The organism is Delftia sp. K82, from assembly GCF_002193035.1.
GTDB lineage: Bacteria > Pseudomonadota > Gammaproteobacteria > Burkholderiales > Burkholderiaceae_C > Comamonas > Comamonas acidovorans.
In genome coordinates this window covers 2,941,335-2,999,005 of sequence record NZ_MYFL01000001.1, presented here as the reverse complement: position 1 = coordinate 2,999,005, position 57,671 = coordinate 2,941,335, and the positions used below count along the sequence as shown (strand labels likewise).

The following is a 57,671-nucleotide window of genomic DNA, read 5'->3' as shown; positions in this document are numbered from 1 at the left end:
CGTCTTCGCGTTCAAGCCCACGCTCTGGATCGGCATTGCCTTGCAGGCCGTGCAGGGCGAGGTGATGGGCTCGGCCACTCTTTCCAACATCAACACCGAAATATCCCTGATGGGCATTGCCAGCGCCGACATCGTGATGACCGGCGGAGGCCCCGGACCTGATTCCAGGCCGTTCTCATTCCTTCTCGAGAACATCGTGATGTGCTGATGGCAGACCACATCCGGTCTGCGGTGCCCCGTTCGGTCGATTGCCGCCAGCGCGGGGCGAAGCTTCCTCCCCCTGTTTGTCGATGAAGGATGTGCTCCATGATGACTCTTCCCACGATGCCCGGTCATTCGTTTTCCATCCCCGGCCTGGGAGACGTGCCGGTCGGTTCGGTCACGGCCTATGCTGGCACCCTTGATACCTCCGGGGCTGGTGGCGCGCAGGACCACACAAGCGTCCTGGAGGCTTCGGCCTGGATGTTGTGCGATGGCAGGGAGCTGGCCTGCGCCCAGTACCCCCAGCTGTTTGCTGTTCTGGGCTATGTGTACGGCGGCGCGGATGGGACGTTCCGCATTCCCGACTACCGGGGCTGCTTCCTGCGCGGCGTGAGCGCCGGTACGAACAATGACCCCGATGAGGCAAGCCGCACCCGGCCGCCTGGTGGACAGGGCCTGGACAATGGTGTGGGGTCTCGGCAGTCCTCCTCGCCTATGCAAGAGAACACCCGCGACGGCACGCCCGCCCCGGTGGCGGCAAGCCCGGCCGAGACGCGGCCCCTGAACGTGTATGTGAACTACATCATCAAGTTCACCTACGGCATTCGCCCCATGTCGATGTGACGCCGCGATTGTTCGCATCCTCTACCCCTGCAAAGCAACGAGGCCATGGGTGCCGCCCGGGCCGAGCCACCAGCGCTTTGCCGTGGGCGGCGGGCGGGTCTGGGCCGTTCCCGGTGGAGGGAACGGGATGTAATCAGGCGTAATTTTCTGAAGGATCGTTGTTCCCTACAGTGCGCTTGCGCCCGCACGGCGGGGCAGCAGAAAGCGCCGCAGCGCTTTTTTGATCCATCAGGAGAGATGCATGGGCGTTCAACTCAACTTCGTCAATCAATCGAACGACGCAAACAACTCGCAGATCGTCATCTTCCAGAAGAACGTGGCCAGCGATTTCGAGGAACTGGCCGTGGCCTGGCGGGTCATCAAGTACTGCGGCCAGGGCGACAACCACCCGTTCACCTTCCCGCTGGGCCTGCAGGTCGGTGCCAGCGACAGCTATGGCAACCACACGCCCCAGCTGGAGGCGCAGTTCGGCCAGCAGTTCCAGCTGTCCCTGAGCAGCAGCGGCGATCGCCTGGCCCCCGCAGGCTATGGCGCAAGCTCCAACGAAGTGCAGGTGCTCAACTCGCTGCCCCGGGGCGCCATCAATGCCAGTTGCTACAAGGACGGCCGGCTGCTGGCCGTCAAGACCGCGATTGCCCCCCAGCAAAAGGCCGTGTTCGAATTCAAGCCCTCCATCTGGATCGGGGTGGTCTCGCAGATCGAACAGGGCCAGGTCATGAACTCGGCCATCCTGGGCGACATCAACACCGAGATCTCCCTGCTGGGCATCTCGCGCGCCGACATCGTGATGCGAGGCGGCGGTGCGGGCGCCGGGTCCACGCCGTTCTCGTTCACGCTGGAGAACGTCGTGATGTGCTGAGGCCTGTCCCGCCCCCCGGACTGGGGCAGGCACATCGGATGACGACTCCGTGACAGTTGTCACACCTCTGTCATGGAGGCGGCCAAGAATCCCGCACTTGTCCGGCCCGCGCAGGCCACTCCCCGCAGGTGCCCCACCCATCCATGACTGACGCAGCCTCCCCCCTGGCCCAGGCCAATGAAGACGCAGGCCTGATCTGCGGCTGGCGGTTTTTCTGCGACACGCAGCGGCGTGTGGAGGCCATGACGGCACAGTCGGCCGCGCAGTGGCTGGGCGCAGAGCGCCCGCTTACCGAGCCCGGCCGGCGCGACTTCCTGTGGCTGCACTTCAACCTGGCCAATACCCAGTCCCTGCGCTGGCTGCAGCGCCACGCCGCGCTGCCCGAAGTCTTCTACACCACGCTGCGCGAGGGCCTGGCCTCCACGCGCATCGAGCGCTCCGATGACTCCCTGGTCGCCGTGCTCAACGATGTGAATTTCGAGTTCAACTTCGAGTCGGCCGACATCGCCACGCTGTGGATCTGCCTGGACGAGCGCCTGGTCGTCACCGCGCGCACGCAGCCGCTGCGCTCAGTCGATGCGCTGCGTGCCGGCGTGCGCCAGGGCGACAGCCCCGCCAGCACGGCCGAGCTGCTGGAACACCTTATGCGCACCCAGGCCGACGTGCTGGTCAAGGTGGTGCGCGAGACCACGGCGCGCGTGGACGACATCGAGGACGCCATCATCGCGCAGCGCTACCACCATCCGCGCGCCCACCTGGGCCGGCTGCGCCGGCTGCTGGTGCGCCTGCAGCGCCTGCTGGCGCCCGAGCCGGCCGCGCTGTTCCGCCTGCTGCAGCAGCCCCCCGCCTGGATGGGCGAGGACGACCGCCGCGGCCTGGCCGCCGCCAGCGAGGAGTTCTCGCTCATGCTGCGCGACATGCAGACCCTGCAGGACCGCATCAAGCTGCTGCAGGAAGAAGTGGCCGCCGCCGTGAACGAGGACAACAGCAACAGCCTCTTCGTGCTGACCGTGGTCACCGTGCTGGCCCTGCCCATCAACATCCTGGCCGGCCTGTTCGGCATGAACGTGGGCGGCATACCGCTGGCAGAGCACGAGCACGGCTTCTGGATCGTGGTGTCCATCGTGATCGCCTTCACCGTCATCGCCGCCTGGCTGGCGTTTCGCAAGAAGCGGTACAGGGATTAGGGGACGTGTCAGGGAATCTTGCAGAAGAACTCGCAAAATATCTCGCACCAAACGGATTTCATCTATATAAATCAGCTGCTTATATAGGTGATCAATGTCGCAAGAATTCCTGCTCTACGACCATCCTGCCCAGATGGAGCCGCTGCTGCCGGGGGAACACAAGCTGGGCCCTTTGCTGGAGCTCTCCCATGACCTGATCAGGCTGGGTGAGCGGCTGGCCGGCCGCTACCGACCAGACACATTGCCAGGCCTGCGCCGGCTGCTTCGGGCCATGAACTCGTATTACTCGAACAGGATCGAGGGGCAGCACACCTTTCCGCTGGATATCGAGCGCGCCCTGCACAACGACTATGCGCAGGACGAAGACCAGGCCCGCCGTCAGCGGTTGGCGCTGGCGCACATGGCCACTGAAGAGCAACTGGAGTACAGGTCCACGCAATGGACGAATGCGCAGGTCTGGACCCCCCAGATGCTGGCCGATATCCACCAGGATCTCTTCGCCCGTCTGCCCCAGGCCGATCTGGAGGCCGGCGCCCTTGGCGACGATGCCATCGAGCCGGGTCGATGGCGCACGCGGGAGGTTAGCGTGGGCAGGCATGCGGCGCCTGCAGCGGGGCAGTTGCCATTTTTTCTGGACCGCTGGTCGAGCTTCTACTCCGGCGTGCGCCGTGGCGAGTTGCAGTTGGTGGCCATGGCCGCTGCGCACCAGCGCCTGGCCTGGATCCATCCGTTCCGGGACGGCAACGGGCGTGTGGCCCGGCTGCATTCACATCTCGTACTAACCCACATGGGCCTGAGCAATGGTCTGTGGTCCCCCCTGAGGGGGTTCGCACGGTCGCAGGAGCGCTATTACGCCTTGCTTGCCGCCGCAGACGAGCCGCGCCGTGGTGACCTTGATGGCCGTGGCAATCTGACCGAACTGGGGTTGATCGACTGGATCGCATACGTGCTGGAACTGTGCATGGACCAAGTGAGCTTCATGGAGGGACTTCTGTCGCTGGACGGCATGAAGGAGCGCATGGCGGCATGCCTTGCCTATGAGGAACGGGTGGTGCGCCAAGGCGTGCGCAGCGAGGCATTGCGCGCATTGCACTATCTTTTTGCGGCCCAGGCGGAGATGGATCGGGCCGACTTCAAGGCCATGCTGGGGTTGGGTGACCGGCTGGCCACCGCCCAGGTATCGGCACTGCTCAAGCGCGGCCTGCTGGAGACGGATTCACCGTATGGAAGAGTGCGCCTGGGCGTGCCGCTGCACGCCCTGCGTTTTTACTTCCCCCGCCTCTGGCCGGAAGCGGAGGCTGATTCGCTGTAGACGGCTCCTCTCAAGCCGCCACAACCCTCGCCCCGAACGCCACCGCCCGCAACTTGCCCAGCAGCGGCCACACCAGCATCAGCAGGGCCAGCGTGGTGATGGTGCCCGACAGGCCGTTGTGCCAGAAGATGCCCAGCCCGCCCTGGCTGGAGAGCATGCTCTGGCGGAAGGCGTCTTCCATGCGGTCGCCGAGCACGATGGCCAGCACCATGGGCGCCAGCGGATAGTCGAGCTTCTTGAACACGTAGCCGACCACGCCGAAGACCAGCATGAGCCAGATGTCCGTGGCGTTGCCGTGGACGGTGAAGGCGCCGATGGCGCAGACCATGAGGATCATGGGCGCGACGATGGAAAACGGCACGCGCAGGATGGCGGCGAACAGCGGCACGGTGGCCATGACGATGACCAGGCCGGCGATGTTGCCCAGGTACATGCTGGCGATCAGGCCCCAGACGAAGTCCTTTTGCTCGGTGAACAGCAGCGGGCCGGGCTGCAGGCCCCAGATCATCAGCCCGCCCAGCAGCACGGCCGCCGTGGCCGAGCCCGGAATGCCCAGGGCCAGCATGGGCAGCAGGGCCGAGGTGCCGGCCGCGTGGGCGGCGGTCTCGGGGGCGAGGACGCCTTCGGGGTTGCCCTTGCCGAAGCTGTCGGGGTCGCGCGAGAACTTCTTGGCCAGCCCGTAGCCCATGAAGCTGGCCGCCACGGCGCCGCCGGGCGTCACGCCCATCCAGCAGCCCACCAGGGCCGAGCGCAGCATGGTCAGCCAGTAGCGCGGCAGCTGGGCCCAGGTCCTGAACACCACCTTGAGGTCGATGGAGGCCTTCTTGCCCTTGAAGGCCAGGCCTTCCTCGATGGTCATCAGGATCTCGCTGATGCCGAACAGGCCGATCACCACCACCAGGAAATCAAAGCCGCGCAGCAGCTCGGTGGAGCCGAAGGTCATGCGCAGGTCGCCCGAGATGGTGTCCATGCCCACGGCCGCCAGCAGCAGGCCCACGGCCATGGCGGCCACGATCTTGGCCTTGGGCTCCTTGCCCATGCCGATGAAGGAACAAAACGTCAGGAAGAAGACCGCAAAGAACTCCGGCGGCCCGAACTGCAGCGCGAACGAGGCCACGACCGGCGCCAGGAAGGTGATCAGCATCACGCCCGAGATGGCGCCGATGAACGAGCCCGTGAAGGCCGTGGTCAGCGCCGCCCCCGCGTGGCCCTGCTGGGCCATGGGATAGCCGTCGAAGGTGGTGGCCACCGACCAGGCCTCGCCCGGGATGTTGAACAGCACCGAGGTGATGGCGCCGCCGAACAGCGCCCCCCAGTAGATGCAAGACAGCAGGATGATGGCCGAGGTGGGCGACATGCCGAAGGTCAGCGGCAGCAGGATGGCCACGCCGTTGGGGCCACCCAGGCCCGGCAGCACGCCGACCACGATGCCCAGCAGGATGCCCGTGAGCATCAGCCCCGTGTTCTGCCAGGTGGTGACGGCCGCGAAGCCGTGCGCAAGGTATTGGAGTTCGTCCATGGTGTTGCTCCGTGGCGGCGACAGGGGTCAATAGCCGAGCCAGGCTTCAAGCGGACCCTTGGGCAGGGGCACCTTGAACTGGATCTCGAAGACGTAGAACAGCAGCACGCTGGTGAAGCCCGACAGCGCCACGGCCTTCCACCAGGGATAGCGGCCCGCAAACACCATGAAGCCCGTGATGAACAGCACCGAGGCCGCGTAGATGCCCAGCGGCGCGATCACGGCGATGTAGGCCGTCAGCGGCAACAGCACCTGGGCCACGCGCCTGAGCTGCAGCCAGCTGGCGAACTGCTCCTGGCTGCGGCTGCGCAGCACCTGCACGAAGACGGCGATGGCGCAGATGCCCAGCACGGCGCCCACGCGCAGCGGGAAGTAGCCGGCCTGCGGGCCGGTGTCGCTCCAGCCCGCGCCAATGCGCTGGTTGTCCCAGACCACGAGCACGGCCAGCGCCAGCAGCACGGCGGCCACGCCGTACTCCACATGGCGGCGGGACAGGCCGGGGGCCTGGGCTTCGGTGGCGGGGATGGATTCGGTGGCCGCGCTGGAGGGCTGGGCCGGGGCTGCTGCTGCGGCCGCTGCATTGGAGGAGGGCGGGGCAAGGTGGATGGCGGTGTCCATGGCGCGGCTCCTCACTTGGCGGTGGCGGCCACGCTGGCCGACAGGAAGCCGGCCTTCTTCATGATGTCGAGGTGGCGCGTCTCGTCCTTGGCCAGGAAGTCCACGAAGGCCTGCCCCGTCATGTACTCGGGCTTGAGCGCGTTTTTCTCCAGGTACTCCTTCCACTCGGGCGTGGCCACCACCTTGTGCATCACGCCTGCATAGAACTGCGCCTGCTCGGGCGTGGTGCCGGGCGGCAGGAAGAAGCCGCGCAGCATGGTGTATTGCACATCCAGGCCCTGCTCCCTGCAGGTGGGGATGTCCGACAGCGCCTGGCTGCCCGTGACCTTGGCCGTGTACTCGATGCGCTGCGTGTCGAACACGCACAGCGCCCGCACCTGGCCCGCGCGCCACTGCGCCATGGACTCGCTGGGGTTGTTGACGTTGGAGTCGATGTGCTTGCCCACCAGCTGCGTGCTGGCCTCGCCGCCGCCCTTGTAGGGGATGTAGGTGAACTTCACGCCGGCGGCCTGTTCCATGTTGGCGGTGATGATCTGGTCCTCGCGCTTGGAACTGGTGCCGCCCATCTTGAACTTGCCGCCGGCCTGCCGCGCGGCGGCCAGGTAGTCGGCGGGCGTCTGGTAGCCGGTCTCGGCATTGACCCAGAGCACGAACTGGTCCTGGGCAATCATGGCCACGGGATTCAGGTCGCGCCACTGGAAGGGCAGGGCCGTGGCCATGGGCAGGGTGAAGATGGCCGTGGAGGCCACCAGCAGCTTGTGCGGGTCGCGCGCCGAGGCCTTGACATCCAGAATGCCCTCGGCGCCGGAGGCGCCCGCCTTGTTGAGGATGACCACGGGCTGCTCGATCAGCTTGTGTTTGGTGACGATGGCCTGGATCACGCGTGCCATCTGGTCGGACGCGCCACCGGCCGAGAACGGCACGACGAGTTCGACGGACTTGGCGGGCTTCCATTGCGCCCAGGCGGCAGGGGCTGAGAGGGCGGTGGCGGCGAGGGTGGCGAGGGTGGCGACGGCAGTTGCCGCCAGGCGGTTGCAGGGCGATGTCATGTCTCTTGTCTCCTGTTATTTCCTGGTATTGGTGCAATCCACGATCAAGGGGGCGAGCCATGTGCTCCGGCTCTGCCAAGGGTTTTCGGCGCGGGGCCGATGGGTTCAGGCGGCCTTGCGCAGCGCCCCGGCTGCGGCGTGGGCAGCGAAGTAGTCCATGGACGCCTGCACGCCGCTGCCGGCCAGCCGGATGCCGGACAGCTTCAGCCCCATCTCCACGCCCGCCACCATGGCCAGCAGCGTCAGGTCGTTGCTGTCGCCCAGGTGGCCCATGCGGAACATGCGGCCCTTGAGCTTGCCCAGGCCCGCGCCCAGCGACAGGTCGAAGCGCGTGTGGATCAGGCGACGCAGGGCGTCGGCATCCACGCCTTCGGGCGTGATCACGCCGGTGAGCACGGGCGAGTAGACCTGCGGATCGGCGCACTGGATGGGCAGGCCCCAGGCCTGGACGGCGGCGCGCACGCCGGCCGCCCAGCGCTGGTGGCGCGCAAACACCGTATCCAGCCCTTCGGCCAGCAGCATGTCCAGCGATTCGGACAGGGCGTACAGCAGGTTGGTGTTGGGCGTGTAGGGCCAGTAGCCGGTCTGGTTCATCTCCACAATCTCGTCCCAGGCCCAGAACGACTTGGGCAGCTTCGCGCTTTTGGCGGCCTCCAGCGCACGTGGCGACAGCGCGTTGAAGCTGATGCCGGGCGGCAGCATCAGGCCCTTTTGCGAGCCGCTGATGGTCACGTCCACGCCCCATTCGTCATGGCGGTAGTCGGCACTGGCCAGGCCCGAGATGGTGTCCACCAGCAGCAGGGCCGGGTGGCCCGCCGCGTCGATGGCGCGGCGCACGGCGGCGATGTCCGAGGTCACCCCCGTGGAGGTCTCGTTGTGCACCACGCACACGGCACGGATCCGGCGCTCCGTGTCCTTGCGCAGCCGCGCCTCGATCAGGCCGGCCTGCACGCCATGGCGCCAGCCCGGCGCCTGGGGCAGGTGCTCATCGGAGCCGCCGTAGGACAGGAACTCGGTGGACAGGCCCAGGCGCGTGGCCATCTTCTGCCACAGCGAGGCGAAGTGGCCGGTCTCGAACATCAGCACATGGTCGCCAGGGCTGAGCGTGTTGATCAGGGCCGCCTCCCAGGCGCCCGTGCCGGAGGCCGGATAGATCACCACCGGATGCCGCGTCTTGAAGACCTGCTGGATGCCGGCCAGCACCTTCAGGCCGAGCTGGCCGAACTCCGGCCCCCGGTGGTCGATGGTGGGCAGGCTCATGGCCCGCAGGATGCGGTCGGGAACCGGGCTGGGGCCGGGGATCTGAAGGAAGTGGCGGCCCGTGGGATGGCTGTCGAGCGTGAGCATGGTGCGTCCTTTTCAAGGAAATGCCAGGTCGGTCTGCGGGGGAGGGTGTTTGTGAATTTTTGCATTCAAAATTCATAAATGCCTTGGTGATAACCATGAATGCCTTGAGAAATGCTTGCGTAAAAATGAATGCAAAATTCATTCGACCAGGAGAATCCATGGCGGAGATCATCGAGATTTCGCGGCTTGCCCTGCATGACCAGGTGGCGGCGCGGCTGCGCACCTGGCTGGTGGAGGGGCGCATACCGCCCGGTGCCAAGCTCAACGAGCGCGCGCTGTGCGAGCAGTTGCGCGTCTCGCGCACGCCGCTGCGCGAGGCCATCAAGCTGCTGGCCTCCGAAGGGCTGGTGGACCTGGTGCCCAACCGCGGCGCCGTGGCCGTGCGGCTGGGCGAGGCCGATGTGCTGCAGACCTTCGAGGTGCTGGCGGGGCTGGAGGGCATGTCGGGCGAGCTGGCCGCGCAGCGCATCAGCGAGCAGCAACTGGCCGAGGTGCGGGCCCTGCACTTCGAGATGCTGGCCAGCCATGCGCGCCAGGACCTGTCCGGCTACTACCGGCTCAATGCGCTGATCCACTCGGCCATCAACCGCGCCGCCGCCAACCCCGTGCTGGCCGAGACCTATGGCCGCATCAACGCCCGCGTGCAGTCGCTGCGCTTTCGCACCAACCAGGACGCGGCCAAGTGGAAGCGCGCCGTCCAGGAGCACGAACGCATGCTGGAGGCGCTGCAGGCGCGCGACGCCGCCGCGCTGCGCCAGGTGCTGGTGGCCCACCTGGAGCACAAGCGCGACACCGTCATCGCCCTGCTCAAGGCAGGCCAGATCTACCCACGAACCATGAACGAATGAGAGCCGCCATGCTGATGGAATCCACGCACCGCCTTGCCGCTTCCCCCGACGACACCGTGCCCGCCCCCGGCACCGTGCTGCCGCCCGACGATGTCAGCCAGATGCTGGCGCGCCGCCTGCGCTCGGACACGCGCGGCCAGGTCCTGTTCGACGCCGCCTCGCGCGGGCGCTATGCCACCGATGCCTCCATCTACCAGATCATGCCCGTGGGCGTCTTCGTGCCCACCTGCGAAGAAGACATCGCCACGGCCCTGCAGATCGCCCGCGAGCTGAAGGTGCCCGTGCTGCCGCGCGGCGGCGGCACCAGCCAGTGCGGGCAGACCACGGGCGCGGCCCTGGTGATCGACAACAGCAAGCATTTGCGCAACATCCTCTCGGTGGACCCTGATGCAGGCATTGCCGAGGTCGAGCCCGGCCTGGTGCTGGACCACCTCAACGCCCGGCTCAAGAAGCTCGGCCTGTGGTATCCGGTGGACGTATCGACCAGCGCCCAGGCCACGCTGGGCGGCATGGCAGGCAACAACTCCTGTGGCTCGCGCTCCATTGCCTACGGCAACATGGTGCACAACGTGCGCGGCGCCCGCGCCTGGATGGCCGATGGCGAGCTGCTGGACTTCGGCCCCGTCGCCCAGGCCACGGGCCGCGCGGCGGGCATTGCGCAGTTCGTGCACGGGCTGGCGCAACAGCACCGCGAGGATATCCACGCCCACTGGCCCAAGGTCATGCGCCGCGTGGCCGGCTACAACCTCGACATCTTCGACAACCAGAGCGAGCGGCCCTACACGGCCGACGGCAGCGTCAACCTGGCCCATCTGCTGATAGGCGCCGAGGGCACGCTGGCCTACACGCGCTCGCTCACCCTGCAGCTCAGCGCGCTGCCACGCGCCAAGGTGCTGGGCGTGGTCAACTTCCCCACCTTCCACGCGGCCATGGACTCGGCCCAGCACATCGTGAAGCTGGGCCCCACGGCCGTGGAGCTGGTGGACCGCACCATGATTGAGCTGGGCCTGGCCAACCCGGCCTTCAAGCCCACCATAGAAACCGCGCTCATCGGCCGCCCGGCCGCCATCTTGCTGGTGGAATTCGCCGGCGACGACCGCGCCGCGCTGCTGGCGCGGCTGCGCCAGCTGGTGGAGCTGATGGGCGAGCTGGGCCTGCCCCGCAGCGTGGTGGAAATGCCCGAGGAAGCGGCCCAGAAAAACCTCTGGGAAGTGCGCAAGGCGGGGCTGAACATCATGATGAGCCTCAAGGGCGACGGCAAGCCCGTGAGCTTCATCGAGGACTGCGCCGTGCCGCTGCAGCACCTGGCCGAGTACACCGACGCGCTCACCGAAGTGTTCGCGCGCCACGGCAGCCGGGGCACCTGGTACGCCCATGCCTCCGTGGGCACGCTGCATGTGCGGCCCATCCTGGACATGCGCACCGACGGCGCGGCGCGCATGCGCGCCATTGCCGAGGAAGCGGCCGAACTGGTGCGCAAATACAAGGGCGCCTTCAGCGGCGAGCACGGCGACGGGCTGTGCCGCGGCGAGTGGATTGCCTGGCAGTTCGGGCCCGCCATCACCGAGGCCCTGCGCGCCATCAAGCAGCACTTCGATCCGGACAGCCTCTTCAACCCCGGCAAGATCATCGACACGCCCAGGATGGACGATGGCCGACTGTTCCGCTTTGCGCCGGCCGACACCCCCCGGCCCTACCGGCGCATTCCCATCACGCCCGTGCTCGACTGGTCGGCCTGGAACGTGCAGGCCGACCCGGTCACCGAGGTCACCACGGCGCCCGGCACGGGCGGCGACGTCACGGGCGGCTTTGCCAAGGCCGTGGAGATGTGCAACAACAACGGCCACTGCCGCAAGTTTGACGCCGGCACCATGTGCCCCAGCTACCGCGTCACGCGCGACGAGCAGCACCTGACGCGCGGCCGCGCCAACACCCTGCGCCTGGCCATCTCGGGCCAGTTGGGGCCGGACGCCTTCACCAGCGAGGCCATGCACGACACCATGGACCTGTGCGTGGGCTGCAAGGGCTGCAGGCGCGACTGCCCCACGGGCGTGGACATGGCCCGCATGAAGGTGGAATTCCTGGCCCACTACAAGGCCCGCCATGGCCACACGCTCAAGGACCGGCTGGTCGCCCATCTGCCGCGCTACGCCGCCACGGCCAGCCGCATGCCCTGGCTGCTGAACCTGCGCAACCGCCTGCCCGTGCTGCGCCAACTGGGCGAAAAACTGCTGGGCCTGTCCGCCAGGCGCTCGCTGCCGGCCTGGCGCAGCGACACCTTCTGGCGCGCGCCTGAAGCACATACCTTTCTTGACCGCGACCAGGCCCTGGCCCGCGCGGCGGCCGGCGAGCGCGTGGCCGTGCTCTTCGTGGACACCTTCAACGGCACCTTCGAGAGCGAAAACGCCCTGGCCGCCGCGCGCGTGCTGCAGGCGGCCGGCTATGCGCTGCACACCGCCAGCAAGTCCGCCAAAGAGGGCGGCGGCCACCACTGCTGCGGCCGCACCTACCTGGCCACCGGCATGGTCGAGCAGGCCAAGGCCAGCGCGGGTGCGCTGATCAACGCCCTGGCGCCCTTGGCCCGCGCCGGCATCCCCATCGTCGGCCTGGAGCCCTCCTGCCTGCTGACCCTGCGCGACGAAGCTCTGGTCATGGGCCTGGGCGAGCCTGCGCAGGCGGTGGCTGCACAGGCCCTGCTGTTCGAGGAATTCATTGCCCGTGAAGTGAAGGCCGGCCGCTTTGCGCTGCCGCTGCGCGCCGCCGGGGCGCCCATCCTCGTGCACGGCCATTGCCACCAGAAGGCCTTTGGCGCCGTCAGCCCCATCCTCGACGTGCTGCGGCTGATTCCCGGCGCCCAGCCCGAACTCATCGAAAGCTCCTGCTGCGGCATGGCCGGCAGCTTCGGCTACGAGGCCAGCCACCACCAGGTCTCCATGGACATGGCCGAGGCGGCCCTGCTGCCGGCCATACGCCAGCGCCCCGAAGCCATCGTCGTGGCCGACGGCACCAGCTGCCGCCACCAGATCGCCGACGGTGCGGCGCGCGAAGCCGTGCATGTGGCGCGGCTGCTGGAGAGTCTGCTGGACGTGCGCTGACCGCCTGATCCATCCTGCAAAAGGCCCGAAAAATGAAACACAAACCCTGCCTGGACCTCCAGGACATCAAGACCATCGCCCAGGCCGCCGAGGCGCATGCCACGGCGCGCGGCTGGGCCGTCAGCATCGCCATCGCCGATGACGGCGGCCACCTGCTGTGGCTGCAGCGCCTGGACGGCGCGGCACCGGCCTCGGCCCACATCGCGCCGGCCAAGGCCCACGCCGCGGCACTGGGCCGCAAGGAAAGCCGGCTCTATGAGGAAATGATCAATGGCGGCCGTACCGCCTACCTGAGCGTGCCCGCGCTGCAGGGCCTGCTGGAAGGCGGCGTGCCCATCACCAGGGAGGGCCGCTGCCTGGGCGCCGTGGGCGTCAGCGGGGTGAAGCCGGCAGAGGATGCGGAGGTGGCGCGGGCGGGGATTGCGGCGCTGGGGGCCGCGCCGCAGCGTTAGCGGCCCTGGGCTTCAGCGCGACTTGCGCGGCTGCAGGGCCTCGGCGCGCAGCATGGCCAGCACGGCATCGCGCTTGTGGTGCAGGTGGGTGACCAGCAGCTCGCGCAGGGCCGTGGCGTCGCGTGCGCCCAGGGCCTCGATCATGGCCTCGTGCTCCCTGACGGCCTGCTTCCACTTGGCCGTGTCCAGGTTGGTGCGAAAGCGCAGCGACTGCACGCGGTTGTTGATGCGCTGGAAGGTTTCCGTCAGCACGGGGTTCTTGGCGGCGCTGTTCAGCGCCGCGTGGATGGCGGCGTTGAGCCGGTAGTAGGCAGACACGTCGGCGCGCGCCACGCTGGCCATCATCTCGTAGTGCAGGGCGCGGATCTCGGCGAATTCCTGGTCGGTGATGCGCTGCGCGGCCAGTTCGCCCGACAGGCCCTCGATGCCGGCCAGCACCTCGAAGGCGTGCATGACATCGGCCTCGCTCAGCTTGACGGCGATGGCGCCGCGGTTGGGCAGCAGGTCGGCCAGGCCTTCGGCGGCCAGCAGCTTGATGGCCTCGCGCAGCGGCGTGCGCGAGACGCCGAGCTGCTCGCACAGCTCGCGCTCGTTGAGCTTGGCGCCCGGGGCGATGCGCCCTTCGATGAGCATGGACCGCAAACGGTCCGCCACCTGCTCGTGCAGCGCCGCCCGCGATATCTCGATGATCTCCGCCATCTAGCGGTCTCCTTGGCTGTTCCTGGCTGGTGGATGCCCCCGCCACAGGCATTGCGCCATGCGGGGCGGCGCCGATGTTAGCCGAGTTTGCACCCCAGGCGGGCCTCCCGCCCGGCGCACGCGCTGTCCCTGCCAAGCACTACAGGCTTTTCAGCAGGGGCCTACGGCCTGCGGGCGTGGCTGCCCGCACCATGGTGGCGATCAGACACACCAACCAGGGACAACCAATGGCCAACGCAGCGATCCGGCTGCAGATCCAGGTGGATCTTGCTTATGACATCCGCGATCCGGCCGGGGCCGATTTCGTGTTCAACATCCATGCGGCCCACACCTCCCACCAGACGGTGGAGAACGAGCGTTTGGTGCTCAGCCAGCCCGTGGAGCCCGACATTGCCACCGAGCCCGCCACCTCCACCCGCTTCATGCGCCTGCATGCCAACCCAGGCCCCCTGCACCTGACCTACACGGCCACCGTCTGCATCGCGCACCACCGCGAGGATCCGGCGGCGCTGGGCGAGGTTCCGGTGCGCTGCATCCCGCTGGAGGTCCTGCCGTACATCTACCCCAGCCGCTACTGCCAGTCTGACCGGCTGATGCAGCTGGCCTTCCGCAATTTCGGCCAACTGGCGCCCGGCTATTCGCGCGTGCTGGCCATACAGCAGTGGGTGCAGGAGCTGGTGACCTTCGCTTCGGCCACCAGCAACTCGTCCACCTCGGCCGTCGATACCCTGGTGGAGCAGGTGGGTGTGTGCCGCGACTTCACGCACCTGATGATCGCCCTGTGCCGTGCGCTGAACATTCCCGCCCGCATCGCCACCGGCACGGACTACGGCGCCGATCCTGCACTGGGCCCGCCCGATTTCCATGCCTACGTGGAAGCCTACCTGGGCGACAGGTGGTATCTGTTCGATGCATCCGGCACGGCCATTCCCATGGGCTTCATGCGCTTTGGCACGGGCCGGGACGCGGCCGACGTGGCCTTTGCCACCATCTTCGGCAACGTGGTGGCCGAGGCGCCCGTCCTGCACACGCAGGCGCTGGAAGACGCAAACAGCCAGCTGCCACGGCGGTGCAGCGAGGCGCTGTCGACCACCGCGCCTTCGCCCGCCGTGCTGTCGGGCTGCGCATCGTTTGGCAGCACGGCGGACCGAAGGAGCTTCAGGCAGCTGCCTGCCTGAGCTGCCTGCGCTGTGAAAGACGCGCGGCGGCGGTCCTCAGAAGCGGTGCGTTCCCGTCACCGCAAAGGTGCGCCGCTGGCCGTAGAAGCAGTCGCCGCGTGCCAGGCACTGCGTGATCTGCACCTTGTCGGTCAGGTTGACCACATTGAAGGCCAGGCGCCATGGGCCGGCGTCATAGGACACCATGGCGTCCAGCAGGGTGGCCGAAGGCGTGTCCACCAGGCTGGTGCCCGTCCACTGCGAACCCGTGTAGCGCACGCCCGCACCCAGGCTCCAGCCGCCGCGCCCTTCGCTGGCAAAGCGGTGGGTCAGCCAGGCCGATGCCGTGTGGCGTGGCACGCTGGTCACGCGCTGGCCCTGGTCGCCGCCATTGCTGCGCGAGATGACGGCGTCGGTGTACGCATAGGCGAGCGTGGCGTCCCAGTGGCGCGCCAGGCTGGCGGTGAGCTCGGCCTCGAAGCCGTTGACCTTGACCTCGCCGATCTGCAGGCTGTTGAGCGGGTTGGCGGGGTCGGTGGTCTTGCGGTTCTTCTCGCGCAGCGTGTAGACGGCGGCGAAGGCCGACAGGCCCTGGCCCGGTGGCTGCCATTTCACGCCAGCTTCCCATTGCTCGCCGCGCTGCGCCTTGTAGGGCGTGCCGTAGACATCCACGCCGCCCAGCGGCTGGAAGGACTCGGAGTAACCCAGGTAGGGCGCCCAGCCTCCGTCCATCTGGTAGGTGGCGCCTGCGCGCTTGGTCCATGCCTTCTCGTCCACGGCGGAGGCGGGCCGGCCTTCGGTATCGGTCTGGGCGCTGTCGTGGCGCAGGCCCAGGGTGGCGGTCCAGCGGCCCCACTTGATCTGGTCCTGGGCGTAGAAGCCCAATTGCTTTTGCGACACGCCCGGCTGGCGCACCAGCTGCGAGGCCGTGGGCGGCGTGAAATTGCCGTAGACGGGGTTGTAGACGTCAAACGGCGCGGTCAGGCCGCGCCAGGTGGACTGGCTGGTGCTGTTGCGCTGTGCGTCCATGCCGGCCAGCACGGTGTGCTCGGCCGTGCCCCAGCGCAGCCGGCCTTCGAGCTGTGTGTCGATCACCAGCATGCGCCCGCCGTTGACCTGCCAGGAGGCATCGCGGTAGACGCTGCGGTTGTCGGGGTTGAAGACCGGGCGCGCAGGGCGGCCCTGGCCGGGGATGGCGGTGAAGCTGGTGTAGATGGAGCGGTAGTCCACGTCGCTGATGGTGCGCCGCAGGTTCTGGCGCACGGTCCAGTCTGCGTTCAGGCGGTGGCTGAACAGGTAGCCCCAGGATTTGTTCTCTGTGTCGAACGAGTCCCAGCCGGGCTCGCCGATGAAGGTGCTGGTGGGAATCTGGCCGTAGGGGCTGGGCAGGCGCGTGCCCTGCCAGGGGAAGAAGCCGATCAGCGAGCCGCTCTTGTCCTTCTGGTAGAGCGCCTGCAGCGTCAGCGAGGTATCAGCGCTGGGCCTCCACGTCAGGCTGGGCGCGATGACCAGGCGGTCGTCGTTCACATGGTCCACCTGGGTGCCGCTTTCCCGGCCCACGGCCACCAGGCGGTACAGCCACTGGCCGTCTTCGGTGACGGCGCCGGTCAGGTCGGTGGCGATCTGCTTGCGCCCGTAGCTGCCCATCTGCACCTGCACCTCGCGCAGCGCCTCGGCCTGCGGGCGCTTGCTGGTCAGATTGAGCACGCCGCCCACGCTGCCCTGGCCGTAGAGCACGGAAGAGGGGCCGCGCAGGAATTCCACGCGCTCCAGCGTGTAGGGGTCGGGGCGGCTGGTGTTGTAGGTGCCGTAGGTGCGCAGCAGCCCGTCCTGGTACTGGCTCACGCTGCCGCCGCGTGCCGAGAAGCTGTCCACCCGGCTGTCAAAGTAGTTGGACACCACGCCCGCGCTGTAGGCCGTGGTCTGGCGCAACGTCTGCATGCCCTGCGCCTCGAACTGGTCGCGCGTGACCACGCTGATGGCCTGGGGCGTCTCGATCAGCGGCGTGTCGGTCTTGGTGGCCGAGATGGCGCGCTTGGCGGTGAAGCCCACCACAGGGCCGGTGGGATTTTCCTTCTCGGTGCCTGCGTTCACGGTGACCGGGGCGAGCGTGGCCTCGGGAACATTTTCAGGCTGGGCCTGGGCGTGGGCTGCGCCGCACAGGGCAAGCAGGGCGGCATGCGCAACTGCCGTGCGCGAGAGTCTTTGGATAAGCATGGTCAATGGTCGAGAGCTGGGAAACCTGTGCCGTGGGGCGTGCTCTGGGTGCGTCGGCGCTGCTGCCGGCCTGGGGCCAGCGGCGCAGCCTGTCGTGGCGGGTGCGGATTCTAGAATGACAATGAGAATGATTGCTTTTTCTTTTCATTTGTATGTAGCATGCAACGCATTGGTATCATTTTGATAGCAACAAAGCATGTCTTGAAGAGATCTGCGAGTCGATGTGCAGGGCGGTGCGATACGCGTGCGGTCTTGCTTGCGGGAAGTCCGCGCAGCGTGTTAGCCCCTTTCACGCCGGGGCGCCAACGGCCCCGGTCGCCTCAGGCCAGGGCGGCCTGCGAGGGGTTGCTTCGGTGTGAAACGGCCTCGGGCCACAGCCGCCCGGCCGCCGATTGCAATGCTTCCACCAGCTGCCGCGTATCCGCCTTGCCCGTGGCGTGCAGCGCTTCGGTCACGATCAGCGCGTTGACTGTGGATTCGCGCACTGCCGAGTGGCCGCTTTGGCGGTTGCACCAGCGCCGGGCGTGGGCGCGGCCAGCGGTGTCGGCGAAGATGATTTCGCCGGGCTCGGGATATTCGATCTCGCCCGAGAAGGTCTCGTAGACCTCGCTGCCGGTTGCGGGGCGCACCTGCAGGCAGCCGCTGATGCGGTCCAGGTCGAAGACGGCCACGGGAATGGCAAAGGCCACCGAGGCCGCATTGCACAGGTCCACCAGCGGATGCAGGCCGGGAAGATCACCCTCCTTGCGCAGGCGGCGCAGCAGGGCCTCGGCGGCGCAGCGGTATTGCGTGGGCTTGAGGCCCATCCTGGCAAAGCCGCGCCGCCAGGCCTGAATGGATGGCATCTCGCTTTCCGGGGTGCAGGCCAGGTTCTGCCTGGCCTGTGCCATGAAGGGGGCGATCACGGCGTGTGCGGGCACTTCGGGTGACAGGCCGCGCAGCAGCAAGGTCTGCGAGGCCAGTTCAGGAAAGTCGCGGGGGATGGAGGGTGAGTAGGAGAACTGCAAGATCAGGCCTTGTGAGTGGAGAGGGGATGTGATCTCCATCCTCGCCAGGCCGGTTTGCGTGGTCTTGAAGGAAATTGCAGCGCGTCACGCAGCGCAGGCCTTGGCTGCCCTGGCGTAGAAGCCGGGCGCCATGCCGAAGCTGCGCACGAACAGGCGCGTCATATGGCTCTGGTCGGCAAAGCCGCTGTGCGCGGCGGCCTCGGCCAGCGGCATGCCGCCGGCGATGAGCCTGCGCGCCTGGTGCAGGCGCCGCTGCAGCAGATAGGCATGGGGCGTCATTCCCGTGGCGCGCGCAAAGGCACGCAGGAACTGGTAGCGGCTCAGGCCCGCCTCGTGGGCCAGGGCGCTCAGGGTCAGCGGCGCACCGGGATCGTCGTCCATCCGGGCGCGGGCCAGTGTGATGGGGGCCGGTGCGCGGGGCGCCGGGGTAGGGCGCTGCAGCATGCCGCCCAGCAGTTGCAGCAGGGCTTCGTCCAGGTCCAGGGCGTCCGTTGCCTCGCCGCTGCCGGTCATCCTGCGGTACAGAGCCTGAAAACACGCGGCCAGGCGCGGGTCGCGCACGGCGGGCTGGCGGAACTCGAAGCCGGTCGCTGGCCCTGCGCCATCCATGTCCGCCATGAGCAGCCCGGCCACGACCGATGGTTCCAGGTAAAGCATGCGCCAGGCGCGACCGCCATCGCCCAGGGGCATGCCGTCATGCAACTCGCCGGGGTTGACCATGATGAGGTCGCCAGCCCCGGCCTCGTACAGACCTCGCCCGCTGGCGGACTTCTGCGCGCCGCGCTCGATCAGGCCGATCCCGTACTGCTCGTGGGCGTGCCGCCCAAAGTGCCTCGCCGTGTCTGCGGCCACGGCCTCCACGCCTGCGGTGCGGCAGCGCAGCCAGCTGAAATGCCCATCCGTGGTCGAAACCATGCCGCAGCCTTTCCTACCCACCCTGACGTGCCAGCGTGATCGCCAGGCCGGCCAGCCCCGCGCCGACCACCACGGGGATCACGCCCACCTTCCAGCGCAGCAGCGCGGCCGCCGCAGCCAGGCCCAGCAGTGCGGACGGCCAGTCGAAGGGACCCGCCCAGCCCTGGGGCCACAGCACGTGCCAGGCAAAGAACACGGCCAGGTTGGCGATGACGCCCACCACGGCGGCCGTGATGCCCGTCAGCGGCGCGGTGAAGCCCAGCCTGCCATGGGTGGACTCGATGAAGGGGCCGCCCAGCAGGATGAAGGCAAAGGACGGCAAAAAGGTGAAAAAGGTCACGACCAGGGCGGCGGCGGCGCCGGCCGGCAGCAGCGCATCGGGGCCGAACACCTGCGTGCTCCAGCCGCCCAGGAAGCCCACGAAGGACACCACCATGATCAGCGGCCCCGGCGTGGTCTCGCCCAGGGCCAGCCCGTCCATCATCTGCGTGGCCGTGAGCCAGTGGTAGTGGTCCACCGCGCCCTGCTAGAGGTAGGGCAGCACGGCGTAGGCGCCGCCAAAGGTCAGCAGCGCCGCCTTGGTGAAGAACCAGCCCATCTGGGTGAGCGCGCCCTGCCAGCCGAAGGCGGCGGCCAGCAGGCCCAGCGACAGCGCCCACAGCCCCAGGCTGGCCGCCAGCACCTGGCTGAAAAAGCGCCAGTTGAACCGTGCATGGGCCGGTGTGGGCGTGTCATCGTCGATGACGGCCGGGCCGTGGCTGCCGCCGCGCGGGCCGTGCCCGCCCGCAGGGGAGAAGTGGCGCGGCGTCAGCCTGCCCCCCAGGTAGCCCAGTGCGCCGGCCGCCAGCACGATCAGCGGAAACGGCAGCTTCAACGCGAAGATGGCCACGAAGGCCGCCGCGGCAATGCCCCACAGCCAGCCGTTGCGCAAGGTGCGCGAGCCCACGCGCCAGGCCGCATGCACCACCAGTGCCGTCACGGCCGGCTTGATGCCATAGAAGATGCCGGCAATGGCCGGCACATGGCCGAAGGCCACATAGATCCAGGACAGGGCGATGAGCAGCAGCAGCGAAGGCAGCACGAACAGCCCGCCGGCCACGATGCCGCCCCAGGTGCGGTGCAGCAGCCAGCCGATGTAGGTGGCCAGCTGCTGCGCCTCGGGGCCGGGCAGCAGCATGCAGTAGTTGAGCGCATGCAGGAAGCGCCCCTCCGAGATCCAGCGCCGCCGCTCCACCAGGTCCTCATGCATGATGGCGATCTGCCCGGCCGGCCCGCCAAAGCTGATGCAGCCCAGCTTCAGCCAGTAGCGCAGGGCTTCGGCGCGGGTGGGCGGGAGGGGTGCAGCGGGTGCATCAAGCGAACTGGGAGGCATGCCGCAAATGTCTCATACGGCAGCCGCTGCCGACGCCTGCAGGCGCCTATACCGCACCTGTACCGCACCCGCGCTGCGCAGACGCTACATCTGCCGGGCGGCCTGCTTGACCAGCACCGGCTCGGCGCGGTAGCTGCCCGGGAACAGCTGCTTGAGCTGCTCCACCTTGGGCAAGTCGTTGATGACGATGTAGGGATGGCGCGGGTTCTCGGTCATGAAGTCCTGGTGGTAGTTCTCGGCCGGGAAGAAGCTGGGCTTGTCCTCCAGCCGGGTCACGATGGGCTTGCCGAAGACCTTGGCCGCGTCCAGCTGGGCCACGTAGGCCTGGGCGGTCTTGAGCTGGGCGGCGTCGGTGGCGAAGATGGCCGAGCGGTACTGCGTGCCCGTGTCCGGCCCCTGGCGGTTGAGCTGGGTCGGGTCATGGGCCACGGAAAAGTAGATCTGCAGCAGCTGCCCGTAGCTGACCTGGGCCGGGTCATAGGTGACCTCGACCGACTCCGCATGCCCGGTGCGTCCGCTGCTCACCGCCGAATACGAGGCCTGGGCCGCCGTGCCGCCGCTGTAGCCCGAGACGGCGCGCTGCACGCCCTTGACATGCTGGAACACGCCTTGCACGCCCCAGAAGCAGCCGCCCGCAAAGATGGCTTTCTGCGGCCCCTGGCCCGTGGCGGGCGCATCCTGCGCGGGTGGTGGAATGCGCACGGCCTGCTCGGCCGCCTGCAGGTTGCTGCCCTGCCACAGCAGGGCGCCGCCCAGCAGCACGGCGCTGCCGGTCAGCAGTTGGAGAAGGCCGCGGCGGCGGGGTGCGGTGGCGAGGGTGGAATCGTTGGTCATGGTGTCTCTCCGGTGAAAGTGAAGTGGCCAGGGATCAGCCAAAGGTGAAGGCATAGGCGGAGATGCCGGGATCCAGGAATTCGATGCTGAAGGTGCGCTCGGCTGCGCCGCCGTCCTGGCGCACCAGTTGGTACAGGCGCTGCTCGGTCACGCTGCCGCTGCCGTCGGCGGCCACGTCCATACCGCGCGAGGCGCCGGGCGCCTTGCCGTCGATCAGCACCTTGAAGCGCACGGGCTTGCCATCGCTGCCGGGGCCCAGCACCAGGTGCAGGTCGCGTGCCTGGAAGCGGTAGGTGATGCGGCCGGTGGCGCCGTCCAGCGTGGCGCTTTCCGGGCCCACCGTCCATTGGCCGCTCAGGCCCCAGGCGTTCAGCGGCAGGCGCTCGGGCGTGACATAGGCGGTGGCCTGGTTGTGCACGGCGGCAGGCGTGGCGGCAAATTGCTCGGCGCGCTCATAGCCCAGATAGGTCTCGTGCGAGCGCACGGCTGCCATGTCGGCTGCCTGCTGCACGCCCTTGGCCTGCACGTCGATCAGGCCCTGGTCCACCTGCTTCGATCCGGCTTCCTGCAGCAGTTGCTGGATCACGCGCTCGGACTCGGCATAGCCGCCTTCGCCAAAGTGGTGGTGCCGGATGCGGCCCTGGGCATCAATGAAGTAGTGCGCCGGCCAGTACTGGTTGTTGAAGGCGCGCCAGATCTTGTAGCCGTTGTCCACGGCCACGGGGTAGCCGATGCCCAGGTCCTTGATGGCCTTTTCCACGTTGGACAGCTTGCGCTCGAAGGCGAACTCCGGCGCATGCACGCCCACCACCACCAGGCCCTGGTCGCGGTACTTCTCGGCCCAGGCCTTCACATAGGGCAGGGTGCGCAGGCAGTTGATGCAGGAATAGGTCCAGAAATCCACCAGCACCACCTTGCCGCGCAGTTGTTCGGCCGTCAGCGGGGTGGAGTTGAGCCAGTCGGTGGCACCGTCCAGCGCAGGGGCCAGCCCTTCGTCCGGCAGGGCGGCGCGGGACGGGCCGCCGGCCATGCGCATGGCGCCGCCTGCGGCCATCATGGCCGGGCCAGCACCTGAGCCCCTGTCCACGGCGGCCATCATGGCGGGACCGGCCTGCATGGCCATGGCGCCACCCTGGGGCCTGCCGCTCAGGCGGTCCACCAGCCTTTGCTCCAGGCCGCCGGTGGAGGCCGTGGACACTTGCGCCAGCACGCCCGTGTCCAGCCCCAGCGCAATCGCGCCCACGCCGGCCAGCATGGCTGCGCCCAGCCCGCGCCGCACCCATTCGCCCGCGCCCAGCATGCGCTTGAGCGCCGCAAACACCTTGCCGCCCAGCAGCAGGGCCGCCGCCATGGAGGTGGCCGCACCGGCCGCATAGGCCAGCAGCAGCAGGCTGGAGGTGGTGTTGGCGCCCTGCAGTGCGGCGCCCGTGAGGATCAGGCCCAGGATGGGGCCGGCGCAGGGCGCCCACAGCAGGCCCGTGGCCACGCCCAGCAGCAGCGAGGCGCCGGGGCGGGCGCCGCCGTCCGTGCCCTGGGCACGCTCGGACAGGCGCGAGCCCGCCGCCACCAGCGGCCGCGTCAGCCGCTCGGACAGGCCGGGCCACAGCAGGGTCAGCGCAAACACGGCGACCAGGCCCAGGGCCAGCCAGCGGCCGTATTCATTGGCGGCCACCACCCAGCCGCCGCCCACGGCGGCCAGCGAGGCCACCAGCGCGAAGGTCAGCGCCATGCCCGCCAGCAGCGGCAGGCCGCTTTTGGCGAAGGGCTGGTCGGCGCGCGCAAAGACGAAGGGCAGCACCGGCAGGATGCAGGGGCTGACGATGGTCAGCACCCCGCCCAGATAGGCCAGGACGATCAGCAGCATGGCGTGGCTCCCGGGGTCAGGCAGGCTGGGGCGTGAACGTCAGCGACAGCCCGTTCATGCAGTAGCGCAGGCCCGTGGGCTTGGGGCCGTCGTCGAAGACATGGCCCAGGTGGCCGCCGCAGCGGCGGCAATGCACCTCGGTGCGCAGCATGCCGTAGGCGCGGTCCTGGCGCGTGGCCACGGCCTTGTCCAGCGGCTGCCAGAAGCTGGGCCAGCCGGTGCCGCTGTCGAACTTGGTCTTGGACGAGAACAGCGGCAGCGCGCAGCCTGCGCAGGCAAAGGTGCCGGCGCGGTGCTCCTTGTTCAGGGGGCTGGTGCCGGCGCGCTCCGTGCCTTCCTTGCGCAGGATCTGGTACTGCTCGGGCGTGAGCCGGGCACGCCACTCGGCGTCGCTGTAGCTCACCTCGAAGATTTCGCTGGAGGCGGCGGCCGGTGCGCGGCGCGGGAACAGGCTGGCCGCCAGCACGGCGGTGGTGCCGGCGCCTGCAGTCCACAGAAGATGGCGTCTGGTGGTCATGGTGTGCTCCTGAAGGTTCTTTGCGTCTGAAAACGATGCGATGCCAGTCAGGTTAGGGCGGCGGCCTCCCGAAGTCTTCACGCAGAGTTCAAAGATTCGTGATAACTCCCGGCCCCGGTATTGCGCACAATGGCAGCCACTCCCGCCACTTCCAGGAAACCGCATCCGATGACCGCCACGCGCCGCGTACTTCTCGTCGAGGACGACGCCCATATCGCCGACCTGCTCACGCTGCACCTGCGCGACGAAGGCCTGGAAGTCATGCACTGCGCGCGTGGCGACGACGGCCTGCGCCAACTGGAGCGCGGCGGCTGGGACGCGCTGGTGCTGGACATCATGCTCCCCGGCGTGGACGGCCTGGAGATCTGCCGCCGCGCCCGCGCCATGGCGCGCTACACGCCCATCATCATCATCAGCGCGCGCTCCAGCGAGGTGCAGCGCATCCTGGGCCTGGAGATCGGCGCCGACGACTACCTGGCCAAGCCGTTTTCCGTGCTGGAACTGGTGGCGCGCGTCAAGGCGCTGCTGCGCCGCGTGGAGGCGCTGGCCCAGAATGCCCGGCTGGAGTCCGGCAGCCTGACCATCGCCGGCCTGGCCATGGACCCCGTGGCGCGCGATGCCCGGCTTCATGGTGCCCGGCTGGACCTGACCCCGCGCGAGTTCGACCTGCTGTACTTCTTTGCGCGCCAGCCCGGCAAGGTGTTCTCGCGCATGGACCTGCTCAACGCCGTCTGGGGCTACCAGCACGAAGGCTACGAGCACACCGTCAACACCCACATCAACCGCCTGCGCGCCAAGATCGAGGCCGACCCGGCCCAGCCCGCGCGCATCCTCACCGTCTGGGGGCGCGGCTACAAGTTCGCCGAGGCGGGGGAGGGCGCCTGACATGAAGCTGCGCCTGACACTGACCCAGCGCCTGTCCCTGGTCTTTGCCGTGCTGCTGCTGGTGTGCAGCGGCACCTCGGCCTGGATGCAGCTGCGCGCCAGCCGCATGCACGAGCTGGAAGTGGTGCAGGGCCTGTCGCGCGACGTGGCCGAAAGCATTGCGCGCGACGCCCAGCTGACCGACGCCAACGGCCTCATGCCCGGCGCCGTGCGCAGCTTCTTCAACCAGCTCATGCTGGTCAACCCCAGCGTGGAGGTCTACCTGCTGGATGCCGACGGCCGCATTGCCGGCCATGCCGCCCCCGACGGCCGCGTGCGCCGCGAGCGCGTGGACCTGGCGCCCGTGCACCGGCTGCTGGAAGGCGGCACGCTGCCCATCCTGGGCGACGACCCGCGCAGCGTCGAAGGCCGCAAGGTCTTCAGCGCGGCGCCGCTGCGCGTCAACGGAAAGGACGTGGGCTTCATCTACGTGGTGCTGCAGGGCGAGGCGCATGACCAGCTGGTGGCGCAGGGCTCGGCCAACTCGGTGCTCAGCACGGCGCTGTGGTCCATCGGCATGGTGGCGCTGCTGTGCCTGGTGGCGGGCCTGGTGGCCTTTGCGCTGATCACGCGGCCGCTGCGCCGGCTCACCGAAGAGGTGGCCGGCTTCGACATCCATGGCGCGCCCCCGGACCTGCCGGCCCCCCAGCCCGGAGCCGCACAGGACAGCCGTGACGAGATCGCCGTGCTGGACTCGGCCTACCGCCGCATGGTGGCGCGCATCGGCGAGCAGTGGCGGGCGCTCACGCGCCAGGACCAGGAGCGGCGCGAACTCATCGCCAACGTCTCGCACGACCTGCGCACGCCGCTGTCGTCGCTGCACGGCTACCTGGAAACGCTGCTGCTCAAGGACGCCGTGCTCGACGCCACCGAACGCCGCCGCTACCTGGGCATTGCCCTGGCCCAGAGCCAGAAGGTGGGCGAGCTGGCGCAAAGCCTGTTCGAGCTGGCGCGCCTGGAATACGGCTTTGTCCAGCCTGAGCCGGAGCCGTTTTCCATGCCCGACCTGGTGCAGGACGTGTTCCAGAAATTCGAGCTGCGTGCCGAGGCGCGCCAGGTGGCGCTGCGGGCCGACTTCCCGCCCCGCCTGCCTGTCGTCCAGGCCGACCTGGGCATGATCGAGCGCGTGCTGGGCAACCTGCTGGACAACGCGCTGCGCCACACGCCCGGCGGCGGCAGCATCCAGGTGGCGCTGGCGGCAGCGGGCAACGCGGTCGAAGTCACCGTGGCCGACACCGGCCCCGGCATCTCGGCCGATCTGCGCGAAGGCCTGTTCGAGCGCCCCTTCACCGTGGGCGGCGCCCGCCGCGGCGGCGGTCTGGGCCTGCGCATCGTCCACCGCATGCTGGAGCTGCACGGCTGCCGCATCGAACTGGTGGACCAGCCGGGGCAGGGGGCGAGCTTCCGGTTCGTGCTGCCTGCGGCCGCGCAGGCAACGGGCGCCGGCGCCCGGCCGCGCCAGGGCTGACGCGGATCGTGGGTTACCCTTGTGCACAGCGCGCCCTCGACGGCGCGGCATGCACAAGATCGTCAACACGCCCCAAGGACCCACGCCATGTCAACGTCTGCCTCCCCGGTTCATCGCCTGCCCGCATGGGTGCCGCTGCGCTACACCACGTTCTGCCTGAGCCTGGTCGGCAGCGCGGGTCTGCTGGTGGCGGCGCTGGTGTGGGGAGGGATGTGGTGGTGGCTGGGCTTTGGCGTGTGCGCCGCGCTGGCGCTGCTGGGCGTGCGCGACATGACCCAGGTGCGCCATTCGGTGCTGCGCAACTACCCCATCATCGGTCACCTGCGGTTTCTGCTGGAGTTCATCCGGCCCGAGATGCGCCAGTACTTCATCGAGTCCGACCATGAGGCGCTGCCGTTCTCGCGCGCCCAGCGCTCCCTGGTCTACCAGCGCGCCAAGGGCGACCCGGACAGCCGCCCCTTGGGCACGCAGCTCAATGTCACGGCCCAGGGCTATGAATGGGTGAACCATTCCATGCAGCCCACCAGGCTGGCCTCGCATGACTTCCGCATCACCATCGGCTGTGCCGATGAAGGCGCCTCGCCCTGCACCCAGCCCTACAGCGCCAGCATCTTCAACATCTCGGCCATGAGCTTTGGCGCGCTGTCGGCCAATGCCATCCTGGCGCTGAACAAGGGCGCGAAGATGGGCGGCTTTGCGCACGACACGGGCGAGGGCTCCATCAGCCAGCACCACCGCGTGCACGGCGGCGACCTGATCTGGGAGGTGGCCTCGGGCTACTTCGGCTGCCGCAACGACGATGGCAGCTTCAACGAAGAAAAATTCATCGCCAACGCCACCGACCCGCAGGTCAAGCTCATCGAGATCAAGCTCAGCCAGGGCGCCAAGCCCGGCCACGGCGGCATGCTGCTGGGCGCCAAGGTCACCCCAGAGATCGCCGCCGCGCGCGGCGTGCCAGTGGGCGTGGACTGCATCAGCCCGTCCAGCCACAGCGCCTTCAAGACACCGGTGGAGATGATGCATTTCATCGCCCGGCTGCGCGAGAAGTCGGGCGGCAAGCCCACGGGCTTCAAGTTCTGCGTGGGCCATCCCTGGGAGTGGTTCGCCATCGTCAAGGCCATGCAGGAGACGGACATCACGCCGGACTTCATCGTGGTCGATGGCGCCGAGGGCGGCACGGGCGCGGCGCCGGTGGAGTTCACCGACCACGTGGGCGTGCCGCTGCAGGAAGGCCTGCTGCTGGTGCACAACACGCTGATCGGCGTGGGCCTGCGCCACCGCATCAAGATCGGCGCGGCCGGCAAGGTGATCACGGCCTTCGACATCGCGCGCATGATGGCGCTGGGCGCCGACTGGTGCAACGCCGGGCGCGGCTTCATGATGGCCCTGGGCTGCATCCAGGCGCAGAACTGCCACACCGGCCACTGCCCCACGGGCGTGGCCACGCAGGACGCGGCGCGCCAGAAGGCCCTGGTCGTGCCCGACAAGGCCACGCGCGTGGCCAACTTCCATGACAAGACCCTGCATGCGCTGCAGGAGCTGGTGCAGGCGGCGGGCCTGGAGCACCCCTGCGACATCACGGCCCACCACATCGTGCGGCGCATCTCCGACACCGAGGTGCGCCAGCTCGCCAACCTGGTCCTGCGCGTGGAGCCCGGCGCGCTGCTGGGGCCGCTGGACAAGCAGCACAGCGTGTTCAAGCTCTACTGGCCGGGCGCCAGCGCCCACACCTTCCAGTTCGCGCCGCCCACGCTCAAGCCTTCTGCGCCGCAGGCCAAGGCGCAGGCGGCGGGCCAGGCTGCCTAGAGACGCCACGCAGAGAAGACAGGCGCCACAGACCACAGCCGATTACAGGTTTTAACAACCCTCGGGGATAATGCGCCCCGAGAACTTGGTGCACAACTGTATTTTTCTGTGTAAATGAAAACTATTTTGGTTCGCATTGCAGCTGCCATCTTCGGCGGCTATGCCTTCACCTGGGGCTTCATCGCCCTGGGCGTGGTGCTGATGTTTGCCGCCGGAATGGAGTTCCACGATGCCGAGCATCTGGGCTACATCCTCGGCTTCCTGGTGTTTCTGACGGTGTTCCTCTGGGCCTTTGCCGCCCAGAGCCTCCCGCGCGTCTGGGCCGTGCTGGCCGGTGGCGGCATTGTCATGACCGGCTGCGCATCACTGCTCCAGCAGATGCTGCTGCCCTGATCCGGAGATCGCTTCCCATGTTCCAGAATTTCCGCCTTTCCATGGCCTGGCTGCACACCTGGTTCGGGCTGGTGCTCGGCTTCGTGCTCATGGCCGCCTTCTTCTTTGGCGCGCTGTCGGTGTTCGACCGCGAGATCGACCGCTGGGCCATTCCGGCCTCGCGCTTCGAGCCCACGCCCATGCCCTCGTACGACCAGATCCTCAAGCCGGTCTTCGAGTCCATGCAGCCCAACGCCCAGGCGCGCGAGGCCATGCGCGGCGAGGTCAACGGCCCGCTGCCCGAGCGCTTCGACACGCCCCAGCGCTGGGGCGCCTACACCACGCACCGCGACCCGGTGCTGGGCCTGTTCGCCGGCTACGAGGTGGCCAACGCCAAGAAGCCCGAGACCCTGATTTGGGCCATGCGCACCATCGACCCGCGCAATGGCGAGTCCCTGCCGGACGACCACCTCAAGATCGGCAGCCAGTTCTTCTACCCGCTGCACTACAGCCTGACGCTCAACTGGATGGGCCTTGGCTACTGGATCGTGGGCTTTGCCGCACTCATCATGCTGGTGGCCCTGGTCAGCGGCGTGGTCATGCACCGCAAGATCTTCCGCGAGCTGTTCACCTTCCGTCCGAAGAAGGCCACCCAGCGCAGCGTGCTGGACCTGCACAACATGACGGGCGTGGTGGCGCTGCCCTTCCACTTCTTCTTCGCCTTCACGGGGCTGGTGATCTTTGCGGGCATCTACTTCCCCATCACCCACACCCAGCTGGAGCCGCTGCACGAGCTGCACGAAAAAATGGAGGCCGAGGAAACCGGCCTGCCGCACGACCGCGCCGGCGTGGCCGCGCCCGTGGCCTCGGTGGACGCCATGGTGGCCGAGGCGCAGCGCCGCTGGGCCGCCAAGGGCATGGCCGGCGACGTGGGCTTCCTGTCCGTCACCCATGTGGGCGATGCCAATGGCTACGTCAGCGTCTACCGCGCCGGCACCGACCGCATCGCGCTCACGGGCGAGGGCATCCACTTCAAGGCCAGCACCGGCGCGCTGCTGCGCGAAGACCCGCCGCGCACGGCCGTGGACAGCCTCAACACCTTCCTCACCGGCCTGCACCTGCAGCACTTCCGCCACTGGCTGCTGCGCTGGCTGTACGTGCTCGGTGGCCTGGCCGGCTGCGCCTGCATTGCCACCGGCTTTGTCTTCTTCGTGGAAAAGCGCAAGAAGCAGCACGCCAAACAGGGCGTGCAGGGCGCGCGCGTGGTCGATGCCCTGGCCGTCACCACCGTCACCGGCATGCTGGTGGCCGCCCTGGGCATGCTGATTTCCAACCGCCTGCTGCCCGAGGCCATGCCCCAGGGCTGGCCGGGCCGGGGCGACATGGAGCGCTATTTCTTCTGGGCCACCTGGCTGCTGGCCATGGCGCATGCCTTTGTGCGCAGCGCCCCCGTGGCCCGGGGCCTGCCCAATCCCGCTTGGCGCGAGCAGTGCTGGGCCGTGGCCGCCATGGCCGTCACGGCCGTGCTGCTGAACTGGCTGACCACGGGCGACCACCTGTTCAAGACCCTGGGCGCGGGCTACTGGCCCGTGGCTGGCGTGGACCTGTTCATGCTGGCCAGCGCCGTGCTGGCCGTGGTGGTGGCGCGCAAGCTCAAGACGCGCGCCGTGCCCGCCATGCCCTCGCGCGCCGCGGAGGTGGCCCATGTCTGAGGGACTGATGGACGCACTGCTGCTGGCCGCCGCCTTTGCCGCCTCGCTGGTCGGCATGGGCTGGTTTGCGCTGGCCAAGGACGTGCACTGGGAGCAGGTGCACGGCGACATGCCCCAGCCCGATGGCAAGGTCAGGCTGCTGCGCTGGTTGGGCGCTTCGGGGCTGGCCGCCTCGCTGGGCCTGTGCCTGGCGGTGGACCATGCCTCCATGGCCTCCCTGGTCTGGATCATGACGCTGGCCGCCGCCGCCCTGGCCATTGCCTTCACGCTGACCTGGCGGCCGAGCTGGCTGCGCTGGCTGCCGGCCTGACGATTTCGCGGGGACCTCTGCGCCCGCTGCAGGCTCAGGCCTGCCTTTTCCTCATCCTGCGGCTGGCCAGATAGGCCATGCCGCACAGCAGCGCCAGCATGCCGCCCTTGCCCAGGCCGGGAACGGCCTGGACATTTCCGGGGCCGGGCCCTGGGTCCGTGCCCGGACCGGGGTCGGGATCGGGATCGGTGCCCGGGCCCGGGTCGGGAGGATCGGCAGCGACCACCTCAATGGACACGGCTGCCGGTGCGGCAGCGCTCTGGTGCCCGTCGGATACCGTGAAGGCGAAGGTATCGGGCCCGGAGTAGCCGGCCGCCGGTGTATAGACCAGCGTGCCCGTCTGGGGATCGAAGCCGCTGATGCCGCCATGGGCGGGGCCGGCGGTGATCTCGAAGCGCAGCGGGTCCGACTCGAAGTCCGTGCCAGCGAGGGTGATGGACAGCGCCGTATCCTGCGGCGTCGTGACGGCTTGCGGCAGCGCCACGGGGGCGGCGTTGGCCGCCATTGCGTTGGAAAAGCGCGAGGTGTCGCCGGTGGAAATCCGGGTGGCGGTCGCCGTGACAGCGGCCTGGTCGCCCGGGGGCATGGCGCCCTTGAACGCCAAGGGCGCATGGCCGGAGGCATCGGTGGTCACGGTCTGCGAGCCCAGCAGAACCTTGCCGGCGGCGCGCTCCACCAGCCCGTCGGGCAGCCTGGGCGTCGAGAAATACTCGATGCGCATGCTCTCGTTGGCGACGCTGTCCAGCGTGCCGGACAGGCCGTCGGGCGTCACCGTGAGCAGCACCGGATCGGCAGGATCTCCGTTGGCCAGGCTGGTTCGTGCGATGCCTCCCTCGGTATTGCCGTAGATGGCATTGCCGAGCATGGAGACGCCCTTGACTTCGTCCCCCCGCAATCCCACGCCGAACAGCCTGTTGTGCGCAATCACGTTGGCATGTGCCGCGTCGTCACCGCCGACCAGGGTGTCATGGGCCTTCTGGAAAAAGGAAACGCCTTCCCCATTGGGCAGGGCGGTTCCCTGGGGACTGACGCCCACGTAGTTGCCCTGCACGAGGTTGTTCTTGCCGGCGCCCTGGAACTGTATGCCGGACGCCTTGCTGCCACCGACGATGTTTCCGCGCACGGTCACCTCGTCCGAATCCTTGATGACGATGCCCCATTGATTGGGCAGCATGGTGCTGGCATCCAGGCTGGTTCCCACGATATTCCCGGCAATCAGGGTATTCGAGTTGCGTGCGGCGTAGTTTCCATTCAATTCAATGGCCGTTTCCTTGTTTCCGGCAACCAGGTTGCCGTCTTCAGGGCCTGTTCCAATGCGATGTCCGCCTTCCGGCGAAAAGAATACGGCAATGCCTGGCCCATTGTTGGCAATCATGGCCGTGCCGGCTGCATTGGTCCCGACACGGTTGCGGGTCACCAGCGTGTGCGAGCCGGAAATGGAAATTCCGGATGAACCACCGGTTTCCCTGACATTGCCGGAGACGAGGTTGCTGTCGATCAGCGTGCCGGTAAATCCGGATGCCACGCTGATGCCGTTTCCCTGGTTTCCCAGGGCCACATTGCCGGTGATATCGGTGCCTATGTAATTTCCCTGAATGATGTTTTCTGTACCGACGCCCGGCCAGGAAAGCCATATTCCGGAATTTTCCGCCGCGGAAATGACATTTCGTCCGCCAATATCCAGATTACCGATGCGGTTGCGGTTGCCGGAGTTGACAATAATGTTGCTGCGATTGCCCATGGCGACCGTTCCCGATGCGTCAACGCCTATATGGCAGCCCAGCACGGTGTTGCCGTCGCCTGTCACCGCCAGGGCCGTGTTGAAGCCGCCTATCGCCAGACCCCGCACCGTGATGGCGCCTGCCAGCTCGAGCCCTGTACCGAACTCGGAGCTGCCTGCCTGCAGCGTGATCAGGGGGCGGCGTGGCAAGTGGTCCTCATAGCCGGGTTGCGTGCTGGCGTCCACCGTGAGCGATGTGGCGGGTGCAATGGGCTGCATGAGGCTGCCATTCCAGTTGCTTTGGGTGACGATGGTCTGCTCTCCCCCCGCACCGATGCTGAACTCGATGCGGTTGTCGCCCCCTTTGTTGCGGTTGGCGTTGGCGTAGGTGATGGCGTCGCGCAGGGAGCAGGGTCCCAGGCCGGTGCTGGCGCACGGGCCGCTTGCGTCGGCGGCGCTGTCCACCACGACGGTCCATGCATGGGCCGTGGCGATACAGCCTTGCAAGAGCAACGCCAGGGCGAGCAGGCGCAGCGGCCTGCTTGCCGGCCTGATAGTGAATCGTCGCCTGTATATCCTCATTGCCATTTTTACTTCCCCTGAAATGGGCTGCCGAAACGCATTCTGGATATTGCGCAATACAGGACGTGAAATAGCGCTGGCATTCTGCATGCGCGACGTCTGTGTGCAATATCACAGGGATGGTCAGAAACGGAGCAGCCTTTGTCGATGAATCAATCCGGCAATGATCTCCAGGGCATCGGAATATTGGTTTAAGAATTTTCTTAAAGTGACAGAAATAATGGCACCTTCAAAGAGATTTGACGATTTTCCGATGGCGGATCGATGCTTGAAATCGCTCTTTGGCGAGGTGGCGTGCAAGAGGTTTCAGTATTAAGAAAATTCTTAGACCAAATTCTCCTTTTGATTCCTAAGATTTGGCAATGCGCCAGTTTCAAGCTCTCTTGTTTTCTTCCAGATCGATACAACACAGGCTGTGCCTGCCCCTGGCACGGCGTGATTTGATGGCATTTGCACTGGCGATCATGGCCATGCTGGCCTGTGCCGGTCACGGCGGCAGGGACGACACCGCCCCGGCGACGCCATCGCGCAGCCTGGGCCATGTGCCCGTGCGAGACATTCAGTTGTTTTTCATGGACCGATGTTTCCTGCTGCTGGACGCTGCGGTGGGGGCCACGCACGCAGCCATCCACACGCAAGCCGGTTATGCCTGGCCGTGGCGCGCCAGCGCAGCGCAGGGCCAGCCCGGGCCGCTCCATTCACTGATGCAGGCAGGCCGGGCGCTTCCCGAATCCCTGTTGCTGCGCAAATCCGCGAACAACGCCGGATGGCTTGCAGGCCGCTGGGAGCCCGCGCGGCAGCTGGTCAGGGCCCATGTCTGGCTGCTGCTGGGGTCCGTGTCGCTGGGACTTGCCTTCATGGCTGCACTTGCATGGTGCGTGCGCCGGCTGCGCCGCGGCGTGCCGGCTTCGGCCTGGAGCCGGGCAGGCGCCTGCGCCTGCGCCGCCGGTGATGCGCTCTGCCGAAAGCTGCTGGACACGGCCCCCGTGGGCCTGGCGCTGGTGCGGTGCAGCGATCGCAGCCTGCTGCTGTCCAACGGACTGGCACGGCAGTGGGTGTGCAGTGATTCTTCGTGGTTGGAGCATGCCGTTGCCGAGGGTGCGCAGCAGGGCCGGCGCGAGCTGGTGCTGGGAGACGGTCGGCTGGTGGAGGTCAGCACCACGCACACCAGCCACGCAGGCGAGCCGGTGGTTTTTTGCCTGGTCAGCGATGTGACGGCGCTCAGGCAGGCGCAGGCAGCGCTGGTCGATGCCAAGCTGCGCGCCGAATCGGCAAGCCAGGCCAAGACGCAGTTTCTGGCCACCATGAGCCACGAAATACGGACGCCGCTCTTTGGCATCCTGGGAACGCTGGAGCTGCTGGCGCTGTCCAGGGCTCCTTCCGAACAGACCCGCTACCTGGGGGCCATGCAGCAGGCGTCGGCCTCCTTGCTGCGCATCGTCAACGACAGCCTGGACCTGTCGGCCATCGAGGCGGGCCGGCTGCAACTGGAGGCCCATGCGTTCTCGGCCACCGAACTGCTCGACAGCGTGGCCGCGGGCCTGCTGTCGCGTGCCGAGCAAAAGGGGCTGCAGCTGTATGCCGTCTCCGATGTGAAAACGCCGCCCCTGCTGGTGGGCGATGCCTTGCGGCTGCGGCAGATCCTGGACAACCTGGTGGGCAATGCCATCAAGTTCACGTTCTCCGGCCATGTGGCCATCCGCCTGCAGGTCATGGGCGACAGCGAGGAAGGCACCGACCTGCGGTTCCAGGTTCAGGACACCGGCATCGGCATCGAGCCGGAGCAGCAGCCCTTCCTGTTCGACCCGTACTTCCGTGCCCATGCGGCCACGCAGCAGCAGGTCCAGGGCGCGGGCCTGGGACTGTCCATCTGCCTGCGCCTCAGCCAGGAGATGGGCGGGCGGCTGACGGCCGCCAGCCAGCCGGGACTGGGGACCTGCGTGTCATTCGAGCTGCGCCTGCCGCGCGAGAGCGCGGCAGGCTATGAGGCAGTGCCCAGTCTGTTGCCGCAGACCGTCTACGTGGATGGCGCCATTCCGGAAGTCGTGCACAACCTGTGCGCCTGGCTGCGGCATTGGGGCGCCATGGCCCAGCCCTACCGGGACCAGGTGCAGGGCTCCAATGAACAGGCGGTACTGGTGCAAGCCTGGCCACGGTCGGTGCGCCGTCCGCAATGGACGGGCAAATGCGTTGTGGCGCTGGCGCCGGGCGAGGTCCCCCGCGAAACCCTGCAGGCCCGTGTGTGGGAAACCAGCATGCCTGGCGTGCTGGCCGTGGGCCAGGCGCTGGGCATGGCCCAGCAGGGCATTGCGCCGGGCGCGCGCCCTGACCTGTACGCCGCCGTTCCCCAGGTCCACGAGCCGATGGGGCTGAGCGTGCTCATCGTCGAGGACAACCCCATCAACAGAATCATCCTGCGAGAGCAACTGCAGGTGCTGGGCTGCGAGGTCCAGCAGGCCAGCAATGGACAGGACGCGCTGTCCATGCCCGGCCTGCTCGAATTCGACGCCGTTCTCACCGACCTGCACATGCCGCTGCTGGACGGCCTGGCCCTGGCGCGTGCGCTCAGAAAGCGCGGCTACGGCCGCCCGATCGTCGGGCTGACGGCCAATGCGCAGCCGCAGGGGCAGACGCAGACGCAGGCGCAGACGCAGGCGCAAGGGCAGGGCGACGGACTGCCGGCCGGCTTCGACAGCCTGCTGTGCAAGCCATTCACGTTGGCGGTGCTGCGCACCACCCTGAACCACATCAAGCAATGCAGGACCTGATCCCATGCTGTCGACATTCAAAGTACTCATTCTTGACGACCACGCCCTGTGCTGCGAGCACACGCGCAGCCTGCTCATGGAGGCGGGAATCGTGGACACGCACATTGCTTGCAACGCACGCGATGCCCTGCAAATGCTGCGCGATGGCGGGTTCCACCTCGTCATCACCGACCTGAAAATGCCCGACATGGACGGCCTGCAGTTCATCAATGAACTGAGCCAGCGCGGCCTGCATCCCATGCTCGTCATATCCAGCTCCTGCTCGCGCCGGTTGATGAACAGTGTCAGTCTCATGGCCAAGGAGTCCGGCTTTTCCGTCATCGGGATGTTTCAAAAGCCGTTCGGTGCGGACCATGTCCAGGTCCTGGCCAGCCAACTCAGGTCCTTGCGTGCCTACGAGAGGAAAAGCGCTCCAGGCATCAAGGAACGGCCGATTTTCGCCAAGGCACACCTGATCCAGGCGCTGGAGGAGAAAACCATACAGGCCTGGTTCCAGCCCAAGAAATCCCTGCTCACGGGCCACACCGTCGGTGTGGAAGCGCTGGCGCGCTGGAACGATCGGCAGTTCGGCTTCATGATGCCGGGCTCGTTCATGTCCGCCATCCGGTTCCATGGCCTGGACCATGCCTTGCTGGTGCGGATGATGGAAGACGCCATGTCGGCGCACCTGGCCTGGCGCAGTGCCGGACATGTCGTGCCTGTGTCCGTCAACCTGCCGATACCGCTGCTGGACGATATCGGCCTGCCGGATGAGTTGCACGGCATGGCGGCCCGGTGCGGCATCGCTGCGGAGAACATCACGTTCGAGCTGCTGGAGGACCAGGCCGTCGGCATACCCGCCAACTACTACATGTGCGCGAGCCGCTTGCGGCTCAAAGGCTTTGGCCTGGCCCAGGATGACTACGGGCGGGGTTACAGCTCGATGTACAGCCTCATCTCCACGCCCTTCACCGAATTGAAGATCGACCGGGCCTTCGTGGCCGGCGCCGCAGGTGACGAGGTGCGCACTGCGGCCCTGACGTCGTCGGTGCAGCTGGGGCGGCAACTGGGCCTGACGGTGACGGCGGAAGGGGTGGAGACCACCCAGGACCTGGAGTTGCTGCGCAGCATCGGTTGCGATTGCGTGCAGGGATATCTGCTGTCCGCCGCGGTGCCCGCCAGCGAATTTGCCCTTATGCTGGCATCCGAACCCCGACACCAAGGCAACCCCACCTGACCCAAGCACGCAAGGCGTCCATGCCCGACTCCCCGTTCAGCAAGATCACACGCACCACACGCTGGCAGAACCGGGTACTGTTTGGAGTGCTTCCCCTTGCGATCTTCCTCATCGCCGTGCTGCTGTGGGGCTCGGAGAGGATCTTCGAGCAGGAGCAGGGGCGCCTGGCCTTGAACTTCTCCGCCATCGTCGGCTCGCTGCAGGAGCAGGAGATCTTTCTTCGGCGGCTCAAGGGCCGCAACGAGTCCTGGAAAGCGCTGCCGGACCAGAGAGTAGCCACCATCGTCGACGTGCCCGCTCCTGCGCAGGCGGACTACCGCATGTTCCGTGGCCGCGAGGCCATCGGCGGCATTCCCTTTTCACTGCAATGCTCTGCGCGCGCGGCCTGCGACACGCTCCCGGACCGGCTTTTCTCGCTGGGCAGCTCCCTGGCCGCGGGCTATTCGTCCTTCTGGGCGGGCTCCTACTTCCCGGCAGCCGCTGCCTTCTTCACCAAGGAGGACGGGGCGATCAGCATCGGCGTGCCGGCCATCGACGTGCCCATCGGCAACGAGAGCGTCACGCAGGAAATGTTCGACAGCACGATTGCCGCCGTCAAGGCGCATCTGCGGGCCGGGGCCGCCGATGCCCGGCCTGGCGCCGGCTCCACGGCGCCGGCGCAGGAGATCGTCTGGTTCCGGTCGCCCCAGTTCCCGGAAAAGATGATCGGCATGGTCGCAGCCGGCTTTTCAAGCCATATCGATGCCGGCGACGAAGCCGCCACAAGCCCGATCTACGCTGCCATCCTTTTCAGCCGCCAGCGCATCAGCGCCATAGAAAGAACTATCCATACCTTGCCCAGGCATCTTTTCTGGCTGGAGCACCGGGATTTCGGCGTGCTCATGGGCACCGGTCCGGTGCCGCAGGTGGACGAGGCGGGGATGCGGTACACGCGCAATGGCCTGATCCTCAAGACCGAGGATGCCTCCGGCCGGTGGACAGGCTACTACCAGGTGGACTACGCCACCTTTTTCCAGGGCCGGCTGTTCGCGCCCTCTGCTGGCCTGGTGCTGGCCCTGCTGCTGAGCCTGCTGGCCGGTATTGCCTATACCCGCTGGTTCAACCGCAAGGTGATTGCGCCTGCCCAGGAAGCGCAGCGGGTCATCGTCGAGAGCAATCAATTCAACAGGACGCTGATCGAAACCGCCCCCGTGGCTGTCTGCCTTGTGGCCTACGGCAGTGGAAAGATCATCTTCAGCAACTCGCTGGTGCAGGAGTGGCTGCACTCGGCCGATGGCTACCTGCGCCCCGGCTCGCCGGAAAACAGGGCGGCGCTGGACGAAATTGTCCACGCCAGGGCCGCAGGAACCATGGAGCAACTGGTCACCGCGCAAGGCCGAACGCTTTACGTGGCCTACGCGCCCACCCGCTACCTGGGCCAGGATGTGACGCTGTGCGTTTTTGCCGACGTCAGTGCGCGCGCAGAAATCGAGAGCAATCTGGAGCGGGCAAGAATCGCGGCGGACGAGGCCAACGAGGCAAAGTCCACCTTTCTGGCGACCATGAGCCACGAGATCCGCACGCCGCTGTATGGCGCGCTGGGCACGCTGGAGCTGCTGGGCCTGACCGAGCTCACGCAGCTGCAGCGCAAGTATGTGGACCGTATCGAAGCCTCCTCGTCCATCTTGCTGCAGATCATCAGCGACATCCTGGACACCAGCAAGATCGAGGCGGGCCAGTTGCAACTGGAAAAGGCCCCGTTCAATCCCCGGGAGCTGGTGCAAAACTGCACCAGCTCCTATGCCGCCATGGCGCAGCAAAACGGCCTGCTGCTGTTTTCCTGCGTGGACGCGCAGGTGCCCGAGTCGGTGCTGGGCGATGCGGTGCGCATCCGCCAGATCCTGGGCAATCTCATCAGCAATGCCATCAAGTTCACGGAGGCCGGCCATGTGATCGTCCGCCTGCGCAGCGTGCCGGGTACGGCCTCGCAGGCCCGGCTGGTGTTCGAAGTCAGCGACACGGGCGTCGGCATAGAGAAATCCCTGCATGGGGAGCTTTTCACGCCCTTTTATCTCGTCAAGAACAGCAGCCGCACCGCCCGTGGAGCGGGCCTGGGCCTGTCCATCTGCTGGAGCCTGGCCCGGATGATGTCCAGCTCCATCGAGGTCTGGAGCGAGCCCGGCCTGGGCAGCCGGTTCTGGTTCGAGCTGGGGCTGGAGACCGTCGCGCAGGAGGAGGAGGCGCCCGAGCTCAAGGGTGCCCGGATCGCGGTGCGCACTCCCCACCCGGAACTGACGGACAACATCTGTGCCTGGCTGCAGCGCTGGGGCGGCCAGGCCCGCGCGGCGGGCGCCGCTCCGGTGGCCGCAGACAAGGATGAACTGCTGCTGGACGTCCTGTTGCCGGCGGACAGCCCCGCGCCCGGATGGACGGGACCGCACCTGAACCTTTCCTCGCCGGACAACCGGGGCATTGATGGGCACAACGTGATGAGCATCGGTTTGGGCATTGCGCAAGTGCTCGGCGGCGCACAGCGCTCGGCCGGCTCCGGCTCCGATCTGCCCCTGTTCGACCTGCGCGTGCTGGTCGCCGAGGACAATCCCGTCAACCAGGTGACGCTGCGCGGCCAGCTCGAGAGCCTGGGCTGCGAAGTCACGGTCGCCGACGACGGGGAGGAGGCGCTGGCGCTGTGGGACATCAGCCCGCACGATCTGGTGCTGACGGACGTAAACATGCCCTACCTCAACGGCTACGAACTGGCGGAGCGGCTGCGTGCGGAGGGCGTTGCCTGCCCCATCGTCGGCGTGACCGCCAATGCCATGCTGGACGAGGAAAACCGCTGCCTGAATGCCGGCATGAATGCCTGGCTGGTCAAGCCCATCCAGTTGCGCACGCTGGTTCGCACCCTGGAGAAGTTCGCGCCGAAAAAGCGGCTCCGTCCGGCGTCTGAGCAGGACGGTACCCCGGTGGGGGACACCCCGCAGCCTGCGGCCATGTCGGAGCCCAACGTGCTGCAGACGCACCGGCAGGTCTTCGTGCAGTGCATGAACGACGACATCGCAATGCTGGCCCGTGGCCTGGATGAGCGCCGGCCCGACCTGGCCGCGCAGGCGCTGCATCGCATGCGCGGCGCCTTGCTGCTGGCCAGGATGCACGAGCTTGCCGCGCGCACCCAGTCGCTGGAGGACCAGCTCCCGAACGGCACCCGGGAGCCCGGCCTGCAGGCCGCGCTGTCAGTCCTGCTGGACGACCTCTTGGCCGACCTTCGCGCCATGATGGCGCAATTGCCCCAGCCCTAACCCTTTGCTTGCGATCCCATGAAACTGAAACTGCGCATTGCTGTCGTGGACGACCACGCCGTGGTCCTGCTTGGCGTCAAGGACTTCCTGGAGCAGGACCCCAATCTCCAGGTCGTGGCCACCTTCAGCACGCCATCGGCCTTGATGCAATACGCCAGATCGAACCCGCTGGACGTGGTTCTGACCGACTACTCCATGCCGGGCGACGATGTCTATGGCGATGGCCTGCGCTACGTGGACTATCTGATACGCCACTTCCCGGACATCAAGGTGCTGGTGCTGACGACCGTCTCCAACCCCATGATCATCTCGGCCCTGTATGACGCCGGCGTCGCCGGTGTGCTGCTCAAGGAAGAGCCGCTCACCCAGATCATGGCGGCGCTGCAGTGTGTCCGCCTCAATGCCCGCTACTATTCGCCCTCATTCCAGGCCGACACGCCCAGGCAGGAGCGGTCCGTTTTCCTGGCCGAGCGCGCCAACAGCCTCTCGCCGCGCGAGTTCGAAGTCCTCAGGCATTTCGCCAATGGTGAGTCCATCACCGAAATCGCCGCACGCCTGCGGCGCAGCGTCAAGACCGTCAGCCTCCAGAAGAACTCCGCCATGCGCAAGCTGAACGTGGACAGCAACCAGGACCTGGCGGCCTTCTGCGCCGAGCACCATCTCTTCGACTGACCGGCCTGCGGGCTGCACAAGCCGGTCACCCTTCCAGCGGCTGGCCTTGCGCCGGGCCGCCGTCCTCGGCGTCCCCCTCGCCCAGGCGATAGTGCGGCTCGGACGGCATCAGGCGAAACCCCAGAAGTGCCCCGCGCCGGCTTGTCTTCATCGCCAGGGGAGCCTGGCAATGCACGCAGCCATAGTTCACGAAATTGGCATCCTGCTCCAGTGAATAAAAGCGGAACCTCAGTCCGGGGTGGGGCGTTGACAGGCTTGTATTGCTCAGCAATTCGTAGCATGGGTCGCACAGTTTCTGGGACGTTCTCTTTGGCTGCATTTCTGGAAAAAACGGATCGATATACCGCTCTCCAGTCTTGCCCGGCCTTGCGCAGCCAAGGTTAAGACGATTCTTATTGCCGTATGCGCGCATCAACGCGGCTGCTGCTGCGTCGTGCAGTGGATGCCGCCACCCTCCAACGCCAGCTCGGTCTCCAGGTAGCGCACGTTGGCGGCTTCGGTGACAAAGCCCGCCACCTCGGCATTGTTGTCATGCGCCTGTTTGTGCCCCAGCCGTTCTGGCGGGCGTTGGCCGAAGCCTGGGCGCGATGGCCGGGCGCTGTTGTTGCAACACTTGGTTACTTCCTTGACCCATCTCAAATCCCGCATGCGGCAGCGTCGATACGCTTCGGCCCATGAATCACCAGGGCTTGACTTTGGTCAGCATGGCTTGGCACGCAGGCATTCCCCGCCTGTGCGCGCACAACAGCGGCGCACAACGCCGCACAGGAGATGCATCAATGCACATCGGTCAACGTTTCTGGCGCCGCCAAGGATTGGGCGCAAAGCTGTCACTCACCAATTTTGTCTGGGTCGCCGCCATCCTGGCGCTGCTGGTGCTGGGCATCGCCTGGGATGTGAGCAAGTCCCTGCAGAAAAAAATGCACAACGAGATGCAGCAGGGCGTCCAGATGCTGCACAACTTCGTCGAGTCCACCGACAAGGAGCTGCGCCAGCGCACCCAGTTCCTGGCCGACAGCCTGGCGCGCAGCCTGCAGGGATCGCTCAGCCTGGACACCAGCGGCGGCGAACCCGTGCTGAGCCTGGACGGCCAGCCGCTCAACGGCAACGATGCGCACCTGCAGGCCTTCACGCGCAGCACCGGCGCCGTGGCCACGGTGTTTGCGGCCCAGGGGCAGGGCGACTTCGTGCGCATTGCCACCACGCTCAAAAACGAGAAAGGCGACCAGAGCACGGCCGTGCTGGGCAGTCGGCTGGACCGCGCCCATCCCGCCTATGCCGCCATCCAGGCCGGCCAAAGCTACATGGGCCTGGCCCACCTGTTCGGCCGCCAGTACATGACGCAATACCGCCCGCTCAAGGACGCCTCCGGCGCCACCGTGGGCATCGCCTTTGTGGGCCAGGACTTCTCGCAACTGCTGGAGCACTTCAAGGACTCCATCCGCGCGCTCAAGGTGGGCCAGACCGGCTACTACTACGTGCTCAATGCCGAAGACGGCCCCCAGCGCGGCCAACTGGTCGTGCATCCCGCCCTGGAAGGCCAGAACATGAGCGATTCCAAGGACGGCGATGGCCGCTTCTTCATCCGCGAAATGCTGGACCGCAAGCAGGGCAGCATGGCCTATCCCTGGACCAATCCGGGCGAAACCCAGGCCCGGGACAAGCTGGTCGTCTTCAGCCAATACGCACCCTGGAACTGGGTCATTGCCACCAGCGCCTACGTGGACGAAGCCGTGTCCGAGACCCGCAGCCTGATCCTGCAGTTCGCCCTCATGGGCCTGGGCGCCGTGCTGCTGCTGTCGGCGGCATGGTTCTGGCTCATCCGCCGCATGATCGTGCGCCCCTTGAAGCAGGCCAGCCACATGGCCTACGCCATTGCCGATGGCGACCTGACCGTGCGCATCGCCAGCGACCGCCAGGATGAAATCGGCCACTTGCTGGAAGCCATGAACACCACCAGCACGGGCCTGACGCGCGTGGTCGGCAGCGTGAACGAACAGGCCCATAGCGTGGCCCTGGCCAGCGCGGAAATCGCCCAGGGCAACCAGGACCTGGCCGCCCGCACCGAAAGCGAAGCCAGCGCGCTGGAGCAGACCGCCGCCGCCATGGAGGAACTGGGCTCCACCGTGGCCCACAACGCAGACCACGCGCAATCGGCCGACCGCATCACGCGCGAGGCCCAGCGCGTCGTCACCGAAGGCGGGCAGGCCGTGCGCAAGGTCGTGCAGACCATGCAGGGCATAGACGCCAGCAGCAAGAAGATTGCCGACATCATCGGCGTCATCGACTCCATTGCCTTCCAGACCAACATCCTCGCCCTCAACGCCGCCGTGGAAGCGGCCCGGGCGGGCGAGCATGGCCGGGGCTTTGCCGTGGTGGCCGAGGAAGTGCGCGCCCTGGCGGGCCGCAGCGCCGAGGCCGCCAAGGAAATCAAGCAGCTCATCAGCCACAGCGTTGCCGAAATCCACACCGGCAACCAGGAGGCCGCGTTTGCCGGGGAAACCATGGAGCAGGCCATGGAGGAAATCCGCAAGGTCACCCAGCTCATCTCGGACATCAGCCACGCCAGCGCCGAGCAGAACAGCGGCGTCGCCCAGGTGGCCGAGGCCATCACCCACATTGACCAGACCACGCAGAAGAACGCGGCCCTGGTCGAGGAAATGGCCGGCGCCGCCGCAGGCCTGCGCCACCAGTCCGATCAACTGGTGCGCGTGGTCTCGGTCTTCAGGCTGCCGGGCGGCAATGTTGCGCCGCTGCAGACTGCGGCCCGCGCAGCGAGCGCCGCGCCAACCACCAGCGCCGCAATCCACCGTGCCCTGGCGCTGGCGCCCAGCGCTGCTGCGGCCAAGCCCACAGCCCCGGCGGCCCCGGCAAAAACGGCCGCCGCCAAGCCCGTCGCCATGGCCTCCACGGCCGATGACGACTGGGACAGTTTCTGAGAGCCACCGCGTGAGGCCAGGGGAGCCTGGAGCCCCTGGAGCCCCTGGAGCCCCTGGCTCCAGCGGCCCGCCCTCTCAGGCCCGCGGCGCTCTGGCATGCTCTGCAGCCACTGCATGAACCGGTTGAATCCCATTGACGTCCCTTGAATACATCGATCGCGCCCTGGCGCTGGTGGCCCAACGTGCCCTGGCCCTGCCAGGGCACGATGTCTTCCAGCACCTGGCGCAGCAGCTGCAATACGTGCGTGCGGTGCTGCTGGACCGGGGCCTGGATCGCTCCAGGCTGCACCAGATCACCATCGGCAGCGTTGCGGTCAAGGAGTTCGACGAGACCGATCCAGAACTGGCCCGTGCCCTGAAGGATGCGCACTACGTGGCCGTGCAGACCGGGCGCGGGCTGAAGATCGATTTGCCCTGAGCGCGCTCCAGCAAAGGAAATGGCGAGGGCAGTTGGGCGCTATGCCAGCGGAGTCTCGAAGACCACCCGGCCCAGGCGACTCTTGACGATGTAGCTGTTGCCGCTGATCTCGGCGGTCTTGAAAGAGTCGCGGCGGTCAATGAAACCGGGCACATCGCTCATCCACAGCCTTTGCGGGGTCCTCTGGCCTGCCCTGGTCACTTCGCAATACCAGGCTTCACCCACTTCGGAATCAAGGCGCCGGAACACTTCCACCCGGGACTTTCTGTCCCTGCTGCTCTTGCCCAGCTTCTTGATGGGCAGCGTCAGCTGGAATTGGTGCTGCACCACCGCATCCGCTGCCACGTTGATGGCCTGCACGGCTTGCAGGTTCGGCCCCTTGCGATGGGCGATGTCCATCAGGCACTGGCGCAGGAGCTCCAGCAACTGCTGGTTCTGGGCAGCGCGGTCCTGCGCCAGAAAATGCGCAAAGTCGAAATCCTCAACAAAAATCGCAGTCACTCCAAGAACGTTGTCGAACGCCTCCGCTTCGCCCTGGGGGCCAAGAAACACGGCAATCTTGCTGCTGCCATTGATCTCAACCGCAGGCAGCAGGGCCATGAACATCTCGGTGATGGGGTGGGTCAGGCGGCGAATGTACACACCATCAGGCAGCGTGGCCAGGTCACTTTCGTGCAGGGTGAGCAGGTTCAATTTCATGGGAGTCTCGCTATATGCGCCATTGTCCCTGCCCGGGTCACTGCTCGGTTCACTGCCCTGCCAGCCGCTGGCCATTCCTGGGGTAAAGGAGTGGCATTTGACGCCCGCGTCAGTCGTGCCGCGCCATCAGGTCACGGCGGCGGCGCTCGTAGTAATGCCGCTGGCACTCGGCCGCCTCCTGCCAGGCCTGCCTGTCGATGGCCTCCTGCACATGGTCCGGCAGCGGCCGGGGCGCAGCCGCAGTCGCCAGCATGGCTTCCATGCCCTCCAGCGGCGCAAAGCCCAGGCAGGGCAGCTCGAACGGCAGCGCGGGCTCCTGCGCATTGGCAAGAATGGCCCCCAGCGCCCAACGCGCCATGCGGTCAAAGAACCCGTCAGGGTGCCCATGGTTCCAGTACCGCGCCATCTCCGGCCCCGCAAACCGCATGGCGTCATAGGCATGTCTGGGGTTGTGGCGCGCCAGCTCCACCACCTCGCTGAACCATATCTCTCCAATCCCGTAGTGCTCATGCCCGCTGTTCACGCGCGGCGGCACAAACCACTGAATGCGCTCCCCCTTCGCATTGCGCCGTGTGAAAGACAGGTCATCGCAGGTGCGGATGCGGCGCAAGACCTTGGGCGCAGGCCCCGGGATCAGGCTTTGGGGCGGATGTTTGGCCTTGTACTTGGGTTTGCGGTCTTTGGCCGATGCATCCATGCTGGCCAGGACCTTGTGCTTCACCCAGCGCCTGAAGCGCTTGGCCTCAGGTGAGGGGCTGGCCTGGATCAGTGCATGCAAGCCGTCCGCGCTGACGGCCGCCACGGCTTCGCGCCTGGGCTTGCGGCCGGGCTCGCTGGCAAGGCGGACGGTGCAGCGCAGGGCTTCATCGAGCTTGCCCGCGGCCACTTTGTGGCGGGAGATTCCCAGGGCAGTGCACACATCCTTGGCCAGGAACCAGGTCACGCCGTTCTTGGAGAACGCGCGGATCGGGATGACGCCGAAGTGGAAGGTTTGGGGGGTGATGTCGTCTGCAGGGACGGCACGGGAGGGGAATCGCAAAGCCATGAATGGCCTCCTATGTCAACACGGTCATAGGGTTGCCCGTCTGTCTTTGCCGCAATGGCTTTATGCAGCGGCGGGCAGCCCGGCCATAAACAAGACTTGCCCTGGATTGCAGGGCAAGACAAAGCGTATGGGCGAAATGCCACTGACTTTCGGGAGTGACTTCCGCCTATGAAGGTGTGTTGAGCACCGGGAGGATCGTAGCAGGTGGGGAAGTGCGGTAGGCGCCCACGGTAAGCACTCTATGCGGCGCACGAAGGCGACACCGCAGAACGTAAAATCTCCGCGCTGCGCAGCTGCTACTTGGCAACTCCAAGCTAGCGTCGACCGTCTGCTATCTCGGCATCGAAGTCGACGCTGCCCTCCAGATTTCTGAGCGACGGAAATCTGCCGGTCAGAGACAGGCTTGTTTCGTCGACAGGGGCAAGAGAGGCCCACAGAGCCAGTTTCCCCATCGAATGCCGCATCGTGCGAGCGGCATGGTTCGGCCGCTAGACACCCTCAGGCTCGATAATTGATGAGGTCGGGCGCGTAGAGACAACCATGTTGTTCTCGCGAGCAAGCGCCCCGCAGCAGATCAAGTCGTCGAGCGCTAACTCGATGGTTCTACGCAAAGTGGCACTGGTTGCTTTGAAGCCGAGCTGCCTGGAGATCGTGCTGACAACCTCTTCCGGCGTTGCACCGAAATTCTCTAAAACCACGTTTGAAATACCCGCGGCGAGCTCCTTGGGGGCAATCATTTCTGGTTTGCGCAGTCCCGCTGACCGCGTACTAGAACGATTGCGCAGAGTGACTAGAGCACCAGGTACTGAGAGGAACCCGTCTTCCTTTTCAATCCGTCCCATCGCCTGAGCGCGCTGAATGCCTTGGTGCACTGCGGCTTCGATCCTAGCGCCGGTGCGCTGGAGCCCCCAAGCCGTTCGAAGACGCGTAGTCACTTCGTCTACATGAACTGGTGACTCCACCTGAACGACGCTTGCAACGAGCTCTGCCATTACTCCAAGAGGAGTCTCGTGGAGATCGTACGCACCGGATCGTGCAGGTTCCGCCTCGACATATGTCCGCCCAGTCGAAGCCTCGTCATAATCTGTTAGGCCAATCTGCGTGACGTCTTCCCTCTCAATAGTCACGATCTGCACTGGAATGGCACGACTAGCAGACTGCGCCAACTCGAGTTGTGCGTCGAGCTGAATCTTCGCTGCCTCAATCGCGCGAATCGTGCGCTCCAGCTGTTCCGCAGGCCGCTGGAACCAATCGGTGCTCCAAATCCGATGAATGATCCAGCCGTGGTCTTCCAGAACTGCCTGCCGCAGGCGATCTCGATCGCGTGCTGACCTTGCCGAATGATAGGAGGCACCGTCACATTCAATCCCGAGGAGGTAACGGCCTGGGTGTTCAGGATCCGCGACAGCCAGATCGATGAAGAAGCCAGCAATACCGACTTGGGGGTGTAGTTGATATCCCTTAGCCTGAAGCGCGGAGGCTACCTGCTCCTCGAAGATGCTGTCCATGTCCCGATCAGTCGCCTGTGCTATGGACAAGCGACCTGTTCGCGCATAGTGCAGGAACAACTTGAAGGCAAAGACCCCCTTGCCCTTGACGCGAGCCAAGTCAATATCCTCATCAGTGATGGAGGCAAAAACCTCGCAGCGCCTCTTGGCACGGCTGATCAGTACGTTCAGCCTGCGCTCTCCGCCGTCTGCGCCAAGCGGACCGAAACGCATTGCCATGTACCCTTGCGCATTTCTTGCGTATCCCACGGAGATCATGATGACATCGCGTTCGTCACCCTGAACGTTCTCCAGGTTCTTGACGAAGAACGGCTCACTGGGGTGGGCGTGAAAAAACTCTTCAGTGTCGGGATTGAGCCGACGCAGTCCTTCAAGTTCGTCCTGTATTGCGCGGCGCTGCGATACGGAGAAGGTGGCCACGCCAAGCGACTGCGCCGGATTCCCTTTGGCGTGGCGAATGATGGCTTCTGCGACCGCGCGGGCCTCGATGGCGTTTGTTCCCGTACCGCCGGAATCGAATCGACCCTCGGGTACATGATGGAAGCGGAGCCCCATGCCCGCTTCCTTTGTATATGGGCTAGGAACGATGTAGAGCTTGTTCTCGTAGAACTGGCTGTTCGATATTGCTATTAACGACTGGTGTCGACTGCGGTAGTGCCAGCGGAGCATTCGCTGTGGCAGCCCACGCGCAGAGAAGAGGCCGAGGATGCTTTCGATGTCGGCGACTGGCGTGTCATCATCACCATCATCATCTGGCTGCGACCCTGTCATCTTCGCGAAGAATTTGGTCGGTGGTAGTTGACGTTCGTCGCCCACCACCACTACCTGCTTGCAACGCGCAATGGCGCCAAGTGCGTCGACTGGCTGAATCTGGCTTGCCTCATCCATCACCAACAGATCGAAGGTCAGCCGGCCAGGAGTCAGGAACTGCGCTACCGAGAGTGGGCTCATCATCATGACAGGCTTGAGAGCCTGAACCGCAAGCCCGGATTTCTGCATTAGCTGACGAATAGGCATGTGGCCACGGCGCCGGGCCATCTCGGCGCGTAACACACCAACCGGCCCAATGCCACCTTCGCGGGCAGGAATCTTGCGATGATGGGCTCGCACGACCTCCATGCTTGATGCCTTGATGCGTTGCTGGTCAAGGGTGGCAAATTCGGCGACCAACTGGCTATGTTGATCACCGTCGAAGCGCCCGATCTCTGGATCGTTCTTCGCCAGCTCGGACAGCAAGGCCTCGTAGTAAGCCATCTCGAAAGACGAGCGTGCCTCGGCAGCAGAAACACGACCGTCGATCAGACGATCGACCAGTTGGCTAAGTCCGGCTGTGCGCGCTTTCGCTGATCGGTCGCGATAAGTCACCCACTTGGACAGCTGTTCAGTATTTGCGAGCCATGCCGCAATGCGGGCTTGCGCAGCCTCGAGCGACACAGCACTCATGCTCTCAACGCCGAAGAGCGTAACGGCGTCTGCCTCAAGCGCTGTGGCGAGGGATGCCAATTCGGACTCTAGGCTGCTTGCCTCTTGCGCGAGGCGGCGAACCTCTTCAGCCAGCTGAATCCGATCGGGCGTTCTTGCCGCCATTTGACGCAAATGAGGATGCGCTTCCATCCATTCGGCGCCTGCCACAAGCCGCGGCCAGTCGGACCGGCGCCCGGACCAAGCATCCCCGAATGCGGCACGTGCGTGCTCCTCGTAACGGTCGATCTGTTTGGCCAGCTTCTGCCAATAGTCGAGGCGTCGCGCGAGCGCCAGCTTGGCGGGTTTGTCTGGTGGGACCTGAAGCAGGACTTGATGGAGTAAGTCGTCTGACCACACCATCTTCTCTGCCCTGCCGGAAAATGCCGATAGCGGCGCCTGTTCTGCAGAAGGAGCTTCGCCCAGAAGCTCGGAGGCTGCGGCGCCCAGGCTATCCCATAAGTCAGTGACCAACGGAGCCACCTGCTGCACAAGCTGACGTACACGTCGCGCTCGAGCGCCGACTGTGGCGCGCTGCTCAAGGCGGCTGGCGATGAGTCTTGGCTCGGCGCCTAGGCCACGTAAGGTTCGCATCCATTCGACGAGGGCCAACATCGGCGCGCTCCGCGAACGGTCACCTCGCCAGTCGTGTCCAAAGGCTGACCGTCCGAAAGCATCACCTTCGCGAACCTTGGCTGCAGCAGCCTGACCCTGCATGAGGACGTCGAGGACGCTCACCAGTTCCGAGGCAGGTGCCTTTGGATCTGTCACGATCGAACGCACCAGGGCGTTGGCTTGACGCCAGGTGCCGTTCAAGTACCGCAGAAAACCGGTATGCGTCGCGAGAGTCTGCCTTGCTGCCCGAACGTCGGTCGTCCATGCAACTTCCAGTAGCTTCCCGTCAACGGAGTCGCGTGTCTTCTCCATAGCCACAACTGCGCTTACCAAGTCGGCTGCTTGCTCGACGCCGTGGTCCCAAACGGCGGCCGTGAAGGCGTCGGGACTCGCTTCCGGTGCAACTGCTACCCGTTCGGCGGTGGCGGTTAGCCTTTCAATTTGCGCAAGCGTATCTACAGGGGCTAGCGACCCCAAGTCGGCTCCAAGACGCCTGCTTTCGGTCTGCAGTAAGGGGATCAATTCTTTCAGCTGGCGTGCCCGCGCATATGCGTCGCTTGGCAGCGTATCGGGCATGCACTGAAGCTCAGTCTCCAGCCCTTCAAGCCGTGCATCCATAGCGCCGGGCTGCACTAGCGTGGATAAGGCAGCATCTTCAGCGGAAAACATTTCGCCTCGACGCAAGAGCTCACGCAGGGCGGTTGACGACTTTTCCCAGAGCGACGACGACAGGGCCTCTGACGAGAAGTCCGGGGCGGCCGCTAGCTGACAAGCGTGTTCAGGGAGTTCCTGAATGCTGCCAAAGCGTTCAGTCAAGCGGTGTTGGTCTAAACGCTTCGCGCTGATCTCCAGGCCGGCTCGAAGCGCGCCCATCCGTTCATCAATGCTTGCGATTGATCGGGAGAGTCTTTCGACAGCCGTGGGCAAGATGACTTGCAGACCCACCCCATTCCAAGGGTGGTCCGCAGGCAGCCCGATGTCCTGGATCCGCTGCACCAACTCACTGACCAGCTGGCCTCGAGTGTTGAACTCATCAGAATTCCAGGTCGAAGGGGTCTCGAGTTCAAAGTCGACGGGAGGTTGCCCGGACTGGCGCAACCGGGTCAAATGGCCGATCACTTGGAATGCTGTAATACCTGAGGGGTCCAGGCGAGCGTGCATACGCGCTGCGTGTCCATTGAGCAGATCGCGCGCGCCCTTGAGCTTTTCGGCAAGGCCATCGGGAAAGTCGCCGCGTGGCGACCCAAGTTCCCACGTGCGTCGCAACTCCTCCAGTACGCCGCGTTTGTTGGCCTTATTACTGTGCAGCTCCAGACAAATATCGCCTACCCCGGCTTGATCAAGTCGTCGCTTGACGACTTCGAGCGCTGCCATCTTCTCCGCGACGAACAGCACGGTTTTTCCGTCCGCAACCGCAGATGCTATGACGTTTGCGATGGTTTGCGACTTGCCCGTCCCAGGAGGACCTTGGATGACAAGATTTCCTCCCCTTCGAACGTCGTGAACAGCCAGAGTTTGGGAGCTGTCGCTATCGACTATGTGGAGGAGCTCGGCGGGCTGGATGTGCGCGTCGATGGATATGTCTTCGGAAATCGATGGATCACCCTGCTCGAAGCCATCTGCCAAGAGCGCTCTGATCGTCGCGTGATCGGTCAGTCGACTATCTGCGGGCCAGTTCTCCGGATCCAAATCCCGGTACATAAGAAACTTGGCGAACGAGAAAAAGCCGAGGACGACATTGTCGGCCGCAACAGTCCAATCTGGTTTGCTGGAGACGGCTTCGGCGACGGCAGCGAAATAGACTGCTGGATCGAGCTCGTCCCCGCCGTCAAAGCTTGGCAGTTTTAGGGTGTGCACCCTGTCTAGGTAGGCCTCAAGGGAGAGGTTGGAGATCAAGTCCTCCGGGCGCAAACGCAGCCGAAACCGTTCGCCCGCCGTGCCGCGCTCGAGGCTGACCGGTACCAACACAAGTGGCGCGTGGCGGATGTTCTCCTTCTTGTTTGGATCCACCCAGTTCAGAGTTCCCAATCCCAAGAACAGGATGTTGACGCCTTGCTCTTCTTCAAGGGTCCGGGCGTCGTGGTACAGATCTAGCAGCCGCTTTTGTAGCCCCTTGGGGGTCATTCGAGTTTGAAGACGGGTGTCGGCGTGTCGTGCGGCCACAGCCTCGTTCTCCTGTTCCTCATCGGCCTGTTCAGACATTGCAGGCGATTCGAAGTCGCCTAGGCCGTCGTCGTAAGTCTCGTCGATGTTCTCTTCTGTGCTTTCCGCAGCAGTGCGGTCTGGGCGCCCGGGAAGAAAGGTGAGGGGGCGGTTCTCCCGAACCAAAAGGCGAAAAATCTCTGCAGACTTCTCGTCAACGACATCGATAGTCTTCGCACTCTTGGAGAAGCGGGGGACGTGCAGGAGGCGGTTGCGTGCTGATAAATCCAGCAATTCCATACGCGCACGTTCCAGTTTTTCGCCCAGTGGCAGATCGCCCTGGAACACTGATTTTTCAGTATGTGACATCCGACTCACTTTCTCCAAGCCTTGGCTTCTATTGCGCCGATGCGGCTCACAAGGAATCCGCACCCAGACACAAAAGGATACTTACTTTCCGCGCTGAGGTGTTGTATCGGCAATCAGACCCGGCGGTTAAGCTGAGATAGCCCCCTGATTCCCCGGCCCCGTCCTATCGCTTATCTTTGAAGATAGGAACAGGACTGTGCATATGACTAGGCATACGGAGTCAATCGAGGTAGTCGTGAAGGACCAGCGCCGCAGGCGCTGGTCTCTCGCAGAGAAGGCGGCGCTGGTGCGCCGAACCTACGAACCAGGCATGAGCGTGTCATTGGTTGCTCGGCAGGAAGGCGTCTCGGCTGGACTGCTGTTTCAGTGGCGCAAGCTCGAACGCCAAGGTGCTTTGACCGCCTTCTCCGCTGGCGAGGCAGTCGTGCCGGCCTCCGAGCTGGCGGCTGCCCGCGCGGAAATCGCCAAGCTGCAGCGCGTGCTCGGCAAGAAAACCTTGGAGAACGAAATCCTCAAGGAAGCCGTGGAGTACGCAGCAGAAAAAAAGTGGATTGCGCGCTCGCCCTTGTTGCCCGAGGACGACCAGTGAAAACGGTCTGCCGGACGATGGGGCTGGCGCGCTCGCATGTGCGCGACCTGCTTGGGCGCGGTGAAGACTGGGCCGATGGCTGCAGCCATCGCACACCCAGCGACGATGCAGGGCTGCTCGCCGAACTGCGCCAGGAAATTGCGGACTTGCCCAGCGGTGGCTACCGACGTGCCTGTGCCTTGGTGAACCGCCAGCGTGCGGCACGGGGCGCCCCGAGGGTCAATGCCAAACGCGTCTATCGCGTCATGGCACAAGCCGCTCTACTGCTGCCCAAGGCGTCGCGCCGACGCCAGTCCGCCCGCACTCATGAAGGCCGGGTTGCGGTCTTACATAGCGACCTGCGTTGGTGCTCCGATGGTCTGGAAATCAAGTGCGATTCAGGGCAGACCGTGACAACCGCCTTCGCCAAGGACTGCTGCGACCGTGAGGTGGTGGCTTGGCGTGCATGGGAGGGCAGGGGGCTGCCAGGCGAGCCGGTTCGCGAGATGCTCATCGAGGCCGTCGAACGCCGATTCGGCTTGGTCGAAGCGGTCCCGCAGGGCCAGGAGTTGGAGTTCCTCAGTGACAACGGCGGTGCCTACATCGCCGCCGAAACGAGGGCACTGGCGCGCGCTCTGGGCCTGAAGCCCATCAACACGCCCGTCTGCAGCCCGCAGAGCAACGGCATGGCCGAGAGCTTCGTCAACACCTTCAAGCGCGACTATGTGGCGCGCATGGACCTGAGTGACGCGCAGACGGTACTGGCACAACTACCAGCGGCCTTCGAGCACTTCAACGAGGTGTATCCGCATTCTTCGCTGAAAATGCGGTCGCCTCGAGAGTTCAGGCGGCAACAGGCGGCAGGGGCTGAGCAGGCGCTTTATTGCGAATAGGGCGGGGTCGGGAATCCGGGGGGCAACATCACCTATTGAAGCTTCACAGCTAGCTGGAGTTCTGTGCGGACATGCGGCGCTGTGCGAGCACTGTCATGCGGGCGGATTTTTTCTGTTCTAAGCTGAAGAATGCATCATGATTTGCTGGGAGCGCACAACTTAGAGGGGGCGGGAGCATCCGGCACACATTGCTCACAATGTCTTGCTGGAGTTGCGAGCAGAGATGTTGAACTTGAGCTATATCATCAATGTAGTGCCAAGGGGAAGCTGTGGTACGTAGCTATGTTGATTGAGTGCGGATGTGCAATGGCAAAAACGGAGAGTTTTGTTTACGTATTTTAATAAAAATTTTTTATGAAAAGAGCTTTTCCTTGCAATGATTTTTGTAAGCTTTAAGAAAGAATCAAATGGTAGATTCTATTGAGTTTCCTTATGTAACAGTGTTTAGTATTGGTCATGGTGCGAGAAAAATAGAGGATTTTATTGCACTTTTGAAAAAATACGAAATTGAGTACATAATTGACGTTCGATCAAGCCCAAGATCTAGGTTTAGTCCGCATTTTAATAGATTAAAACTCGCGGATGCACTGAGGCTGGATGGTATTGGCTATTTGTTTTTGGGGGAGAGTTTGGGAGGGCGGCCAAAAGATCCAAATTGTTATGACGTTTTAGGTCGAGTCGACTATCGGCTTGTGGCGGAACGAGATTCTTATAAGAAGGGATTGGCGGGCGTAATTAAAGCGCATGAAAAAAGAGTGAGGGTTGCTTGCATGTGCAGTGAGATTTCTGCATGCGATTGTCACAGATCAAAATTGATAGGAGAGTCACTAAGAGATGTGGGAATCGATATGGTTCATATTACCAAAGAAGGTGGCATTGAGAGTCAGTTGGATGTACTGAGGCGACTTGCCGATGGTGGTGTTACTAGCGACATGTTTGGCCTCGATGTTTTAACGAAATCCAGAAAATCTTATAGATAAAGGGATGACAATGAGCAGAGCTTACTATTCATCAGTGGTTACAATTCTTTCGCGGACCAAAATGGGGGATGATAGAATATGTGTGGGAGCATGGGACGAAAATAATGAAGAAATGGTAAGGCTGCTAAACGAAAAAGGAGGGGCGCTTGTTTCGAGCGCGCCATATACAATTGGCGAGAAATATTCTGTAAGATTGGCTGCCAAAGATGCTGTAAGCAATCCTCACCTTGAAGATGTAGTTGTCTACGCAGCGGAATTATTGCCTGAAGAGGCAGATATGGAGCAATTGACTGACGATCTTGCAGATCAAGTTTCGAAGCTATCTGATTTATTCGATGGGCATTTGGAAAGAGGTGGTAAATCGTTGTATGTCAATATTCCAACGAATCTCAAGAATAGCGTGCAAATTGCGAAGCTCGGTTCTTCTCTAATTAAAGAAGATGATTATTATAGGGATGGTAATGGCGTTAGGGTGAAATTTGTTGGATTTGAAAGCCCGGGATATATCATACCTTCGGGGAAGAAAATTAGATTTTCTCTTTCTAGGCCTTGGGATAGAGATGACAACGGATTGAAGTGCTATCTGCAGCTATCCGGTGTTTATTAATAATCTTGCATTTTGTGTTTCGTTTGACACAAAAATTGGCGTTTTGTGCGCTTCCAGCCAAATACAGTGATTGATTTGCGGCCTGCTGTGGGAAATCACGAGTACAGGCGATGTAAGTCACTTGAAACTGGACGAGGTAGCGCATGTCAAACGATAGAGTAAAAATAAATTTCCATCAGGTGACACCGCGCACCATCCATGGTAGTGCAGTTCCAACAAGAGCACGACCGGATTGCTCCGCGGTTCCTTCCCAAAGGCTTTAATCTGTCAGTCTTCTCATAGAAGGGACTAGATGCGACTGCAAGGCAATTCAACGCATGCCTCAGAAATATGCTGGTGATGTTGCCCCCGTATTCCCGATCCCGCCCTATTCGCAATAAAGCGCCTGGTCAACTCCCGCTGCCTGTTGCCGCCTGAACCCCCGAGGCGCACGCTTTTTCAGCGAAGAATGCGCATTCACCTCGTTGAAGTGCTCGAAGGCTGCTGGCAGTTGCGCCAGCACCGTCTGCGCTTCACGCAGATTTGTTGCGTTAACCGATTGAATCCATCAGCGAACACGGATAACCAGCCGACATCAACTCTTACCTATAGGCGAACCTCGCTCAGTCCGGCGCCTTCCCCTTCACCCACAACCCAAACTCCTTCATCACTTCCACCACGGGCTTGAGCCGCTCCCCATCGGGCGTCAGCTCGTACTCCACCTTGATCGGTGCCGTGGGGTAGACCGTGCGCTTGACCAGGCCCGCTTCCTCCAGCGCGCGAAGGTCCAGGGTGAGGGAGCGTTGGGAGATGCCGGGCATGTCGCGGCGCAGGTCGTTGAAGCGCCGGGGGCCGTCGATGAGGTAGGAGGCGATGAGCAGCCTCCAGCGGCCGCCCAGCAGGCGCATGGCTTCTTCCACGGAGCATCCGGAGATGTTGGATTTCATAGCACATTCATCATAGGCAGGCGGCAGGTATATTTTTTTAACCTATGGGCAGTTTTATTGCCTTCTTCCAGATTTATCCCTGGTGCATGACATTGGCCAGGGGCTGTGCCTGAACGCGCAGACCCCTTGTTCCATCACCAGAGAAATTGCATGAAGCTGTACTACCTGCCGGGCGCCTGTTCGCTGGCGCCGCACATTGTCCTGAACGAGCTGGGGCTTGATTTCCAACTGGTCCGGGTGGACCACAAGACCCACCAGACGGAAGACGGCAGGGACTTCCGTGCGCTCAGCCCGTTTGGCTATGTCCCCCTGCTGGAATTGAACGACGGCAGCCTGCTGCGGGAAGGGCCCGCCGTTCTGCAGTACCTGGCGGACCTGCGGCCTGCAGCGCTTCTGGCGCCGGCCCAGGGCAGCCTGGAGCGCTATCGGCTGCTGGAGTGGCTGGCCTTTCTGAACTCGGAAATCCACAAGGGCTTCATCCCGCTGCTGTATGCGGTGGCGGCGGGAAAGTACGGCGTGGAGACGGCCAGGCCCAAGCTGGAGCAGCGGTATGCCTGGGTGGATTCGCAACTTGCCGGCAAGCGCTACCTGATGGGCGATGGCTTCACCGTGGCCGATGCGTATCTGTACGCGCTCACGCAGTGGGGGCAGGCGCCGTGGCTGGAGTCGGTCTACAAGACGAGCATTCGCTTTGATGGCCTGGAGCATCTTGCAGCCTGGTACGCGCGGATGCGGGAGCGGCCTGCCGTGCGCCAGTCGCTGCAGGCGGAAGGTTTGCGATAGGGTGGGGGCCGCCACGCATTCGGCCACCAAGCACTTTGCTGCTTCATTGCAAGCAGCCCACGCCTTGCGACCTTGAGGGTGCCCAATGCAAATCGTCTGACGTGAAGTGACGTGATGTGGACGTGACGGATTACGCCAAGGTTTCAAGGCTCACGGCCACGATGACGGGGGCAGGATCCGTGTTCACGAGGCGCAAGGCCTGGTTTGGCTGTCCGTCTCCGCGTGCGCGCTGAACCGTCACACCCATGGCCTGCACGGTGTCAGCTTCATCCAGCGTCTGGCGCAGCGAGGCGGGTATCGGCGCTGCGGCAGTGAAGTCGAAGCGGGGCTTCAACGCGACGTAGAAAGTTGACACACGGCACGCCATCAGGCCGCCAGGCCCGAAGAATACGCCTGCATCCGGCACCAGGCCGCGACCCAGCGCCACCATCGAGGCGTCGTACCAGCTGCCGGGATAGATCGGCACTTGGTCCCAGCATTCAGAGGTGATCGTGACCGTCTCCAGCGAAGCTGCGGGTAGCGCAAGGACGCGGCCGGAAGCGTCCAGGGCCTGCAGGGAAGCCGGAGCCTGCGGCCCTGCGCCGGATGTGTCGTTGAGATTCAAGCGCAAGGTGCCGGGGTTTGCGATCGTGCCGACAGCCACTGCTGCGCTCCACTCCGACGAACTCTTGGGCAGTGTCCAGATCGGTTTCCACTGGAGGTAGCCGGTCTCGTACACCTTGGTCCATCCCACCGGAGTGGGCGAGTATGCAGGGGCGCCCGCAGGCGTTGCCATCTTCTGCATGGCGCCTGCAAGCATCGACTGATAGGGAAATTTGCAGGCTTCGAGTACCTGCAGAAAGGTCTTGTATCCCTGCGAAAAGCTGCGCCCCGATGCTTGGTACAGCGCGCCATTGGCAGCGGACTGGGGCACCGTATCTGCAAAGAGAAACTGCGCGTCAGCCATGGTGCCAGTCACTGGATCCGGCCAGTTCCACGCGGTCACTGGCATCAGCATCTGCCCCCGCACCAGCGGCGCCGAAATGGATGCCGAGCGCTTGAACACCATGCCGGTTTTCGGCCCGCTTGATACGCTTGGAGCCCTTGGGGGCGGAGGCACCAGATCAGCCAGGCCGCCGAGGAACTGATGGATCACGTTCATGAACGCTGTCTCCGGTTGACGGGGGTGGGCGGGGGGGGCGGGACCCGCCCGTCCCG

At 65.2% G+C, this 57,671-nt stretch carries 44 protein-coding genes and 3 pseudogenes (1 of these 47 only partly in view); 26 read left to right on the top strand and 21 right to left on the bottom strand.

Features of this window, described 5'->3' with window-relative positions:
• The 5 genes from KDK82_RS13180 to KDK82_RS13160 form a co-directional block, all read left to right on the top strand.
• Positions 1-208 carry the 3' end of a hypothetical protein gene (locus KDK82_RS13180; protein ID WP_088165150.1) on the top strand. It extends 410 nt beyond the left edge of the window, so the window shows 208 of its 618 coding nt (coding positions 411-618); the start codon falls outside the window, past its left edge; the stop codon is at positions 206-208.
• Between the two features lie 98 nt (positions 209-306).
• Positions 307-825: a phage tail protein gene (locus KDK82_RS13175; protein ID WP_088165522.1), complete on the top strand. Its 519-nt coding sequence runs from the start codon at positions 307-309 to the stop codon at positions 823-825.
• Positions 826-1,066: 241 nt separating this feature from the next.
• Positions 1,067-1,684, top strand: coding sequence for a hypothetical protein (locus tag KDK82_RS13170; protein ID WP_034392269.1), 618 nt, complete (start codon positions 1,067-1,069; stop codon positions 1,682-1,684).
• A 143-nt stretch (positions 1,685-1,827) separates the two neighbouring features.
• Positions 1,828-2,871: a transporter gene (locus KDK82_RS13165; protein WP_012204892.1), complete on the top strand. Its 1,044-nt coding sequence runs from the start codon at positions 1,828-1,830 to the stop codon at positions 2,869-2,871.
• Between the two features lie 94 nt (positions 2,872-2,965).
• Positions 2,966-4,183, top strand: coding sequence for a Fic family protein (locus KDK82_RS13160; protein ID WP_013802964.1), 1,218 nt, complete (start codon positions 2,966-2,968; stop codon positions 4,181-4,183).
• 10 nt (positions 4,184-4,193) lie between these two features.
• On the opposite strand, the gene KDK82_RS13155 is transcribed toward KDK82_RS13160, so the two are convergent.
• The 4 genes from KDK82_RS13155 to KDK82_RS13140 all read right to left on the bottom strand — a co-directional run bounded on the left by KDK82_RS13155 (position 4,194) and on the right by KDK82_RS13140 (position 8,716).
• The gene (locus KDK82_RS13155) at positions 4,194-5,702 is read right to left on the bottom strand and encodes a tripartite tricarboxylate transporter permease (protein WP_088165149.1); all 1,509 of its coding nucleotides are present in this window, start codon (positions 5,700-5,702) and stop codon (positions 4,194-4,196) included.
• A 27-nt stretch (positions 5,703-5,729) separates the two neighbouring features.
• Positions 5,730-6,320, bottom strand: a complete 591-nt coding sequence (locus KDK82_RS13150; protein ID WP_088165521.1) for a tripartite tricarboxylate transporter TctB family protein — start codon at positions 6,318-6,320, stop codon at positions 5,730-5,732.
• 11 nt (positions 6,321-6,331) lie between these two features.
• Positions 6,332-7,369 carry a tripartite tricarboxylate transporter substrate binding protein gene (locus KDK82_RS13145; protein WP_088165148.1) on the bottom strand — a complete coding sequence of 346 codons (1,038 nt, stop codon included), beginning with the start codon at positions 7,367-7,369 and terminating at the stop codon, positions 6,332-6,334.
• A gap of 105 nt (positions 7,370-7,474) precedes the next feature.
• Positions 7,475-8,716, bottom strand: coding sequence for an alanine--glyoxylate aminotransferase family protein (locus KDK82_RS13140; protein ID WP_088165147.1), 1,242 nt, complete (start codon positions 8,714-8,716; stop codon positions 7,475-7,477).
• Positions 8,717-8,874: 158 nt separating this feature from the next.
• On the opposite strand from KDK82_RS13140, the gene KDK82_RS13135 reads away from it, so the two are divergent.
• Genes KDK82_RS13135 through KDK82_RS13125 form a run of 3 tightly spaced genes read left to right on the top strand, consistent with a single transcriptional unit; the run spans position 8,875 to position 13,111 of the window.
• Positions 8,875-9,564: a GntR family transcriptional regulator gene (locus tag KDK82_RS13135; RefSeq protein WP_012204897.1), complete on the top strand. Its 690-nt coding sequence runs from the start codon at positions 8,875-8,877 to the stop codon at positions 9,562-9,564.
• Between the two features lie 8 nt (positions 9,565-9,572).
• On the top strand, positions 9,573-12,659 hold the full coding sequence (locus KDK82_RS13130) for an FAD-binding and (Fe-S)-binding domain-containing protein (RefSeq protein ID WP_088165146.1): 3,087 nt from the start codon (positions 9,573-9,575) through the stop codon (positions 12,657-12,659).
• 32 nt (positions 12,660-12,691) lie between these two features.
• The gene (locus KDK82_RS13125) at positions 12,692-13,111 is read left to right on the top strand and encodes a heme-binding protein (protein WP_088165145.1); all 420 of its coding nucleotides are present in this window, start codon (positions 12,692-12,694) and stop codon (positions 13,109-13,111) included.
• A 12-nt stretch (positions 13,112-13,123) separates the two neighbouring features.
• On the opposite strand, the gene KDK82_RS13120 is transcribed toward KDK82_RS13125, so the two are convergent.
• A complete protein-coding gene (locus KDK82_RS13120) occupies positions 13,124-13,810 on the bottom strand; it encodes a GntR family transcriptional regulator (protein WP_071955158.1) in 687 nt (228 codons plus the stop codon).
• Between the two features lie 227 nt (positions 13,811-14,037).
• On the opposite strand from KDK82_RS13120, the gene KDK82_RS13115 reads away from it, so the two are divergent.
• Positions 14,038-14,988: a transglutaminase family protein gene (locus KDK82_RS13115; protein WP_043820807.1), complete on the top strand. Its 951-nt coding sequence runs from the start codon at positions 14,038-14,040 to the stop codon at positions 14,986-14,988.
• Positions 14,989-15,024: 36 nt separating this feature from the next.
• On the opposite strand, the gene KDK82_RS13110 is transcribed toward KDK82_RS13115, so the two are convergent.
• The 7 genes and pseudogenes from KDK82_RS13110 to msrB all read right to left on the bottom strand — a co-directional run bounded on the left by KDK82_RS13110 (position 15,025) and on the right by msrB (position 23,693).
• Positions 15,025-17,184 carry a TonB-dependent siderophore receptor gene (locus KDK82_RS13110; RefSeq protein ID WP_088165520.1) on the bottom strand — a complete coding sequence of 720 codons (2,160 nt, stop codon included), beginning with the start codon at positions 17,182-17,184 and terminating at the stop codon, positions 15,025-15,027.
• Positions 17,185-17,504: 320 nt separating this feature from the next.
• Entirely contained in the window at positions 17,505-18,191 is a 687-nt protein-coding gene (locus KDK82_RS13105) for a B3/4 domain-containing protein (protein ID WP_088165519.1), read from the bottom strand.
• 84 nt (positions 18,192-18,275) lie between these two features.
• Positions 18,276-19,106: an AraC family transcriptional regulator gene (locus tag KDK82_RS13100; RefSeq protein ID WP_088165144.1), complete on the bottom strand. Its 831-nt coding sequence runs from the start codon at positions 19,104-19,106 to the stop codon at positions 18,276-18,278.
• Positions 19,107-19,119: 13 nt separating this feature from the next.
• Positions 19,120-20,478, bottom strand: a pseudogene (chrA, locus tag KDK82_RS13095) (chromate efflux transporter).
• Positions 20,479-20,562: 84 nt separating this feature from the next.
• On the bottom strand, positions 20,563-21,312 hold the full coding sequence (msrA, locus tag KDK82_RS13090) for a peptide-methionine (S)-S-oxide reductase MsrA (RefSeq protein WP_034392299.1): 750 nt from the start codon (positions 21,310-21,312) through the stop codon (positions 20,563-20,565).
• A gap of 34 nt (positions 21,313-21,346) precedes the next feature.
• Positions 21,347-23,176 carry a cytochrome c biogenesis protein DipZ gene (locus tag KDK82_RS13085; RefSeq protein WP_088165143.1) on the bottom strand — a complete coding sequence of 610 codons (1,830 nt, stop codon included), beginning with the start codon at positions 23,174-23,176 and terminating at the stop codon, positions 21,347-21,349.
• Positions 23,177-23,192: 16 nt separating this feature from the next.
• Entirely contained in the window at positions 23,193-23,693 is a 501-nt protein-coding gene (gene msrB, locus KDK82_RS13080) for a peptide-methionine (R)-S-oxide reductase MsrB (protein ID WP_088165142.1), read from the bottom strand.
• A 168-nt stretch (positions 23,694-23,861) separates the two neighbouring features.
• Between msrB and KDK82_RS13075 the strand changes: the two genes are divergently transcribed.
• The 6 genes from KDK82_RS13075 (at position 23,862) to KDK82_RS13050 (ending at position 30,285) form a co-directional block, all read left to right on the top strand.
• Positions 23,862-24,578: a response regulator transcription factor gene (locus KDK82_RS13075; RefSeq protein WP_012204915.1), complete on the top strand. Its 717-nt coding sequence runs from the start codon at positions 23,862-23,864 to the stop codon at positions 24,576-24,578.
• A gap of 1 nt (position 24,579) precedes the next feature.
• A complete protein-coding gene (locus KDK82_RS13070) occupies positions 24,580-26,085 on the top strand; it encodes a HAMP domain-containing sensor histidine kinase (protein ID WP_034392305.1) in 1,506 nt (501 codons plus the stop codon).
• 87 nt (positions 26,086-26,172) lie between these two features.
• The gene (locus KDK82_RS13065) at positions 26,173-27,891 is read left to right on the top strand and encodes an FMN-binding glutamate synthase family protein (protein ID WP_088165141.1); all 1,719 of its coding nucleotides are present in this window, start codon (positions 26,173-26,175) and stop codon (positions 27,889-27,891) included.
• Positions 27,892-28,005: 114 nt separating this feature from the next.
• A complete protein-coding gene (locus KDK82_RS13060) occupies positions 28,006-28,284 on the top strand; it encodes a hypothetical protein (RefSeq protein WP_063326477.1) in 279 nt (92 codons plus the stop codon).
• Between the two features lie 17 nt (positions 28,285-28,301).
• Positions 28,302-29,975, top strand: a complete 1,674-nt coding sequence (locus KDK82_RS13055; protein ID WP_088165140.1) for a PepSY domain-containing protein — start codon at positions 28,302-28,304, stop codon at positions 29,973-29,975.
• Positions 29,968-30,285, top strand: a complete 318-nt coding sequence (locus KDK82_RS13050) for a DUF3325 domain-containing protein (protein WP_088165139.1) — start codon at positions 29,968-29,970, stop codon at positions 30,283-30,285. The genes KDK82_RS13055 and KDK82_RS13050 overlap by 8 nt, the downstream gene beginning before the upstream one ends.
• 34 nt (positions 30,286-30,319) lie before the next feature.
• On the opposite strand, the gene KDK82_RS13045 is transcribed toward KDK82_RS13050, so the two are convergent.
• Positions 30,320-32,677 (bottom strand): Ig-like domain-containing protein, encoded by a 2,358-nt coding sequence (locus tag KDK82_RS13045; protein ID WP_256974477.1) that lies wholly within the window; start codon positions 32,675-32,677, stop codon positions 30,320-30,322.
• Between the two features lie 353 nt (positions 32,678-33,030).
• Between KDK82_RS13045 and KDK82_RS13040 the strand changes: the two genes are divergently transcribed.
• Genes KDK82_RS13040 through KDK82_RS13025 form a run of 4 tightly spaced genes read left to right on the top strand, consistent with a single transcriptional unit; the run spans position 33,031 to position 40,521 of the window.
• A complete protein-coding gene (locus KDK82_RS13040; RefSeq protein ID WP_088165137.1) occupies positions 33,031-35,355 on the top strand; it encodes an ATP-binding protein in 2,325 nt (774 codons plus the stop codon).
• Positions 35,356-35,359: 4 nt separating this feature from the next.
• A complete protein-coding gene (locus KDK82_RS13035; protein WP_088165136.1) occupies positions 35,360-36,571 on the top strand; it encodes an EAL domain-containing response regulator in 1,212 nt (403 codons plus the stop codon).
• Between the two features lie 20 nt (positions 36,572-36,591).
• The gene (locus KDK82_RS13030) at positions 36,592-39,849 is read left to right on the top strand and encodes a hybrid sensor histidine kinase/response regulator (protein WP_088165135.1); all 3,258 of its coding nucleotides are present in this window, start codon (positions 36,592-36,594) and stop codon (positions 39,847-39,849) included.
• A gap of 18 nt (positions 39,850-39,867) precedes the next feature.
• A complete protein-coding gene (locus KDK82_RS13025; RefSeq protein ID WP_047470945.1) occupies positions 39,868-40,521 on the top strand; it encodes a response regulator transcription factor in 654 nt (217 codons plus the stop codon).
• A gap of 25 nt (positions 40,522-40,546) precedes the next feature.
• Here KDK82_RS13025 and KDK82_RS13020 read toward each other — a convergent pair whose 3' ends face one another.
• The gene (locus KDK82_RS13020) at positions 40,547-40,933 is read right to left on the bottom strand and encodes a hypothetical protein (protein WP_256974476.1); all 387 of its coding nucleotides are present in this window, start codon (positions 40,931-40,933) and stop codon (positions 40,547-40,549) included.
• Positions 40,933-41,169 (bottom strand): hypothetical protein, encoded by a 237-nt coding sequence (locus tag KDK82_RS32780; protein ID WP_088165133.1) that lies wholly within the window; start codon positions 41,167-41,169, stop codon positions 40,933-40,935. Before KDK82_RS32780 ends, KDK82_RS13020 begins: the two co-directional genes overlap by 1 nt.
• A 131-nt stretch (positions 41,170-41,300) precedes the next feature.
• Here KDK82_RS32780 and KDK82_RS13010 point away from each other — a divergent pair, with 131 nt between their 5' ends.
• Positions 41,301-43,460 (top strand): methyl-accepting chemotaxis protein, encoded by a 2,160-nt coding sequence (locus KDK82_RS13010; protein ID WP_088165132.1) that lies wholly within the window; start codon positions 41,301-41,303, stop codon positions 43,458-43,460.
• A 133-nt stretch (positions 43,461-43,593) separates the two neighbouring features.
• The gene (locus tag KDK82_RS13005; protein WP_088165131.1) at positions 43,594-43,878 is read left to right on the top strand and encodes an immunity protein Tsi6 family protein; all 285 of its coding nucleotides are present in this window, start codon (positions 43,594-43,596) and stop codon (positions 43,876-43,878) included.
• Between the two features lie 39 nt (positions 43,879-43,917).
• On the opposite strand, the gene KDK82_RS13000 is transcribed toward KDK82_RS13005, so the two are convergent.
• Positions 43,918-44,652 carry a hypothetical protein gene (locus KDK82_RS13000; RefSeq protein ID WP_256974475.1) on the bottom strand — a complete coding sequence of 245 codons (735 nt, stop codon included), beginning with the start codon at positions 44,650-44,652 and terminating at the stop codon, positions 43,918-43,920.
• Between the two features lie 34 nt (positions 44,653-44,686).
• On the bottom strand, positions 44,687-45,622 hold the full coding sequence (locus KDK82_RS12995) for a Bro-N domain-containing protein (protein WP_088165129.1): 936 nt from the start codon (positions 45,620-45,622) through the stop codon (positions 44,687-44,689).
• Between the two features lie 226 nt (positions 45,623-45,848).
• On the opposite strand from KDK82_RS12995, the pseudogene KDK82_RS33190 reads away from it, so the two are divergent.
• Positions 45,849-46,005 (top strand): annotated as a pseudogene (locus KDK82_RS33190) (integrase); the annotation flags it as partial.
• 105 nt (positions 46,006-46,110) lie between these two features.
• Here KDK82_RS33190 and KDK82_RS12985 read toward each other — a convergent pair.
• Positions 46,111-51,717, bottom strand: coding sequence for a DUF3320 domain-containing protein (locus KDK82_RS12985; protein WP_088165518.1), 5,607 nt, complete (start codon positions 51,715-51,717; stop codon positions 46,111-46,113).
• A gap of 202 nt (positions 51,718-51,919) precedes the next feature.
• On the opposite strand from KDK82_RS12985, the gene KDK82_RS12980 reads away from it, so the two are divergent.
• From KDK82_RS12980 to KDK82_RS32060, 3 genes are all read left to right on the top strand, one after another.
• Positions 51,920-53,178, top strand: a protein-coding gene (locus KDK82_RS12980) for an IS3 family transposase (protein ID WP_256974474.1) whose coding sequence is annotated in 2 segments (ribosomal slippage) — positions 51,920-52,253 and positions 52,253-53,178 — 1,260 coding nt in all. Because the reading frame shifts where the segments join, the coding sequence is not laid out codon by codon here.
• 407 nt (positions 53,179-53,585) lie between these two features.
• Entirely contained in the window at positions 53,586-54,158 is a 573-nt protein-coding gene (locus KDK82_RS12975) for a DUF488 family protein (RefSeq protein WP_088165127.1), read from the top strand.
• Positions 54,159-54,162: 4 nt separating this feature from the next.
• Complete coding sequence (locus tag KDK82_RS32060; RefSeq protein ID WP_218827077.1) at positions 54,163-54,765, top strand: hypothetical protein; 603 nt, start codon at positions 54,163-54,165, stop codon at positions 54,763-54,765.
• A gap of 367 nt (positions 54,766-55,132) precedes the next feature.
• On the opposite strand, the pseudogene KDK82_RS32055 reads toward KDK82_RS32060, so the two are convergent.
• Together KDK82_RS32055 and KDK82_RS12970 are read right to left on the bottom strand one after the other, a co-directional pair.
• A pseudogene (locus tag KDK82_RS32055) lies at positions 55,133-55,288 on the bottom strand (IS3 family transposase); the annotation flags it as partial.
• Positions 55,289-55,367: 79 nt separating this feature from the next.
• Entirely contained in the window at positions 55,368-55,691 is a 324-nt protein-coding gene (locus tag KDK82_RS12970; protein WP_088165126.1) for a helix-turn-helix domain-containing protein, read from the bottom strand.
• Between the two features lie 150 nt (positions 55,692-55,841).
• Between KDK82_RS12970 and gstA the strand changes: the two genes are divergently transcribed.
• On the top strand, positions 55,842-56,474 hold the full coding sequence (gene gstA, locus KDK82_RS12965) for a glutathione transferase GstA (RefSeq protein ID WP_088165125.1): 633 nt from the start codon (positions 55,842-55,844) through the stop codon (positions 56,472-56,474).
• Between the two features lie 130 nt (positions 56,475-56,604).
• Here the strand turns inward: gstA and KDK82_RS12960 are convergent, their stop codons facing one another.
• Positions 56,605-57,615 carry a hypothetical protein gene (locus KDK82_RS12960; RefSeq protein ID WP_088165124.1) on the bottom strand — a complete coding sequence of 337 codons (1,011 nt, stop codon included), beginning with the start codon at positions 57,613-57,615 and terminating at the stop codon, positions 56,605-56,607.
• Between the last annotated feature and the right edge of the window lie 56 nt (positions 57,616-57,671).

Bases quoted from the DNA above. Each gene is read 5' to 3' on its own strand.
- KDK82_RS13130 (WP_088165146.1), top strand. From the start codon at position 9,573: ATGCTGATGGAATCCACGCACCGCCTTGCCGCTTCCCCCGACGACACC.
- KDK82_RS13170 (WP_034392269.1), top strand. From the start codon at position 1,067: ATGGGCGTTCAACTCAACTTCGTCAATCAATCGAACGACGCAAACAAC.
- KDK82_RS12975 (WP_088165127.1), top strand. From the start codon at position 53,586: ATGGTAGATTCTATTGAGTTTCCTTATGTAACAGTGTTTAGTATTGGT.
- KDK82_RS13065 (WP_088165141.1), top strand. From the start codon at position 26,173: ATGTCAACGTCTGCCTCCCCGGTTCATCGCCTGCCCGCATGGGTGCCG.
- KDK82_RS13150 (WP_088165521.1), bottom strand. From the start codon at position 6,320: ATGGACACCGCCATCCACCTTGCCCCGCCCTCCTCCAATGCAGCGGCC.
- KDK82_RS13110 (WP_088165520.1), bottom strand. From the start codon at position 17,184: ATGCTTATCCAAAGACTCTCGCGCACGGCAGTTGCGCATGCCGCCCTG.
- KDK82_RS13160 (WP_013802964.1), top strand. From the start codon at position 2,966: ATGTCGCAAGAATTCCTGCTCTACGACCATCCTGCCCAGATGGAGCCG.
- KDK82_RS13165 (WP_012204892.1), top strand. From the start codon at position 1,828: ATGACTGACGCAGCCTCCCCCCTGGCCCAGGCCAATGAAGACGCAGGC.
- msrA (WP_034392299.1), bottom strand. From the start codon at position 21,312: ATGACCAACGATTCCACCCTCGCCACCGCACCCCGCCGCCGCGGCCTT.
- KDK82_RS13025 (WP_047470945.1), top strand. From the start codon at position 39,868: ATGAAACTGAAACTGCGCATTGCTGTCGTGGACGACCACGCCGTGGTC.
- KDK82_RS13125 (WP_088165145.1), top strand. From the start codon at position 12,692: ATGAAACACAAACCCTGCCTGGACCTCCAGGACATCAAGACCATCGCC.
- KDK82_RS13070 (WP_034392305.1), top strand. From the start codon at position 24,580: ATGAAGCTGCGCCTGACACTGACCCAGCGCCTGTCCCTGGTCTTTGCC.
- KDK82_RS13000 (WP_256974475.1), bottom strand. From the start codon at position 44,652: ATGGCCAGCGGCTGGCAGGGCAGTGAACCGAGCAGTGACCCGGGCAGG.
- KDK82_RS13175 (WP_088165522.1), top strand. From the start codon at position 307: ATGATGACTCTTCCCACGATGCCCGGTCATTCGTTTTCCATCCCCGGC.
- KDK82_RS13040 (WP_088165137.1), top strand. From the start codon at position 33,031: ATGGCATTTGCACTGGCGATCATGGCCATGCTGGCCTGTGCCGGTCAC.
- msrB (WP_088165142.1), bottom strand. From the start codon at position 23,693: ATGACCACCAGACGCCATCTTCTGTGGACTGCAGGCGCCGGCACCACC.
- KDK82_RS13085 (WP_088165143.1), bottom strand. From the start codon at position 23,176: ATGCTGCTGATCGTCCTGGCCTATCTGGGCGGGGTGCTGACCATCGTC.
- KDK82_RS12995 (WP_088165129.1), bottom strand. From the start codon at position 45,622: ATGGCTTTGCGATTCCCCTCCCGTGCCGTCCCTGCAGACGACATCACC.
- KDK82_RS13115 (WP_043820807.1), top strand. From the start codon at position 14,038: ATGGCCAACGCAGCGATCCGGCTGCAGATCCAGGTGGATCTTGCTTAT.
- KDK82_RS13030 (WP_088165135.1), top strand. From the start codon at position 36,592: ATGCCCGACTCCCCGTTCAGCAAGATCACACGCACCACACGCTGGCAG.
- KDK82_RS13045 (WP_256974477.1), bottom strand. From the start codon at position 32,677: ATGCAGAATGCCAGCGCTATTTCACGTCCTGTATTGCGCAATATCCAG.
- KDK82_RS13055 (WP_088165140.1), top strand. From the start codon at position 28,302: ATGTTCCAGAATTTCCGCCTTTCCATGGCCTGGCTGCACACCTGGTTC.
- KDK82_RS13075 (WP_012204915.1), top strand. From the start codon at position 23,862: ATGACCGCCACGCGCCGCGTACTTCTCGTCGAGGACGACGCCCATATC.
- gstA (WP_088165125.1), top strand. From the start codon at position 55,842: ATGAAGCTGTACTACCTGCCGGGCGCCTGTTCGCTGGCGCCGCACATT.
- KDK82_RS12970 (WP_088165126.1), bottom strand. From the start codon at position 55,691: ATGAAATCCAACATCTCCGGATGCTCCGTGGAAGAAGCCATGCGCCTG.
- KDK82_RS13035 (WP_088165136.1), top strand. From the start codon at position 35,360: ATGCTGTCGACATTCAAAGTACTCATTCTTGACGACCACGCCCTGTGC.
- KDK82_RS13100 (WP_088165144.1), bottom strand. From the start codon at position 19,106: ATGGTTTCGACCACGGATGGGCATTTCAGCTGGCTGCGCTGCCGCACC.
- KDK82_RS13135 (WP_012204897.1), top strand. From the start codon at position 8,875: ATGGCGGAGATCATCGAGATTTCGCGGCTTGCCCTGCATGACCAGGTG.
- KDK82_RS13020 (WP_256974476.1), bottom strand. From the start codon at position 40,933: ATGCGCGCATACGGCAATAAGAATCGTCTTAACCTTGGCTGCGCAAGG.
- KDK82_RS13120 (WP_071955158.1), bottom strand. From the start codon at position 13,810: ATGGCGGAGATCATCGAGATATCGCGGGCGGCGCTGCACGAGCAGGTG.
- KDK82_RS13060 (WP_063326477.1), top strand. From the start codon at position 28,006: ATGAAAACTATTTTGGTTCGCATTGCAGCTGCCATCTTCGGCGGCTAT.
- KDK82_RS13010 (WP_088165132.1), top strand. From the start codon at position 41,301: ATGCACATCGGTCAACGTTTCTGGCGCCGCCAAGGATTGGGCGCAAAG.
- KDK82_RS32060 (WP_218827077.1), top strand. From the start codon at position 54,163: ATGACAATGAGCAGAGCTTACTATTCATCAGTGGTTACAATTCTTTCG.
- KDK82_RS13050 (WP_088165139.1), top strand. From the start codon at position 29,968: ATGTCTGAGGGACTGATGGACGCACTGCTGCTGGCCGCCGCCTTTGCC.
- KDK82_RS12960 (WP_088165124.1), bottom strand. From the start codon at position 57,615: ATGAACGTGATCCATCAGTTCCTCGGCGGCCTGGCTGATCTGGTGCCT.
- KDK82_RS32780 (WP_088165133.1), bottom strand. From the start codon at position 41,169: ATGCGGGATTTGAGATGGGTCAAGGAAGTAACCAAGTGTTGCAACAAC.
- KDK82_RS12985 (WP_088165518.1), bottom strand. From the start codon at position 51,717: ATGTCACATACTGAAAAATCAGTGTTCCAGGGCGATCTGCCACTGGGC.
- KDK82_RS13155 (WP_088165149.1), bottom strand. From the start codon at position 5,702: ATGGACGAACTCCAATACCTTGCGCACGGCTTCGCGGCCGTCACCACC.
- KDK82_RS13140 (WP_088165147.1), bottom strand. From the start codon at position 8,716: ATGCTCACGCTCGACAGCCATCCCACGGGCCGCCACTTCCTTCAGATC.
- KDK82_RS13145 (WP_088165148.1), bottom strand. From the start codon at position 7,369: ATGACATCGCCCTGCAACCGCCTGGCGGCAACTGCCGTCGCCACCCTC.